The 56,867-nt window shown below is 72.9% G+C and carries 52 protein-coding genes and 1 tRNA gene (2 of these 53 only partly in view); 37 read left to right on the top strand and 16 right to left on the bottom strand.

The window, feature by feature from the left end; genetic code table 11:
* From HCC30_RS15290 to HCC30_RS15275, 4 genes are all read right to left on the bottom strand, one after another.
* Positions 1–934 carry the 5' portion of an MAB_1171c family putative transporter gene (locus HCC30_RS15290; protein ID WP_169443065.1) on the bottom strand. 314 nt of this gene lie to the left of the window's left edge, so 934 of the gene's 1,248 nt are visible here — the first part of the coding sequence; its start codon is at positions 932–934; the stop codon falls past the left edge of the window.
* Positions 931–1,581 carry a toxin gene (locus HCC30_RS15285; RefSeq protein ID WP_169443134.1) on the bottom strand — a complete coding sequence of 217 codons (651 nt, stop codon included), beginning with the start codon at positions 1,579–1,581 and terminating at the stop codon, positions 931–933. The genes HCC30_RS15290 and HCC30_RS15285 overlap by 4 nt, the downstream gene beginning before the upstream one ends.
* 104 nt (positions 1,582–1,685) lie before the next feature.
* Complete coding sequence (locus HCC30_RS15280) at positions 1,686–2,126, bottom strand: hypothetical protein (RefSeq protein ID WP_169443064.1); 441 nt, start codon at positions 2,124–2,126, stop codon at positions 1,686–1,688.
* 720 nt (positions 2,127–2,846) lie between these two features.
* Positions 2,847–4,157, bottom strand: coding sequence for a phosphoribosyltransferase (locus tag HCC30_RS15275; RefSeq protein ID WP_169443063.1), 1,311 nt, complete (start codon positions 4,155–4,157; stop codon positions 2,847–2,849).
* Between the two features lie 185 nt (positions 4,158–4,342).
* Between HCC30_RS15275 and HCC30_RS15270 the strand changes: the two genes are divergently transcribed.
* Positions 4,343–5,089: a PP2C family serine/threonine-protein phosphatase gene (locus HCC30_RS15270; RefSeq protein WP_169443062.1), complete on the top strand. Its 747-nt coding sequence runs from the start codon at positions 4,343–4,345 to the stop codon at positions 5,087–5,089.
* 10 nt (positions 5,090–5,099) lie between these two features.
* The gene (locus HCC30_RS15265) at positions 5,100–6,224 is read left to right on the top strand and encodes a CapA family protein (RefSeq protein ID WP_346776640.1); all 1,125 of its coding nucleotides are present in this window, start codon (positions 5,100–5,102) and stop codon (positions 6,222–6,224) included.
* A gap of 87 nt (positions 6,225–6,311) precedes the next feature.
* On the opposite strand, the gene HCC30_RS15260 is transcribed toward HCC30_RS15265, so the two are convergent.
* A tRNA-Gly gene (locus HCC30_RS15260) sits at positions 6,312–6,382 on the bottom strand.
* Positions 6,383–6,679: 297 nt separating this feature from the next.
* Here HCC30_RS15260 and HCC30_RS28660 point away from each other — a divergent pair.
* The 4 genes from HCC30_RS28660 (at position 6,680) to HCC30_RS15240 (ending at position 9,969) form a co-directional block, all read left to right on the top strand.
* Complete coding sequence (locus HCC30_RS28660; protein WP_169443061.1) at positions 6,680–6,868, top strand: hypothetical protein; 189 nt, start codon at positions 6,680–6,682, stop codon at positions 6,866–6,868.
* A gap of 158 nt (positions 6,869–7,026) precedes the next feature.
* A complete protein-coding gene (gene dcd, locus HCC30_RS15250) occupies positions 7,027–7,602 on the top strand; it encodes a dCTP deaminase (protein WP_169443060.1) in 576 nt (191 codons plus the stop codon).
* 50 nt (positions 7,603–7,652) lie between these two features.
* A complete protein-coding gene (locus tag HCC30_RS15245) occupies positions 7,653–8,150 on the top strand; it encodes a phosphoribosyltransferase (RefSeq protein ID WP_169443059.1) in 498 nt (165 codons plus the stop codon).
* Positions 8,151–8,424: 274 nt separating this feature from the next.
* Complete coding sequence (locus tag HCC30_RS15240; RefSeq protein WP_346776639.1) at positions 8,425–9,969, top strand: ricin-type beta-trefoil lectin domain protein; 1,545 nt, start codon at positions 8,425–8,427, stop codon at positions 9,967–9,969.
* A gap of 283 nt (positions 9,970–10,252) precedes the next feature.
* Here the strand turns inward: HCC30_RS15240 and HCC30_RS15235 are convergent, their stop codons facing one another.
* The 4 genes from HCC30_RS15235 to HCC30_RS15220 form a co-directional block, all read right to left on the bottom strand.
* On the bottom strand, positions 10,253–11,284 hold the full coding sequence (locus tag HCC30_RS15235) for a Yip1 family protein (protein ID WP_169443057.1): 1,032 nt from the start codon (positions 11,282–11,284) through the stop codon (positions 10,253–10,255).
* Between the two features lie 657 nt (positions 11,285–11,941).
* Positions 11,942–12,370 (bottom strand): ATP-binding protein, encoded by a 429-nt coding sequence (locus tag HCC30_RS15230; protein ID WP_169443056.1) that lies wholly within the window; start codon positions 12,368–12,370, stop codon positions 11,942–11,944.
* Positions 12,364–13,314 carry an MEDS domain-containing protein gene (locus HCC30_RS15225; RefSeq protein ID WP_169443055.1) on the bottom strand — a complete coding sequence of 317 codons (951 nt, stop codon included), beginning with the start codon at positions 13,312–13,314 and terminating at the stop codon, positions 12,364–12,366. Before HCC30_RS15225 ends, HCC30_RS15230 begins: the two co-directional genes overlap by 7 nt.
* Before the next feature lie 214 nt (positions 13,315–13,528).
* Positions 13,529–15,826, bottom strand: a complete 2,298-nt coding sequence (locus HCC30_RS15220) for a (Fe-S)-binding protein (protein WP_169443054.1) — start codon at positions 15,824–15,826, stop codon at positions 13,529–13,531.
* Positions 15,827–16,247: 421 nt separating this feature from the next.
* On the opposite strand from HCC30_RS15220, the gene dnaK reads away from it, so the two are divergent.
* The 5 genes from dnaK to HCC30_RS15195 all read left to right on the top strand — a co-directional run bounded on the left by dnaK (position 16,248) and on the right by HCC30_RS15195 (position 21,562).
* Complete coding sequence (gene dnaK, locus HCC30_RS15215; protein WP_169443053.1) at positions 16,248–18,119, top strand: molecular chaperone DnaK; 1,872 nt, start codon at positions 16,248–16,250, stop codon at positions 18,117–18,119.
* A complete protein-coding gene (gene grpE, locus HCC30_RS15210) occupies positions 18,116–18,820 on the top strand; it encodes a nucleotide exchange factor GrpE (RefSeq protein WP_169443052.1) in 705 nt (234 codons plus the stop codon). The genes dnaK and grpE overlap by 4 nt, the downstream gene beginning before the upstream one ends.
* Before the next feature lie 48 nt (positions 18,821–18,868).
* Entirely contained in the window at positions 18,869–20,068 is a 1,200-nt protein-coding gene (dnaJ, locus tag HCC30_RS15205) for a molecular chaperone DnaJ (protein WP_169443051.1), read from the top strand.
* Position 20,069: 1 nt separating this feature from the next.
* Positions 20,070–20,513, top strand: coding sequence for a helix-turn-helix domain-containing protein (locus HCC30_RS15200; RefSeq protein WP_169443050.1), 444 nt, complete (start codon positions 20,070–20,072; stop codon positions 20,511–20,513).
* Between the two features lie 221 nt (positions 20,514–20,734).
* Entirely contained in the window at positions 20,735–21,562 is an 828-nt protein-coding gene (locus tag HCC30_RS15195; RefSeq protein ID WP_169443049.1) for a trypsin-like peptidase domain-containing protein, read from the top strand.
* A gap of 32 nt (positions 21,563–21,594) precedes the next feature.
* Here HCC30_RS15195 and HCC30_RS15190 read toward each other — a convergent pair whose 3' ends face one another.
* On the bottom strand, positions 21,595–22,053 hold the full coding sequence (locus HCC30_RS15190; RefSeq protein WP_169443048.1) for a TIGR03618 family F420-dependent PPOX class oxidoreductase: 459 nt from the start codon (positions 22,051–22,053) through the stop codon (positions 21,595–21,597).
* 131 nt (positions 22,054–22,184) lie between these two features.
* On the opposite strand from HCC30_RS15190, the gene clpB reads away from it, so the two are divergent.
* A complete protein-coding gene (gene clpB / locus HCC30_RS15185) occupies positions 22,185–24,800 on the top strand; it encodes an ATP-dependent chaperone ClpB (protein WP_169443047.1) in 2,616 nt (871 codons plus the stop codon).
* Between the two features lie 264 nt (positions 24,801–25,064).
* Positions 25,065–25,649, top strand: coding sequence for a YbjN domain-containing protein (locus tag HCC30_RS15180; protein WP_169443046.1), 585 nt, complete (start codon positions 25,065–25,067; stop codon positions 25,647–25,649).
* A gap of 74 nt (positions 25,650–25,723) precedes the next feature.
* Here the strand turns inward: HCC30_RS15180 and HCC30_RS15175 are convergent, their stop codons facing one another.
* On the bottom strand, positions 25,724–26,932 hold the full coding sequence (locus tag HCC30_RS15175) for a pyridoxal phosphate-dependent aminotransferase (protein ID WP_169443045.1): 1,209 nt from the start codon (positions 26,930–26,932) through the stop codon (positions 25,724–25,726).
* 155 nt (positions 26,933–27,087) lie between these two features.
* On the opposite strand from HCC30_RS15175, the gene HCC30_RS15170 reads away from it, so the two are divergent.
* The 12 genes from HCC30_RS15170 (at position 27,088) to HCC30_RS15115 (ending at position 38,594) form a co-directional block, all read left to right on the top strand.
* A complete protein-coding gene (locus HCC30_RS15170) occupies positions 27,088–27,318 on the top strand; it encodes a hypothetical protein (RefSeq protein WP_169443044.1) in 231 nt (76 codons plus the stop codon).
* 428 nt (positions 27,319–27,746) lie between these two features.
* On the top strand, positions 27,747–28,298 hold the full coding sequence (locus HCC30_RS15165) for a DUF2617 family protein (RefSeq protein ID WP_169443043.1): 552 nt from the start codon (positions 27,747–27,749) through the stop codon (positions 28,296–28,298).
* Positions 28,299–28,444: 146 nt separating this feature from the next.
* Complete coding sequence (locus HCC30_RS15160) at positions 28,445–30,196, top strand: polyamine aminopropyltransferase (RefSeq protein WP_169443042.1); 1,752 nt, start codon at positions 28,445–28,447, stop codon at positions 30,194–30,196.
* Positions 30,197–30,321: 125 nt separating this feature from the next.
* Complete coding sequence (locus HCC30_RS15155; RefSeq protein ID WP_169443041.1) at positions 30,322–31,512, top strand: SRPBCC domain-containing protein; 1,191 nt, start codon at positions 30,322–30,324, stop codon at positions 31,510–31,512.
* A 133-nt stretch (positions 31,513–31,645) separates the two neighbouring features.
* Positions 31,646–32,464: an aldose 1-epimerase gene (locus HCC30_RS15150; RefSeq protein WP_169443040.1), complete on the top strand. Its 819-nt coding sequence runs from the start codon at positions 31,646–31,648 to the stop codon at positions 32,462–32,464.
* 23 nt (positions 32,465–32,487) lie between these two features.
* Positions 32,488–33,042, top strand: coding sequence for an orotate phosphoribosyltransferase (gene pyrE / locus HCC30_RS15145; RefSeq protein ID WP_169443039.1), 555 nt, complete (start codon positions 32,488–32,490; stop codon positions 33,040–33,042).
* 243 nt (positions 33,043–33,285) lie between these two features.
* Positions 33,286–34,308: a class II fructose-bisphosphate aldolase gene (gene fbaA / locus HCC30_RS15140; RefSeq protein WP_169443038.1), complete on the top strand. Its 1,023-nt coding sequence runs from the start codon at positions 33,286–33,288 to the stop codon at positions 34,306–34,308.
* 123 nt (positions 34,309–34,431) lie between these two features.
* Positions 34,432–34,845 (top strand): DUF3151 domain-containing protein, encoded by a 414-nt coding sequence (locus HCC30_RS15135; RefSeq protein WP_169443037.1) that lies wholly within the window; start codon positions 34,432–34,434, stop codon positions 34,843–34,845.
* A 230-nt stretch (positions 34,846–35,075) separates the two neighbouring features.
* Entirely contained in the window at positions 35,076–35,933 is an 858-nt protein-coding gene (locus HCC30_RS15130; protein ID WP_169443036.1) for a tryptophan 2,3-dioxygenase family protein, read from the top strand.
* On the top strand, positions 35,926–37,188 hold the full coding sequence (kynU, locus tag HCC30_RS15125; RefSeq protein WP_169443035.1) for a kynureninase: 1,263 nt from the start codon (positions 35,926–35,928) through the stop codon (positions 37,186–37,188). Before HCC30_RS15130 ends, kynU begins: the two co-directional genes overlap by 8 nt.
* 146 nt (positions 37,189–37,334) lie before the next feature.
* On the top strand, positions 37,335–38,027 hold the full coding sequence (locus HCC30_RS15120; RefSeq protein ID WP_169443034.1) for an alpha/beta hydrolase: 693 nt from the start codon (positions 37,335–37,337) through the stop codon (positions 38,025–38,027).
* Between the two features lie 108 nt (positions 38,028–38,135).
* Entirely contained in the window at positions 38,136–38,594 is a 459-nt protein-coding gene (locus tag HCC30_RS15115) for a hypothetical protein (RefSeq protein WP_169443033.1), read from the top strand.
* A gap of 13 nt (positions 38,595–38,607) precedes the next feature.
* Here the strand turns inward: HCC30_RS15115 and HCC30_RS15110 are convergent, their stop codons facing one another.
* From HCC30_RS15110 to HCC30_RS15100, 3 genes are all read right to left on the bottom strand, one after another.
* A complete protein-coding gene (locus HCC30_RS15110; protein WP_169443032.1) occupies positions 38,608–39,771 on the bottom strand; it encodes an acyltransferase family protein in 1,164 nt (387 codons plus the stop codon).
* Between the two features lie 36 nt (positions 39,772–39,807).
* Complete coding sequence (locus tag HCC30_RS15105) at positions 39,808–40,473, bottom strand: TetR/AcrR family transcriptional regulator (RefSeq protein ID WP_169443031.1); 666 nt, start codon at positions 40,471–40,473, stop codon at positions 39,808–39,810.
* Between the two features lie 226 nt (positions 40,474–40,699).
* Entirely contained in the window at positions 40,700–41,707 is a 1,008-nt protein-coding gene (locus HCC30_RS15100) for a ScbA/BarX family gamma-butyrolactone biosynthesis protein (RefSeq protein WP_169443030.1), read from the bottom strand.
* Between the two features lie 170 nt (positions 41,708–41,877).
* On the opposite strand from HCC30_RS15100, the gene HCC30_RS15095 reads away from it, so the two are divergent.
* On the top strand, positions 41,878–43,122 hold the full coding sequence (locus HCC30_RS15095) for a cytochrome P450 (protein WP_169443029.1): 1,245 nt from the start codon (positions 41,878–41,880) through the stop codon (positions 43,120–43,122).
* A 211-nt stretch (positions 43,123–43,333) separates the two neighbouring features.
* A complete protein-coding gene (locus HCC30_RS15090; protein ID WP_169443028.1) occupies positions 43,334–43,984 on the top strand; it encodes a ScbR family autoregulator-binding transcription factor in 651 nt (216 codons plus the stop codon).
* A gap of 181 nt (positions 43,985–44,165) precedes the next feature.
* Here HCC30_RS15090 and HCC30_RS15085 read toward each other — a convergent pair whose 3' ends face one another.
* Positions 44,166–44,756 carry a TetR/AcrR family transcriptional regulator gene (locus HCC30_RS15085; protein WP_169443027.1) on the bottom strand — a complete coding sequence of 197 codons (591 nt, stop codon included), beginning with the start codon at positions 44,754–44,756 and terminating at the stop codon, positions 44,166–44,168.
* Between the two features lie 410 nt (positions 44,757–45,166).
* On the opposite strand from HCC30_RS15085, the gene HCC30_RS15080 reads away from it, so the two are divergent.
* Positions 45,167–45,859 carry a response regulator transcription factor gene (locus HCC30_RS15080; protein ID WP_169443026.1) on the top strand — a complete coding sequence of 231 codons (693 nt, stop codon included), beginning with the start codon at positions 45,167–45,169 and terminating at the stop codon, positions 45,857–45,859.
* Between the two features lie 80 nt (positions 45,860–45,939).
* On the opposite strand, the gene HCC30_RS15075 is transcribed toward HCC30_RS15080, so the two are convergent.
* The gene (locus HCC30_RS15075) at positions 45,940–46,725 is read right to left on the bottom strand and encodes a hypothetical protein (RefSeq protein WP_169442892.1); all 786 of its coding nucleotides are present in this window, start codon (positions 46,723–46,725) and stop codon (positions 45,940–45,942) included.
* Between the two features lie 563 nt (positions 46,726–47,288).
* On the opposite strand from HCC30_RS15075, the gene HCC30_RS15070 reads away from it, so the two are divergent.
* The 9 genes from HCC30_RS15070 to HCC30_RS15030 all read left to right on the top strand — a co-directional run.
* Positions 47,289–48,761 carry an FAD-dependent monooxygenase gene (locus HCC30_RS15070; RefSeq protein ID WP_169443025.1) on the top strand — a complete coding sequence of 491 codons (1,473 nt, stop codon included), beginning with the start codon at positions 47,289–47,291 and terminating at the stop codon, positions 48,759–48,761.
* A gap of 46 nt (positions 48,762–48,807) precedes the next feature.
* On the top strand, positions 48,808–49,134 hold the full coding sequence (locus tag HCC30_RS15065) for a TcmI family type II polyketide cyclase (protein ID WP_169443024.1): 327 nt from the start codon (positions 48,808–48,810) through the stop codon (positions 49,132–49,134).
* The gene (locus HCC30_RS15060) at positions 49,131–50,402 is read left to right on the top strand and encodes a beta-ketoacyl-[acyl-carrier-protein] synthase family protein (protein ID WP_169443023.1); all 1,272 of its coding nucleotides are present in this window, start codon (positions 49,131–49,133) and stop codon (positions 50,400–50,402) included. Before HCC30_RS15065 ends, HCC30_RS15060 begins: the two co-directional genes overlap by 4 nt.
* Entirely contained in the window at positions 50,399–51,646 is a 1,248-nt protein-coding gene (locus tag HCC30_RS15055; protein ID WP_169443022.1) for a ketosynthase chain-length factor, read from the top strand. The genes HCC30_RS15060 and HCC30_RS15055 overlap by 4 nt, the downstream gene beginning before the upstream one ends.
* 67 nt (positions 51,647–51,713) lie before the next feature.
* Complete coding sequence (locus HCC30_RS15050) at positions 51,714–51,983, top strand: acyl carrier protein (RefSeq protein WP_169443021.1); 270 nt, start codon at positions 51,714–51,716, stop codon at positions 51,981–51,983.
* A 41-nt stretch (positions 51,984–52,024) separates the two neighbouring features.
* On the top strand, positions 52,025–52,810 hold the full coding sequence (gene fabG / locus HCC30_RS15045; protein WP_169443020.1) for a 3-oxoacyl-ACP reductase FabG: 786 nt from the start codon (positions 52,025–52,027) through the stop codon (positions 52,808–52,810).
* A gap of 42 nt (positions 52,811–52,852) precedes the next feature.
* On the top strand, positions 52,853–53,791 hold the full coding sequence (locus HCC30_RS15040) for an aromatase/cyclase (protein WP_169443019.1): 939 nt from the start codon (positions 52,853–52,855) through the stop codon (positions 53,789–53,791).
* 4 nt (positions 53,792–53,795) lie between these two features.
* A complete protein-coding gene (locus HCC30_RS15035; RefSeq protein WP_169443018.1) occupies positions 53,796–55,799 on the top strand; it encodes an SDR family oxidoreductase in 2,004 nt (667 codons plus the stop codon).
* A 141-nt stretch (positions 55,800–55,940) separates the two neighbouring features.
* On the top strand, positions 55,941–56,867 hold the 5' portion of the coding sequence (locus HCC30_RS15030; protein ID WP_169443017.1) for an MFS transporter. It continues 288 nt past the right edge of the window; 927 of the gene's 1,215 nt are visible here — the first part of the coding sequence; it begins with the start codon at positions 55,941–55,943; its stop codon lies beyond the right edge, outside the window.

The following is a 56,867-nucleotide window of genomic DNA, read 5'->3' as shown; positions in this document are numbered from 1 at the left end:
CGGCGGCCCAGCGGTCGACGCGCAGGTCGGCCGGGGTGCCGAAGCGGGTCAGCTCGCGGCCGAGCGAGGTGGGCGGGTCGAAGGGCTGGTCGGGGAAGGCCGTCATCAGCTCCCGCCACAGCGGGTGCAGCCGGACCTGCGCCCGCCACAGCCGCACCCGCCGCCAGCCCTTGCTGAACGCCGGGATCGAGGCGCCGAGGGCGAAGAAGGCGAACAGCACGACCTGCGCGCCCTCCGTCACCTTGTCGAAGGTCTCGGCGAAGGCGTGGCTGGGCTGGTCGAGCACGCTGATCCAGAGGAACAGCGTCCGGCTCAGCGTGTAGCCGACGCCGATGAACATCGCGAACGTCATCATCCCGAGCCCGACCCGCAGATGACGCGCCTTCGCGTCCAGCGTCGCCAGCGCCCACTGGTACGCGCACACCGCCGAGGCGGCGCCCAAGTACACGTAGAAGACGCTCATGTAGAGCGTCGCGCCCCACTGGCCCGCGTGGTCGGAGACGAAGCGGTCGGAGGGGACGGAGCGGTCGACGACGGTGAAGAAGAGCACCGTCAGCAGGATCAGCGTGGCCACCGACGCCTTGGTCGCCAGCCGCTGGGTGAGCCGCGCGAACCGCACGTGCCGGGGCACGGCGCCGCCCTCGGGGTAGTGCCCGTAGATCGCCACGATGTAGCTGAGAATCGCCAGGATCGCGATGGCCGCCGTGTAGTGCTTGATGAGGACGGCGAGGTCGACCACGGGACTGTTGTTCAGCCCGATCCGGACGACGTGCGTCTTGGTCCACAGCGCGAGCGCGAACCCGGCGTAGCAGCCCCACAGCGCGCGGCGCCGCTTGTCCTCCTCGTCGCCCCAGAGCGCGGCGGGCATCCGCCACAGGGCGACGGCGGTCATCAGGCCGGCTATGAGGTAGCCGGCGAGGTCGAGCGCGGTCACGGGGAGTCCTTCGGGTCCGTCGGGTCCTTCGGGCGGCGGCGGAACAGGCCGCGGCGCTGCGGCGCCCGCTGGTGCGCCACCGGGCGGGCGAGCGAGTTGGCGAGCCGGCCGACCATGTCGTCGCTGGTCACGTCCCTGGCCATGCGGGGGATGAGGGACGCGCCGAGCTCCGCCACCCGCTCGTCGTGGGTGTCGTACTGCGCGCGGGCCTGGACTCTCGCCCCGGCGGGGAACGCGTCGAGCAGCGCCGCGTCCTCGTCCTTCTCCTCGGGCGGGGGCTCCTCGGTGCCCAGCACCCGGCTGATCAGGGAGGTGTCGAAGACCGGGAGCAGGCGCCGGAGTTGGGAGGCGTCGAGGGTGTGCCCGTGGTCGAACCACTCGTGGCACAGCTCGTGCAGGATGACGTGCTGCGTCTGGTAGTCGGTCGGGCGGCGGCGGTAGAGGACGAGGCTGGTGTCGCCGGAGGTGAGCCGCAGGCCGCAGGCCGTGTGCAGGCGGGCCAGCCGGTCCGGGAGCTCCCGCAGCAGGATCGTCCGGCCGCGCGCCGCCTCCATGTTGGCCACCAGGGCCGGGATGCCGAACGGCGCGGGAAGGGGAAGGTCGGCGAGTCCCGCCTCGCACTCTTTCCGCAGCTCACGCATCGACATGGGGCCCTTAAGAATCGTAGTCACGCGTGTGTGACACGCAGACGGCGATGGTAGCCAACGCCCCCGGACGCGTGTTCGCTCGCGGTACGCCCCTCGCGATGCCGCTAGGTGTCCGCCTCGCCCTCGCCGGGCTCGTCGCCCTTGCGGTCCTCCAGCAGGGAGAGCGCGAACTGCAGGAGTTCCGGGGGCAGTCCGTCCTCGTCGAGGCCCCGGCCCGCGACGCCGCTGATCTCGCCGGTGCGCCGTTTCGCGAGGAACTGGAGGCCGGAGACGACGTCGTCGACGACCTCCGACTCCTCCTTGAAGAACCGCCAGTCGACGCCGAAGCCGAGACCGAGCGCCTTGAGGATCTCCTCGGACGGCTCGGTGACCTTGCCCGCGAGGATGTTGGAGAAGTAGCTGTGGGAGAGCGAGCCGCCGCGCTCGCGGACGATCTCGGAGAAGGCCCGTCCCGAGATCCGCTCACCGGGGAAGGTCTTGTCGAGCATGTACTCGACCTTCTGCCGGAGCGTTCTCAGCTCCGGGGTCTGCTGTCCGTCGTCCATCGGGCCCCCACGTCCACGTCCGCCGCTTCTGCGCTCATCCGACCTCATCCGGCGACGCACGGTGTTCGATTCCGGTCAACGGGCTCGTACTGTAACGGACCCCGACGAGCCGCCCTCGATCAGCCATCCGGTTCAAGTCCGGGGTTGCGTATACACTCTACGTCACTGTTAACTCGAAAAAACACGGACAGGGGGCCACGAGGGGAGTCCCTTGCCCGTGTCCCGCTTCCCCGCGCACGCGGCCTTCCGCCGCCTGCCGCGGGGGAGTTGGGCGAGCGTGTGCATCGTCGTCGGACGGCCGGCCCGAGGGGGACCGGCGGCGCCGGGGTGGGGCGCACGGGTGCGGTCGCGGGAGCGCGGGGGGCTTCCGGGGCCTGCCGGTGCGCGGCCTCGCGGGGGTGGGGTGGGCTCGCGCCGGGGGCGGCACGGGCGCCGCACGGGGTTTCACCCGGTGCGGCGCCACGTGCGGCAACGTAAAGCAGCCCTTCGCGACGGGGGATGCACGAAGGGCTGCACGACCATTATGACACTCCACGGCCCCCGTCCGTCAGCGGATCAACGTAAACAGTTCGTGGAACTCGTAACAGCCGCTCCCCGGCGGGCGGTTGGACATCGGGGCGCAGGGGGTGCGCCGGGGCTCTTCCAGGGGTTTTTCCGGCTCCGTGACCGCCCGGTGAGGGCCGGGTGATGCCGTGGTGAGGTTCTCGTCACAGCGGCGGGTCAGCGGAGGTGGCGGAGGAACCAGTCGCGGGCCAGGGACGCGACCTCGTCCAGCGCGCCCGGCTCCTCGAAGAGGTGCGTGGCACCCGGGACGATCTCCAGCCGGTTCTCGCAGCGCAGTTGGTCGCGGGCCGCCCGGTTGAGGTCGACCACCGTGCCGTCCCGGCCGCCCACGATGAGCAGCGTCGGCGCCGCCACCCGCGGCAGGCACGCCCCCGCCAGATCCGGCCTGCCGCCCCGGGACACGACGGCCCCGACGCCGAGGTCAGCGCCGGCGCCGGCGCCGGCGGCGCTCGCCGCGGCGTGCAGGGCCGCGGCCGCGCCGGTGCTCGCACCGAAGTACCCGACGGGGACGGGCGCGCGCCGCCGGAGCCAGCGGGTGGCGTCGGTCAGGCGGCGGGACAGCGTCCCGATGTCGAAGACGTTCGCGCGGCTCGCCTCCTCCTCGGGCGTGAGCAGGTCGAAGAGCAGCGTGCCCAGGCCGGCCCGGTTCAGCGCCGCCGCCACCGACCGGTTGCGCGGGCTGTGCCTGCTGCTGCCCGAGCCGTGCGCGAACATCACCACCGCGCGGGCCTCCCCGGGCGGCGTCAGATCCCCCGCCAGCCCGAGCCCGTCCGCCGCCACCTCGACGGCCTCGGCGCCGTCGCCGGGCGCGGGGCCCGGGCCGCCCGCCCCCTCGGTGCCGGCCCGGCCGAGCAGGGTGACGACCTCGTCGTCCGTGGTCTGCGAGAAGTCGGCGTACCACTCGCCGACGGCGCGGAAGCCGGCCGGAGCCGTCAGGCAGACCACCTCGTCGGCCTCGGCGCGGAGCCGGTCGACCGCGTGCGGGGACGCGGCGGGCGCCGCCAGCACCACCCGGGCCGCGCCCTGCGCCCGCGCGATGCCGCAGGCGGCCAGCGCGGTGGAGCCGGTCGCGATCCCGTCGTCCACCACGATCGCCACACGCCCCTCGACCCGGACGCCGGGGCGTCCCTCGCGGAAGCGGTGCGCCTGCCGCTCCAGCTCGGCCTGCTCCCGGCGCTCCACCGCCGCCTGCTCCTCGGGGCCGACCCCGCCCTGCCGCACGACGTCCTCGCTGACCACCCGCACCCCGCCCTCGCCGATGGCCCCGAAGGCCACCTCGCGGTGGTACGGCACGCCCAGCTTGCGGACCACCAGCACGTCCAGGGGCGCGCCGAGCTCCCTGGCCACCTCGAAGGCGACCGGGACGCCGCCGCGGGGCAGCCCGAGGACGACGGGCCGTTCGGCGCGCAAGTGCCGCAGCGATCCGGCGAGTTGGCGTCCGGCTTCGGCGCGGTCGGTGAACAGCACGGGGAGTCGCCACCCTTCACGGAGCGGGGCGGGGCGGGAGGCCGTGTCCTCCTCGGAACAAAACACTCCCCGGCCCGCTCCGCAACTCCGCCGCGGACGCGCCCGCCGCCGCTCCCGGCGCCACAATGGAGGTGCGGTCCCGGCCGCCGACGGGCCGGCCGACGTCGCGGAGAGGCGGTGCTCGTATGCGGTACGTCACCGTGACCGCGCTGAGCCACCCCGGCCTGGTGCGCGAGCACAACGAGGACAGCCTCGTCGCGGGCCCCTGGACCCTCTGCGGCACCGTCACCGAGACCCCGCAGACGCTGGTCTTCCCGCCCGGCTCGCCGCTCGTCGTCGCGGTCGCCGACGGCATCGGCGGGCAGCCGGGCGGCGAGGTCGCCAGCGCTCTCGTCGTACGCCAACTCGCCCTGGCCGGCACGGAGCTGGACGACGAGGAGGCGCTCCGCGAGGCCCTGAAGGACTGCAACGGCGCGGTGTACGCGGCCGCCGACCGCGACCCGGGGCTGACGGCCATGGGCACCACCGTCGCGGGCGTCGTCGTCCTCGCCGAGGAGCTCCTCGTCTTCAACGTCGGCGACAGCCGGGTGCTCGACGCCACCGGGGACGGGCCGCCGCGCCGCGCCAGCGTGGACGACAGCCCGCCGCTCGCGCCCGGGCAGCGCACCACCTCGATGGTCACCCAGGCCCTCGGCGGCGGCCTGCGGCTGACACCCGTCGTCCCGCACGTCGCGTCCCGGCCGCTCGCCGTGGGCGGCCGCTACCTGGTGTGCAGCGACGGGCTGACCGACCCGGTGCCCGAGGAGGCCGTCGGGGAGCTGCTGGCCGCCCACGAGGAGGACGGGCGCGCGGTGTTCGAGCTGTGGAAGGCCGCCGTCGAGGCGGGCGGGCCGGACAACATCACCCTCGCCCTCGTCGGCGTCGCCGAGTGAAGGACCGCGCGTGCCCGGCCCGCTCACGCTCTCCCTCTGCGGCGACGTCATGCTCGGCCGCGGCGTCGACCAGATCCTGCCCCACCCCGGCGCCCCGGAGCTGCGCGAGGAGTACGTCCACGACGCACGCGAGTACGTCGCGCTCGCCGAGGCCGCGCACGGCCCCGTCCCCCGCGCCGCCAACTCCCCCGCGCCGGACTTCACTTGGCCCTGGGGCGAGGCGCTGCGCGTGCTCGACGAGGCGGCGCCGGCGGCCCGCGTCGTCAACCTGGAGACCGCCGTCACCCGCGACGGCGCCTTCGCGCCGGGCCGCGCCGTCCACTACCGCATGCACCCGGCCAACCTCCCCTGCCTGACCGCGGCGAGGCCCGACGTCTGCGTCCTGGCCAACAACCACGTCCTCGACTTCGGGCGCCCGGGACTGGACGAGACCCTGCGCACCCTCGCCGCCGCCGGCCTCCGCACCGCGGGCGCCGGACCCGACCGCGCGACGGCACGGGCCCCGGCGGCCGTCCCCGTCGGACCAGGGCGCCGCGTCCTGGTCTTCGCGCTCGCCCTGCCCACCAGCGGCGTCCCGCGCGAGTGGGCCGCGACGGCGCACCGCTCCGGCGTCGCCTGGGCCCCGGCGGCCACCGAGGAGGCAGCCGCCGAGGTGACCGCGCCGGTACGCGAGGCCAAGCGCCCCGGTGACCTCGCGGTGCTGTCCGTGCACTGGGGCTCCAACTGGGGCTACGGCGTCACCCCGGCCCAAGTCGCCTTCGCGCACGCCCTGGTGGACGGCGGCGTCGACGTGGTGCACGGCCACTCCTCGCACCACCCGCGCCCGCCGGAGCTCTACCGGGGCAGGCTCGTCCTGTACGGCTGCGGCGACTTCGTCGACGACTACGAGGGCATCACCGGGTACGAGCGCTACCGCGACGACCTCCGCCCGCTCTGGCTCGTCACCCTCGACCCGGACTCCGGCGCCCTCACCGGTCTCCGCGTCGTCTGCCTCCGCGCCCGCCGCATGCGCCTGTGGCGCGCGCCCGAGGACGACTGCCGCTACCTCGCCACTCTCCTGACCCGCCTCGCCACCGGCTTCCCCGCCCCCTTCACCCCCACCCGCGACGCCACCCTCACCACGGCTCTTCCGTGACCCCAACCCCCGGCGCCCGCACGGCGGTTGACGGCCCCGGAAACGACCGAAGGCCCCAGGTCGGTGACCTGGGGCCTTCGCGTACGGAGCGGGCGACGGGAATCGAACCCGCGCTCTAAGCTTGGGAAGCTTATGTTCTACCATTAAACTACGCCCGCGCGGAGCCGGAACCGGCTCGTCGCGCGCCACTCTACCCCATGCCGGACCCCCGCCGCACAGCCCTGTGAAGACACCGGCGCTCCCGGCCGGGGTCCTTTTCGTCTCCCCGCGACACCCCGCCCCGTGCCGTTCCCGGGTCCGCTCCGGAGTGCGGACGGGGCCCGGGGGGTGCGGGAGTTGGGGCGTACGGTGGGGGCCCCGGTGCGGAGTGCGCGGACCGGAGCGCCGCCTCCGGCGCTGTCTGTTCCATCCCCTAACGTGGCTTTTGTCGTACACGCAGTGGGGAGAGGGCAGCGATGGAGGAGACGGTCGTACGGTGCGCCGAGGGGCACGTGTTCAGCACCCCGACGTTCCCGATGCAGAACCTCGGCAGCACGCGGATCGGACCGGGGCGGCTGTTGCGCTGCCCCCGGTGCGCGCGGCTGCGGCAGGCCGTTCCCGTGGGGAGCGGTCCCGGTGGCGTCGGTCCGCAGCGCGAGGGGTGAGCGAGCAGCGCCGCAAGCGCAGTTGAGATCCGCACGTCACAGCTCGCGTGACTGCCCGGCGTCACCGTCCGGGCACCGCGCGCGAAGATGATCTGTGGTCCGCGCGTCGGGGCCGGTCCGATTGGGCCGGCCCCGACGCGTACGCGTATTCTCGGTCCGTGCTTCTCTCAGACAAGGACATCCGGGCCGAGGTGGACGCGGGCCGGGTGCGGGTCGACCCCTTCACGCCGGCGATGGTGCAGCCCTCCAGTATCGACGTCCGGCTCGACCGCTATTTCCGGGTTTTCGAGAATCACCGTTACCCCCACATCGACCCGGCCGTCGAACAGCCCGATCTGACGCGGCTGATCGAGGCCGAGGGGGACGAGCCGTTCATCCTGCACCCCGGTGAGTTCGTCCTCGCGTCGACGTACGAGGTGATCTCCCTCCCCGACGACATCGCGTCGCGGCTGGAGGGCAAGAGCTCGCTGGGCCGTCTCGGCCTGCTGACGCACTCGACGGCCGGCTTCATCGACCCGGGCTTCTCCGGGCACGTGACGCTGGAGCTGTCGAACGTCGCGACGCTGCCGATCAAGCTGTGGCCCGGGATGAAGATCGGCCAGCTGTGCATGTTCCGGCTGACGTCCCCGTCCGAGTACCCGTACGGGTCCGCTCACTACGGCTCCCGTTACCAAGGCCAGCGCGGGCCGACGCCGTCGCGCTCCTTCCTGAATTTCCATCGCACGCAGGTCTGACCCCGGACGCGTGCGGCAGCACCCGAAGTGGCAGCGAGAGGCACAAGCACGTGAGTGACGAGCGCGAAAATCTGACGTACTCCCTGTTCGGCGAGGCGATCCGGGAGCTGGCGCAGACCGTCGCCGACGACGGGTTCGAGCCGGACATCATCCTGTCCATCGCGCGCGGCGGCCTGTTCGTCGCCGGAGGGCTCGGCTACGCGCTGGACGTGAAGAACCTGCACGTGATGAACGTCGAGTTCTACACCGGCGTCGGCGAGACGCTCGCGATGCCGGTCATGCTGCCGCCGGTGCCGAACGTCGTCGACCTCAGCCAGAAGAAGGTCCTGGTCGCCGACGACGTCGCCGACACCGGCCGCACCCTCAAGCTCGTCCACGACTACTGCGCCGAGCACGTCGCCGACGTCCGCAGCGCGGTGATCTACGAGAAGCCGCAGTCCCTGGTGAAGTGCGAGTACGTCTGGAAGCGCACCGAGCAGTGGATCAACTTCCCGTGGAGCGTGCAGCCTCCGGTCGTCCGCCGCGAGGGCCAGGTCCTCGACGCGTAGGACGTCCCCCTTCTTCCTCCGTGCCCCCGGCGACGCGCTCGCCGGGGGCACGGTCGTGTCTCAGCCGTGCGCGGCGAAAACGGCGTGAAAGCAGGGGGTGTTGGGGCGCGGTGTGTCTTCCCATCTTCCGTACGGGCGAGTAAGTACCGCTGGTAACCGGATGTGCCGACCGGAGGGAGACCACCTCATGGCACCAGAGCACGCGTCCCGAAGAGCCCCCAGCAGCACCGCCGTTCGCCGTCCACGCGGCGGCGGACCACGAACCCGGACCGGGGTGCGGCACCGGTCCGGGCTGCTCGCCGCCGCGCTCGCGCTGGCGCTCGGCGGCGCGGCCCTCGCGACGGGCCCCGCGGCCCAGGCGAGCCCCGCCGCGACGACGGGGGCCTCGCAGGAGCGCGGCCAACCGACGCCGCTCGCACCGGAGTTGGAGAAGGAGCGGGAGAGACAGGCGCGGGAGCTGTACGGGGACGGGGCGCAGCGCCCCGTGGAGGAGCGCCGCACCTCGCTGATCACACTCGGTGACAGCGAGATCTCCGGCGAGGGCGTCGGCACGTACGAACCGGGGACCGACGGGCCGGACAACTGGTGCCACAGGTCGCCGGACGCGGCCGTGCACCGCACCGGGATTCCCGTGCAGGAAACCTTCAACGTGGCCTGTTCGGGCGCCAATTCGGAGAACATCCGGATCGGCGGGACCCCCCAGTACGCGGACGAGCTGGTGCAGAGCGACAGCCTCGCCGTCACCGCGCGTAACACCCGGCTCAAGCAGGTCGTCCTGGTCGCAGGGGCCAACGACGACCTCCAGTTCGGGCCCGTGATGACGGACTGCGTGACCCGCTGGTTCCTGCGCAAGGGCGCCTGTCAGCCGGTGTACGAGCCGGGCTGGCAGCAGCGCGTCGACGGGCTGGTGCCGAAGGTGGAACGGACCGTTACGGACCTCAAGTCCGTGATGCGCGACGCCGGTTACGCCGACGGGGACTACCAGCTCGTCGTCATGAGCTACCCCAGCCCCATCGGCCCCGACATCGAGGACAACCCCGACTTCCCCGGCAAGCTCCCGGGCGGCTGCACCGGGTACACCAGCGACTCGGGGTGGGGCCGGAACACCGCCGTGCCCGCCTTCGAGAAGGGCGTACGCGCCGCCGCCGAGAACACCGGCGCCGACTACCTCGACGCCTCCCGGCTCTTCCACGGCCACGAGGTGTGCATGGAGGACGCCTGGGCGCGCGGCCTGTACGTCGAGCTGAGCAACCCCTTCCCGCCGGACGAGAACTCCGTCCGGCAGTCCTTCCACCCCAACGCGCGCGGCCACGCCGCCTTCGCGTCCTGCCTGACGCAGATGTACGAGACGGCGCGGAACGGCAGCGTCCGCGAGGCGTCCTGCGCCGACCCCTCGGGCCGGGGCGAGCCCCGGCTGTACCAGCTGGCCTGGGACGACGCCTTCGTACCGCTGCGCAGCTCCGGCACCGGCGAGTGCCTCGCGCCGGACGGCGGCAGCACCCGCGACGGCACCGCGGTGCGCGGCCAGGAGTGCGCGCCGGGCGAGCGCGCGCAGACCTGGTGGTACGACGAGGACACCAGGGCGCTGCGCACCGGGCTCACCCACGACCGCTGCCTCGACGTCCCCGAGGGCCGCGCCGAACCCGGCACCGAACTCGTCCTGTGGAACTGCTCGGCCGAGACCCAGCAGCGCTTCCTCCGCCAGGACGGCACGTTCCGGCCGGTGGCCGCCCCCGACCTCTGCCTCACCCTCGACACAACGGGCGCCCCGACCCGCCTCACCCCGTGCACGGACTCCCCGAACCAGCACTTCACGTGAGCGGGCGCGCCTCGGGGGCGCGGGGAACTGCGCGAACGGCCACGGCGTACGGGGTGGTCCGGTGACGGCATGGAGCACCCCGCGCCGGGGCTGAGGCGCTGCGCTTGCCAGCCCTGCGCCTATGGCGCAGACCTCCCAAGCGGGGTGAGCCCGCGATAAGGGGCGCGGGGAACTGCGCGAAACCCACGGCGCACCCCGCGCACAAAGGCGCACCCCGCACACAAAGGGGCCCGGCCGCGAAAACGCGGCCGGGCCCCTGCGCGTGACCGGATGCGGCGAAGCGCTACAGCGTCCCCAGCTTCATCAGCACCAGCAGCGCCAGCAGCTGAATCGCCGAGGCACCCAGCGCCTTCGGCCACGGCAGGTCGTGCGAGCGGCTCACCATCGAGGTGAACAGCGCACCGGCGATGACCCAGGTCACCCACCCCAGCACCTGCACCAGCGGCGCCGTGCCGCCGAGGAACATCGCGAACACCAGCCGCGGCGCGTCCGTCAGCGCCATGATCAGCATCGACAGGCCGACCGTCGGCTGCCAGCTGCCCGTCCCCCCGAACTGCCGCGCCAGCGTGTGCGTCACCGCGCCGAGCACCAGCCCGACGAGGACGACGGCGACGCCGGTCGTCAGGACGTACGGGATCGCGCTGCCCAGCGTCGCGTTGATGACCTCGTCGCGCGCCTCGTCGAGGCCGAAGACTGCGAGCAGGCCGTAGAGGAAGGTGACGATCAGCGCGGGACCCCAGACCGGGTAGTCCCGCATCTGGAAGAACGTGGGGTTGGGGCGGGTCACGATGCCGCGCAGCAGGTCCTTCCAGCCCAGGCGCGGCCCGGACGGGGGCGGCGGGGGCAGGTGGCCGCCGCCGTAGGTGCTGCCCTCGCCGTAGTCGCCGCCGTAGCCGCCGTCGAAGGCACCGCCGTCGTCCTCGCGGCCGTACGGCTCGGGGACCCGGAAGGCGGTGGTGTGACCCGGGGTGTTGGCGTGGGTGTCGTGCCCGGCGGGGCGCTGCGGTTCGCCGAAGTACTCGGGTTCGCCGTGGCCGCGGCCCGCGGCCGTCGGGCCGCCGCCGACGCGCGGCCAGCCGCTCTGGCCGCCGCCGTACGCGCCCTGGCCGACGCCGCCGGGGACGGTCGGCGCGTTGCTGCTCCCGGGCGCGGGCGCGCCGCCCCGCGGGCGCTGCCCGTACGCGGCGGGACCGCCGGGGCCCGGGGACGGTGCCGGACGCGAGGCGCCCGGGGACCGCTGGGGTCGCGGGGGGTACTGCTCCTGCTGTCGCGCGGCCCGGTCGTCCCGTCCGCGTCCGATCCTGAAACCAGCCACGACATCGAACGTACCGTGTCCCCGCGCCCCCGGCGTCGCTACGTCACCAACTGGTCATACATCGCAGCTGACCTGTGACATCCCCTAGGGGCGGGGGGCCGATGGCGGCGCGGGGAGGTGCGCCCCGCCAGGGGCGCGGGGAGGGCGCGCCCGAAGGGGCGCGGGGAACTGCGCGACCGGCCACGACGTACGGGGTGGTCCGGTGACGTCATGGAGCACCCCGCGCCGGGGCTGAGGCGCTGCGCTTGCCAGCCCTGCGCCTCGGCGCAGACCTCCCAAGCGGGGTGGGCCCGAGAAGCGCCGCAGGCACAGCGGGGCGGGCCCGCGAAAAAGGGGCGCGGGGAACTGCGCGAACGGCCACGGCGTACGGGTGGCCCGGCGACGGCATGGAGCACCCCGCGCCGGGGCGGGCCCGCGCTGCGCTTGCCAGCCCTGCGCCTCGGCGCAGACCTCCCAAGCGGGGTGGGCCCGAGAAGCGCCGCAGGCACAGCGGGGCGAGCCCGCGATAAGGGGCGCGGGGAACTGCGCGACCAGCCACGGCGTACGGGGCGGCCCGGCGACGGCATCGAGCACCCCGCGCCGGGGCGGCCCGGCGACGGCGATGCGCACCCCGCCCCGGGGCGGCCCACCGACGGCGATGCGCCCCCCCCGCCGGGGTCAGGCCCCCTCGCGGATGCGTACCGCCAGGGTGACGACCGCCCCGGGGGCCGGCTCGCCGCCGTCGAGGGCGGCCCCGCGTTCGACGGTGAGGCGGTCCGTGACGAGGCGGGCCAGCCACAGGCCGCGGCCCGAGCCGGCGCCGTCCACGCCGGGGGCCAGCTCGGGGATGACGTCCTCGGTGAAGCCGGGCCCGGAGTCCTCGATCCGGCACTCCAGCTCGCCGTCCCGCTGCCGCAGCAGCAGCCGGCCGCGGCCGCCCGCGTGCTCGACCGCGTTGGTCGCCACCGCGTCGACGGCGACGACGAACTCGCCCCTGCGCGGTTCCCCGAGGCCCGCCCAGGCCGCCCACTCCTCGACCTCCATCCGCACCCGGCGCAGGTCCCGGTCGGTGAAGTGCAGGCGGCAGAGGCGTTCGTTGCTCAGCATCCCGGTTCCTCCGCGACGTCGAGGTGCAGCGAGGGAACGGCGCCGGAACCGAGCCGTTCCAGCGTGCGGCCCTGGAAACGGGAGCAGCGCAGGGTGACGTCGACCCGGTCGGTCCGCGCCTGCGCGCACATCCGCAGCAGCTCGGCCGCGCAGCCGACGCCGAGGAAGGCGAGCGGGGTCAGGTCGACGGTCAGCCGCCCGCGTCCGGCGCCGGCGGCGCGGGCGAAGGCGGTGCGCAGCGCGTGCCCGAAGAGCGCCGCCGTGGCCGCGTCGGCCTCGCCCGCGACGCGGACGCCGTCCTCGCGGTGCGTCGCGCGCAGGGAGCCGGTGCGGCCGAGGAGTTCGCGGGGGTGCGCCTCGGCCATCGCGTCGAGGACGTCGGCGGGGAAGGCCCGCTCGTCGTAGGCGCAGACCTCGGAGTAGGCGCCCGGCGTGAACAGGTGGCCCGACTCGCGTTCGCGGCGCATGACCGTCTCCAGATCGGCGCCGAACTCGGCGACCCAGGCCATGTCGATGTACGCGCGCACCGCCGGGTACCCGTCCTCGGCGGCCCGCTCCAGGACGCGGCCCAGCTGCCGCCACTGCCGCTCGGGGGTGAACTCCCCGCCGGACGGGATGAATTGGCGCATGCTGCCGAAGGCGAGCTGCCCGCGCCGCCAGGCCGTCTCGACGGCGGGCGTGTGCGCGTCCATCCGGGCCAGCAGCTCGGGTCCGGCGAGCCGGGCGAGTCCGGGCAGCAGCAGGACGAGGACCTTCTCCCCGGCGAGCAGTCCCTGCCGGACGAAGGCGCCGAGCACGTCCCACTGTCCTTCGTCGTCGGCGTAGGCCGCGAAGGCGTGGTCCCCGGGGCGTAACCGCTGGACGGGAATGGTGCGGGCCCAGGTGACGGCGTCGCCCGCCTCCCGTCCCGTGCGGGGTGTGGCCGCCCCACCGCAGTCGGACACCTGCGCTCGCCTCCTGCCGCCGTGCGCGGTCTGCTCCGGCGTGCGCTGACCTGGCGCCGCCGCTGGTCAGGAGGCTAGAGGGCGGGCGGTGCGGTGGGTATCCCTCATCGCGGATTGACCTGAGTGATGCGGTAACTGACCACAAACGAACGGAGCTTGTCGTGCGGTGACACGACAAGCTCCGTTCACGTGACCGGCGCGGCGGGTTCCGCCGCTACTTCGCGGGCTCCGGCTCCGGGTCGGGCTCGGGGGCGTCCTCGGCCTCGGCCTCACCGGCCGGCGGCTCGTCGGGCGTCCTGACGGAGTCCAGCAGCAGCTGGGCGACGTCGACGACCTGGAGGTCCTCCTTGGCCTTCCCGTCGTTCTTCTTGCCGTTGACCGAGTCGGTCAGCATGACGAGGCAGAACGGGCAGGCGGTGGAGACGATGTCCGGGTTCACGGAGAGGGCCTCGTCGACGCGCTCGTTGTTGATGCGCTTGCCGATCCGCTCCTCCATCCACATCCGGGCGCCGCCGGCGCCGCAGCAGAAGCCGCGCTCCTTGTGCCGGTGCATCTCCTCGTTCCGCAGGCCCGGAACCTTGCCGATGATCTCGCGCGGGGGCGTGTAGACCTTGTTGTGCCGGCCCAGGTAGCAGGGGTCGTGGTACGTGATCAGACCGTCGACCGGGGTGACGGGCACGAGCTTGCCCTCGTCGATGAGGTGCTGGAGCAGCTGGGTGTGGTGGATGACCTCGTAGTGGCCGCCCAGCTGCGGGTACTCGTTGGCGAGGGTGTTGAAGCAGTGCGGGCAGGTCGCCACGATCTTCTTCGCGGACGCCGGCTTCTTCGTCGACTCGTCCTCGTCGTCCTCGCCGAAGGCCGCGTTCAGCGTCCCGACGTTCTCCTCGCCCAGCTGCTGGAAGAGGAACTCGTTGCCGAGGCGGCGGGCCGAGTCACCGGTGCACTTCTCGTCGCCGCCCATGATCGCGAACTTGACGCCCGCGATGTTCAGCAGCTCGGCGAAGGCCTTGGTGGTCTTCTTCGCCCGGTCCTCCAGCGCGCCCGCGCAGCCGACCCAGTACAGGTACTCGACCTCGGTGAGGTCCTCGATCGTCTTGCCGACGACCGGCACCTCGAAGTCGAGCTCCTTGGTCCACTCCAGCCGCTGCTTCTTGGCCAGACCCCAGGGGTTGCCCTTCTTCTCCAGGTTCTTGAGCATCGTCCCCGCCTCGGACGGGAACGCGGACTCGATCATCACCTGGTAGCGGCGCATGTCGACGATGTGGTCGACGTGCTCGATGTCGACGGGGCACTGCTCGACGCAGGCGCCGCAGGTGGTGCAGGACCACAGTACGTCCGGGTCGATGACGCCGTTCTCCTCGGCGGTGCCGATCAGCGGGCGCTCGGCCTCGTCCAGCGCGGCCTGCGGAACGTCCTTGAGCTGGTCGGCGGTCGCCTTCTCCTCGCCCTCCATGGTCTTGCCGCCACCGGCGAGGAGGTACGGGGCCTTGGCGTGCGCGTGGTCGCGCAGCGACATGATCAGCAGCTTCGGCGAGAGCGGCTTGCCGGTGTTCCAGGCGGGGCACTGCGACTGGCAGCGGCCGCACTCGGTGCAGGTGGAGAAGTCGAGGATGCCCTTCCAGGAGAAGTCCTCGACCTGCGAGACACCGAAGCGGACTTCTTCCTCGTTGTCGTCGTCGAGCGCCGTCTCGAAGTCGATCTCCTTGCCGCCGGAGACCATCGGCTTCAGCTCACCCAGCGCGGTCCCGCCCTTGGCGTCCCGCTTGAACCAGATGTTCGGGAAGGCGAGGAACCGGTGCCAGGCCACACCCATGTTGGTGTTCATGCCGACGGTGATCATCCAGATCATCGTCGTGCCGAGCTTCACCATCGCCCAGAAGTAGACGAGCGTCTGAAGGGTGCTCACCTCGAGCCCGCTGAAGGCGGCGACCAGCGGGTACGAGAGGAAGTACGCGGGCTCGTAGGAGTCCACGTGGTGCAGCGCGCCCTCCAGGCCGCGGAGCATCAGGATGGCGAGGCCGATGGTGAAGATGACCCACTCGACGAAGTACGCCTGACCGGCCTTCGAGCCGGTGAAGCGGGACTTGCGCCCGGCGCGCGAGGGCAGGTTGAGCTGCCGGATCACCATCAGCGCCGCGATGCCGACCGTCGTCATGACACCGATGAAGTCGATGTACATCTCGTACGGCAGGAAGCCGCCGATGACCGGCAGCGTCCAGTCGGCCTGGAAGAGCTGGCCGTAGGCGTTGATGATGGTCGGCGGCAGCGTCAGGAAGCCGATCGCGACGAACCAGTGGGCCACGCCGACGACGGCCCAGCGGTTCATCCGCGTGTGACCGAGGAACTCCTTGATCAGCGTCGCGGTGCGCTGCTTCGGATCGTCGGTGCGCGAGCCCGCGGGGATCGGCTGGCCGAGCTTCACGAAGCGGTAGATCTGCGCGATGGCGCGAGCGAAAAGCGCAACGCCGGCCGCGGTGAGCACCAGCGTGACGACGATCGCGGCGAGTTGCATAACGGCTCCTCGAACCTGCGGGGCAGCTTGCTGTCGGGGGTACGCGCCGCCGAGCGCGACGCCCTTTACTAAGCGGTAACTTATCCAGTCTGTCTGAGACTACCCACTGCGCGCGGCCCTCTGTAGCCGACGCGGGGGTGATGTGTGTCGCCCAGGTGACCCTCAGTTCACCGGGTCGGGTACCCGGGTTCCGTGCCGCCCTCCGCCGCGCCTTCGTCGTCCGCCGCCCCGCCGCCGTCGGGACCGTTCCGCTTCCTGTGTGCCGTCCCCTGTCGTACCGCTGTGACCTGCGGAAATAACGGGCTGCGCATAAAGTCGGCATAAGAGTTGAGTGGGATAGACTCAACCGTATTGACGCCTCCGGGTTCCTCGTGCACTCTTGAGTCAGCTTCACTCAAGACATCAGCTGGAGGAACACGAAATGGCACGTGCGGTCGGCATCGACCTGGGTACGACGAACTCCGTCGTCAGTGTTCTCGAGGGCGGTGAGTCCACCGTCATCACCAATGCCGAGGGCGCCAGGACCACGCCGTCCGTCGTCGCCTTCGCCAAGAACGGCGAGGTTCTGGTCGGTGAGGTGGCCAAGCGCCAGGCCGTCACCAACGTCGACCGGACGGTGCGCTCGGTCAAGCGCCACATGGGCACCGACTGGAAGATCGACCTGGACGGCAAGGACTTCAACCCGCAGCAGATGAGCGCCTTCATCCTGCAGAAGCTGAAGCGGGACGCCGAGGCCTACCTGGGCGAGAAGGTCGAGGACGCGGTCGTCACCGTGCCCGCGTACTTCAACGACGCGGAGCGCCAGGCCACCAAGGAGGCCGGTGAGATCGCGGGCCTCAACGTCCTGCGCATCGTCAACGAGCCCACCGCCGCCGCCCTGGCCTACGGCCTGGAGAAGGAAGACCAGACGATCCTGGTCTTCGACCTCGGTGGCGGTACGTTCGACGTCTCGCTGCTGGAGATCGGCGACGGCGTCGTCGAGGTGAAGGCCACCAACGGTGACAACCACCTCGGTGGTGACGACTGGGACCAGCGCATCGTCGACCACCTGGTCAAGCAGTTCCAGAACTCCAACGGCGTCGACCTGTCCAAGGACAAGATGGCGCTCCAGCGGCTCCGCGAGGCCGCCGAGAAGGCGAAGATCGAGCTCTCCAGCTCCACCGAGACCACGATCAACCTGCCCTACATCACGGCCTCCGCCGAGGGCCCGCTGCACCTGGACGAGAAGCTGACGCGCGCTCAGTTCCAGCAGCTGTCCCAGGACCTGCTGGACCGCTGCAAGGTGCCGTTCCACAACGTCATCAAGGACGCCGGCATCCAGCTGTCCGACATCGACCACGTGGTCCTCGTCGGCGGTTCGACGCGTATGCCCGCCGTCGCCGACATGGTCAAGGAGCTGACCGGCGGCAAGGACGCCAACAAGGGCGTCAACCCGGACGAGGTCGTCGCCATCGGCGCCACCCTCCAGGCCGGCGTGCTCAAGGGCGAGGTCAAGGACGTCCTGCTGCTGGACGTCACCCCGCTGTCCCTCGGTATCGAGACCAAGGGCGGCATCATGACCAAGCTCATCGAGCGCAACACCACGATTCCGACGAAGCGTTCGGAGACCTTCACCACGGCCGAGGACAACCAGCCGTCGGTGCAGATCCAGGTCTTCCAGGGCGAGCGCGAGATCGCGGCGTACAACAAGAAGCTCGGCATGTTCGAGCTGACCGGTCTGCCCCCGGCCCCGCGGAACGTCCCGCAGATCGAGGTCACCTTCGACATCGACGCGAACGGCATCATGCACGTGTCGGCGAAGGACCTCGGCACGGGCAAGGAGCAGAAGATGCAGGTCACCGGCGGGTCCAGCCTGCCGAAGGACGACATCGAGCGCATGATGCGCGAGGCCGAGCAGTACGCGGACGAGGACGCCAAGCGCCGCGAGTCCGCCGAGACGCGGAACCAGGCCGAGCAGCTCGTCTACACGACCGAGAACTTCCTCAAGGAGAACGAGGAGAAGGTCCCGGCCGAGGTCAAGACCGAGGTCGAGACGGCCGTCTCCGACCTGAAGGAGAAGCTCAAGGGCGAGGACACCGCGGCCATCCGCGAGGCCAGCGAGAAGGTCGCCGCCACCAGCCAGAAGCTGGGCCAGGCCATGTACGCCGACGCCCAGGCCGCGCAGGGTGCCGAGGGCCAGGCCGCCGGTGCCGACGCCGGTGACGCCAAGGCCGACGCCAAGGACGCCGACGACGACGTCGTCGACGCCGAGATCGTCGACGACGAGCAGAAGCCCAAGGGTGGTGCCGCGTGACGGAGGAGACCCCGGGCTTCGACAAGGAGCCTGACGTCCCCGCCGAAGCCGGTGCAGACGCCACATCGTCCGACGACGCTGCGGCGAAGGCCGCCGGGTCCGCTTCCGCCGAAGAGGCGGGCGGCCCGGCGGCCCCGGCCGGGGACGCGAGCGAGTCCGCCGAGGCGGACGTGGACACGGACGCTTCGCTGATCGCGCAGCTGGACCAGGCCCGCACGGCGCTCTCCGAGCGCACGCAGGACGTCCAGCGGCTCCAGGCGGAGTTCCAGAACTACCGTCGCCGGGTGGACCGGGACCGCGTGGCCGTGAAGGAGGTCGCCGTCGCGAACCTCCTGACGGACCTGCTGCCCGTGCTCGACGACATCGGCCGGGCACGGGACCACGGCGAACTGGTCGGCGGCTTCAAGTCGGTGGCCGAGTCGCTGGAGACGGTCGTGGCCAAGATGGGCCTGATGCAGTTCGGCAAGGAGGGCGAGCCCTTCGACCCGAACGTCCACGAGGCCCTGATGCACTCGTACTCACCGGACGTCACCGAGACGACGTGCGTGCAGATCCTCCAGCCCGGGTACCGGGTGGGCGAGCGCACCATTCGCCCCGCGCGGGTCGGCGTCGCCGAGCCCCAGCCCGGCGCCCAGCCCGGCGGTTCGTCCTCGGACGAGTCCGCGGAGGAAGAGGACGCCAGTGGCCCGGACAAGGGCTGACGGTCAGGGAGCGGCAGAGATCGACGAGCGGGAGGAGGGACACCGGGGATGAGTACGAAGGACTTCATCGAGAAGGACTACTACAAGGTTCTCGGTGTCCCGAAGGACGCCACCGAAGCCGAGATCAAGAAGGCGTACCGGAAGCTCGCGCGCGAGAACCATCCGGACGCCAACAAGGGTGATCCGAAGGCCGAGGAGCGCTTCAAGGACGCCTCCGAGGCGTACGACGTCCTCGGGGACGCCAAGCGCCGCAAGGAGTACGACGAGGCGCGCACCCTCTTCGGCAGCGGGTACCGGCCCGGTGGCCCCGGCGGTCCCGGCGGCCCCGGCGGCTTCAACTTCGACCTGGGCGACCTCTTCGGGGGCGCCCCGGGCGGAGGCCAGCCGGGCGGTGCCGGCGGCGCCGGCGGCTTCGGCGGCGGCGGGCTCGGCGACGTCTTCGGCGGCCTGTTCAACCGCGGCGGTGCGGGCACCCGTACGCAGCCGCGGCGCGGCCAGGACGTCGAGTCCGAGGTGACGCTCAGCTTCACCGAGGCCGTGGACGGGGCGACGGTCCCGCTGCGGATGTCCTCCTCCGCCGCCTGCAAGGTGTGCGCGGGGACGGGCGACAAGAACGGCACCCCGCGCGTCTGCCCCACCTGCGTCGGCACCGGTCAGGTGTCGCGCGGCGGGGGCGGCGGCTTCTCCCTGACCGACCCCTGCGTGGACTGCAAGGGCCGCGGCCTGATCGCCGAGGACCCCTGCGACACCTGCAAGGGCTCGGGCCGGGCGACGAGTTCGCGCACCATGCAGGTCCGCATTCCCGCCGGGGTGACCGACGGGCAGCGGATCCGGCTGCGCGGCAAGGGCGCCCCGGGCGAGCGCGGCGGGCCGAACGGCGATCTCTTCGTCGTGGTGCACGTCGACGCGCACCCGGTCTTCGGCCGCAAGGGCGACAACCTCACCGTCACCGTACCCGTCACCTTCCCGGAGGCGGCGCTCGGCGGCGAGGTGACGGTCCCGACGCTCGGCGGTCCGCCCGTCACGCTGAAGCTTCCGCCGGGCACCCCGAGCGGGCGTACGATGCGGGCGCGCGGCAAGGGAGCGGCCCGGAAGGACGGGACGCGGGGCGATCTGCTGGTCACCATCGAGGTCGCCGTGCCGGGCGAGCTGAGCGACAAGGCGCGGGACACCCTGGAGTCCTACCGCGACGCCACCGCGGGCGAGGACCCGAGGGCGGCGTTGTTCAAGGCCGCGAAGGGAGACTGAAGTGGACGGCCGAGGGCGAAGGAATCCGTACGAGCTGACCGAGGAAACCCCGGTCTACGTCATCTCGGTCGCCGCTCAGCTCTCCGGTCTGCACCCGCAGACCCTGCGTCAGTACGACCGGCTGGGCCTGGTCTCCCCGGACCGTACGGCCGGGCGCGGGCGCAGGTACTCGGCCCGGGACATCGAACTCCTGCGGGAGGTCCAGCGGCTGAGCCAGGACGAGGGCATCAACCTCGCGGGCATCAAGCGCATCATCGAACTGGAGAACCAGGTCGCCGCGCTTCAGGCCCGCGCCGCCGAACTCCAGCAGGCGGTTGAGGGCGCCGCGGCCGCCATGCAGCAGCGGGAGGCCCAGGTGCACGCCTCCTACCGGCGGGATCTCGTCCCGTACGAGGACGTGCACCCGTCGAACGCGCTGGTGGTCTGGCGTCCCCGCCGCAGGTGACGCGTCAGAACGCCGAGGAGGCCCGGGCACATCGTGCCCGGGCCTCTTTCGTGTGCGGCGCGGGCTCAACTGCCGTGCGGGGCAGGGGTGTTGCGGGGGCCGTGCGCCCGGGTGCGACCCCGTGCGCGGGGCGCCCGGCGCCCGGTGCCGCTTCCTGCCGCCCGACACGGACGGGTGAACGCGGTTAGGTGCCCGGTGATGCCGGGGCGGAGCGTTGGGGCATGAAGACGATACGCGCGGCAGGCGCCGCTTTCGTACTCACCGCGACGACCGCGACAGCCCTCGGCGTACTCGGCGCGACCCCCGCCTCCTCCGCCGCTCCCGATCCGGCGGGCGCCACCTGGCCGGACCGTACGGTCGGGACCGTCGGCAAGCTCGTCGCCGAGTTCCCCGGCGGAGGGATGGAGTCCTGCTCGGGCTCGGTCGTCGACTCGGCCAACGGCAGTGTCGTCGCCACGGCGGCGCACTGCATCGAGAACCCGGAGCGTGGAAAGCCGCCGCGCGCGGTCTACTTCGTGCCCGGCTACGACCGCGGCGGTGGCCCCGAGGCCGTCGTCGACAAGGGCTGGCGCACCACGACCTGGGAGACGGCGCCGGGCTGGGACGTCTCCAAGCCGGTCGACGAGATCCTGCCGCACGACTGGGCGTTCCTCCGCTTCCCGGAACGGAACGGGAAGACGCTCGCCGAGAAGCACGGCTCCAACGCGCTGCGCTTCGGCCCCGTCGGCGGCGGCCCGACCCTCTCCCTCGGCTACCCGGCCGTCTCGCCGTACGACGGGGAGACGCTCAAGTACTGCCGCGGCAAGGCCCGCGCGCACGGGCCGGACGCCCGGCCCTCGGTGAACGCCGGCGCGCTCACCCTCCGGCCGTGCCGCCTGACGCAGGGCGTCAGCGGCGGCCCCTGGCTGCGGGACTACGACGCGTCCCGGCAGTCCGGCACGCTCGTCGGCGTCACCTCGCTGGGCGGCGAGAACGAACTGCTCGGCCGCCCCTTCCCGGAGGCGGCCGAGCGGGTCCACGCGCGGATGGCCGGTACGGCGCCGCGCTGAGCCGCGGCGGTACCGGATGGGCCGGTTCCCCGTCAGGCGGGGGTCCGGCCCATCGTGCGGTCGACGGTGATCTCGACGAGGACGCGTTCCGGGTTGGGGCGCGGCTCGCGGCTGTACCGCTCGGCGAACCGCCGTTCGGCGTCCCGTACCGCGGGCGCGTCCTCGCGGATGCGCGCGACCCCCTCCAGCGTGGCCCAGCGTCCCCGGTCCACCTGGCAGAGCGCGACGCGCAGCCCCTCCTCGCCCCGCGCCGCGATGTTGCGGACCTTCTGGCTGCCCCGGCTCGCCACCACGCGGGCCGTGCCGCCTGCCGTGGGGTCGGCCTCGTCGGCGGGCTCGTAGGTGACGCTGACGGGCACCACGTGCGGGGTGCCGTTGCGGCGGACGGTGGTGAGGGTGGCGTAGTGCGCCTCGCGCCAGAAGGCGAGGAAGGCGGCGGGGTCGAGGGGGCGGGCGGCCGGTGTCGAAGGCGTCGGTGTCGTCGGAGTCATGGGAACGAATCTAGTCACCGGAGAGTTGAGTGGAATAGACTCAACTAGCTGGATGCTGTACCTGGCAACGGGGATGAACCCGCAGGGCAGCCCACCCGAGACGCACGCGAGCACAGGAGGAGCCAAGAGCAGTGGACGCCGAGCTGACCAACAAGAGCCGGGACGCGATCAGCGCCGCCAACAGCCGTGCCGTCACCGGCGGACACCCCGACATCACCCCGGCACACCTGCTCCTCGCCCTGCTGGAGGGCGAGGAGAACGAGAACATCCAGGACCTGCTCGCGGCCGTCGAGGCCGACCAGGCGGCCCTGCGCTCCGAGGCCGAGCGCCAGCTCGCCGCGCTGCCCAGCGTCCAGGGCTCCACCGTCGGCAAGCCCGAGCCGGACCGCGATCTGCTCGCCGTCATCGCCGACGCGGCGCAGCGCGCCAAGGACCTCGGCGACGCCTACGTCTCCACCGAGCACCTGCTCATCGGCATCGCCGCCAAGGGCGGGGCCACCGGCGAGCTGCTGAAGAAGAACGGCGCGAGCGACAAGAAGCTGCTGGAGGCGTTCTCCAGCTCCCGCGGCAGCCGGCGCGTGACCAACCCCGACCCCGAGGGCAGCTACAAGGCGCTGGAGAAGTTCGGCACCGACCTGACGGCCTCGGCCCGCGAGGGCAGGCTCGACCCGGTCATCGGCCGCGACCAGGAGATCCGCCGCGTCGTCCAGGTCCTCTCCCGGCGTACGAAGAACAACCCGGTGCTGATCGGCGAGCCCGGCGTCGGCAAGACCGCCGTCGTCGAGGGGCTGGCCCAGCGGATCGTGAAGGGCGACGTGCCCGAGTCGCTGCGCAACAAGCGGCTGGTCGCGCTCGACCTGGGCGCGATGGTCGCGGGCGCGAAGTACCGGGGCGAGTTCGAGGAGCGGCTGAAGACCGTCCTGGCCGAGATCAAGGAGAGCGACGGCCAGGTCATCACCTTCATCGACGAGCTGCACACCGTCGTCGGCGCGGGCGCCGGCGGCGACTCCGCGATGGACGCGGGCAACATGCTCAAGCCGATGCTGGCCCGCGGCGAGCTGCGGATGGTCGGCGCGACGACGCTGGACGAGTACCGCGAGCGGATCGAGAAGGACGCGGCGCTGGAGCGGCGCTTCCAGCAGGTGCTGGTCGCCGAGCCCACCGTCGAGGACTCGATCGCGATCCTGCGCGGGCTCAAGGGCCGCTACGAGGCGCACCACAAGGTGCAGATCGCGGACAGCGCGCTGGTCGCCGCCGCGTCCCTCTCCGACCGGTACATCACCTCCCGCTTCCTGCCCGACAAGGCCATCGACCTGGTGGACGAGGCCGCGTCCCGGCTGCGCATGGAGATCGACTCCTCGCCCGTCGAGATCGACGAACTCCAGCGCTCCGTCGACCGGTTGCGGATGGAGGAGCTGGCCCTCGCCAACGAGACCGACCCCGGCTCCGTCGCCCGGCTGGAGCGGCTGCGCCGCGAACTCGCCGACCGCGAGGAGGAGTTGCGCGGCCTCACCGCGCGCTGGGAGAAGGAGAAGAAGGGTCTCAACCGGGTCGGCGAGCTGAAGGAGAAGCTCGACGAGCTGCGCGGCCAGGCCGAACGCGCCCAGCGCGAGGGCGACTTCGGTGCCGCGTCCAAGCTGCTGTACGGCGAGATCCCGGCGCTGGAACGGGAGTTGGAGGAGGCCTCGGCCGCCGAGGAGGAGGCCGCCGCCTCGGAGGAGTCCGGCGAGCGGAAGCAGACCATGGTCAAGGAGGAGGTCGCCTCCGACGACATCGCCGACGTCGTCGCCTCCTGGACGGGCATCCCCGCCGGCCGCCTGCTGGAGGGCGAGACGCAGAAGCTGCTGCGCATGGAGGACGAGCTGGGCAAGCGGCTGATCGGCCAGACCGAGGCCGTACGCGCCGTCTCGGACGCGGTGCGGCGCACCCGCGCCGGGATCGCCGACCCCGACCGCCCCACCGGCTCCTTCCTCTTCCTCGGCCCCACCGGCGTCGGCAAGACCGAACTCGCCAAGGCGCTCGCCGACTTCCTCTTCGACGACGAACGCGCCATGGTCCGCATCGACATGAGCGAGTACGGCGAGAAGCACTCCGTCGCCCGCCTCGTCGGCGCCCCGCCCGGGTACGTCGGCTACGAGGAGGGCGGCCAGCTGACGGAGGCCGTACGCCGCCGCCCGTACAGCGTCGTCCTGCTGGACGAGGTGGAGAAGGCGCACCACGACGTCTTCGACATCCTGCTCCAGGTGCTCGACGACGGGCGGCTCACGGACGGTCAGGGCCGGACGGTCGACTTCCGCAACACCATCCTCATCCTCACCTCCAACCTCGGCAGCCAGTACCTGACGGACCCGCTGTCGAAGCCGGAGGAGAAGCGGGAGAAGGTGCTCACGGCCGTGCGCGGCGCGTTCCGGCCCGAGTTCCTCAACCGGCTCGACGACCTCGTCGTCTTCTCCGCGCTGAGCGGCGAGGAGCTCGCCGAGATCGCCCGGCTCCAGATCGACAGCCTCCAGCGGCGGCTCTCCGACCGGCGCCTCACGCTCGACGTCACCCCCGCCGCGCTCCAGTGGCTCGCGACGGAGGGCAACGACCCGGCGTACGGCGCCCGTCCCCTCCGCCGCCTCGCCCAGACCGCCATCGGCGACCAGCTGGCCCGCGAGATCCTCGCGGGCGAGATCCGCGACGGCGACACGGTCCGCGTCGACCACGTCGAGGGCTGGGACGGCCTCACGGTGGGCGTCGCGCCCTAAGGGGGCGCGGGGAACTGCGCGACAAACCACGGCGTACGGGGTGGCCCGGTGACGACATCGGGCACCCCGCGCCGGGGCGGGCCCTGCGCCTGAGGCGCAGTTCTCCCAAGCGGGGGCGGGCCCGAAAAGGGGCGCGGGGAACTGCGCAAACCCCGGGCCACGACGGCGCCGCACCCCGCGACGCACAAGACGGGGCACCCCGAGCCGGCAAGCGCACCCCGCCGGGGCAAGCGCACCGCGTGAGGTTGCGGGAGGCGGGGCGGGATGGGGGAGGATGGCGGAATTCCATACGAAGGGAAATCCACGGTGAGCATCGACCCGTCCTCGATCCCGAACTTCGGGGGCCAGCAGCCCGACCCGCAGGAATCCGGCGCTCCGACCGGACCTGTGATCCCCGACCAGGACCTGGTGAAGCAGCTCCTGGACCAGATGGAGCTGAAGTACGTCGTCGACGACGAGGGTGACCTCGCGGCGCCGTGGGAGGAGTTCCGGACCTATTTCATGTTCCGGGGCGAGGAGGAGCAGCAGGTCTTCTCCGTCCGGACGTTCTACGACCGTCCGCACTCGATCGAGGACAAGCCCAAGATCCTCGAGTCGATCGACGACTGGAACCGCCGCACCCTGTGGCCGAAGGTCTACAGCCACACGCACGACGACGGCACCGTCCGTCTGATCGGCGAGGCCCAGATGCTGATCGGTACCGGCGTCTCCCTGGAGCACTTCGTCTCCAGCACGGTCAGCTGGGTCCGCGCCTCGATCGAGTTCGACAAGTGGCTCGTCGAGCAGTTCGGCCTGGAGAAGGACGCCGACTCCGGCGACGAGGGCGAGTCCGGCACCAACGACGCCTGACTCCCCGCGTCACCACCTGTGCCCCCGCGGAGCGGAAACGCCCGGCGGGGGCACGGTTGTGTGCCGGGCCCCGGCTAGGACAGGCCGCTCTTCAGGCGCCCCACCGCGTCCCGAAGGACCTCGTCCCGCTTGCAGAAGGCGAAGCGGACGAAGGGGGCGCCCTCCCGCTCGTGGTCGTAGAAGACCTGGGTGGGGACGGCGACGACGCCGCAGCGTTCGGGCAGGCTCAGGCAGAACGCGGTGCCGTCCTCCGCGCCGAGCGGGCGGATGTCGGCGGTGACGAAGTAGGTGCCCGCGGTGCGGAAGACGCCGAAGCCCGCGTCGGCGAGGCCGCGGGTGAGCAGGTCGCGCTTGGCGCGGTGGTCCTCGCGCAGGCCGTCGAAGTGGCTGTCCGGGAGCCGGAGCGCCTCGGCGACGGCGTACTGGAAGGGGCCGGCCGAGACGAACGTCAGGTACTGCTTGGCGGAGCGCACGGCGGCGACGAGCGGCGCGGTGCCGGTGACCCAGCCGACCTTCCAGCCGGTGAAGGAGAAGGTCTTGCCCGCTGAGCCGATGGTGACGGTGCGCTCGCGCATGCCGGGGAAGGACGCGAGCGGCAGGTGCTCGCCCTCGAAGACGAGGTGCTCGTAGACCTCGTCGGTGACGGCCAACAGATCGCGCTCGACGCAGAGTTCGGCGACGGCGGCGAGTTCCTCGCGGGTGAGGACGGTGCCGGTGGGGTTGTGCGGGGTGTTGAGCAGGATGAGCCGCGTGCGGTCGGTGACGGCGTCCCGCAGCTCGTCGAGGTCGAGCCGGAAGCGCCGGGTGCCGTCCGGCTCCTCGGCGGGCCGGAGCGTGACGGGGACGCGGGTGCCGCCGGCCATGGCGACGGCCGCCGCGTACGAGTCGTAGTACGGCTCCAGGGCGATCACCTCGTCGCCGGGCTCGACCAGCGCGAGCAGCGAGGCGGCGATCGCCTCGGTCGCGCCGGCGGTGACGAGCACCTCGGTGTCCGGGTCGACGGTCCGGCCGTAAAAGCGCTGCTGGTGCTCGGCGACCGCCTCGCGCAGCTCGGGGACGCCGGGCCCGGGCGGGTACTGGTTGCCGTGCCCGTCGCGCAGCGCCCGTACGGCGGCCTCGCGCACGGACTCGGGACCGTCGGTGTCGGGGAAGCCCTGGCCGAGGTTGACGGCGCCGGTGCGGACGGCCAGCGCCGACATCTCGGCGAAGATCGTCGTGCCGAACTCGGCCAGCCGCCGGTTGAGCAGCGGGCGGGTGTCCTGCGCGTATGTCATGGCGGTCATCCTCCGGGAAGCTCTGGTCTTCCTCAACTCTGCTTTTGAGCCTCCGGAGAGGGGGCAGGAGCGGCCTTGGCACCGGGCGTCCGTACGGGGCGGACGCCGTCGCCGCGGCTCCGGCCGGGCGGCGCGGGGTGCCGTGGAACGGAGGGGGAAGCCTCATGGAGGTATTCGTGATCGTGCTCGTCGTCGTGGGCGTCATCGGGCTCTTCGCCGCGATGTCCAAGGGCAGCGGCGGCGGTGGCGGCGGCTCCACCTCGGGCGGCGGCTCCTGGTGGGCCGGCGGCGGTGACAGCAGCGGCGGCGGCTGCGGCAGCTCGTCCTCCTGCGGCGGAGGCGGCGGCGGGGGCGGCGGCTGCGGTGGTGGCGGCGGCGGTGGCGGCGGCGCCTGACCCGCGCCGGAAGGGGGCGCGGGGGACTGCGGGAGGGGCCACGAGGGTGCCGCACCCGGCGACGTACGGGAAGGGCACCCCGTGTCCGGAACGCGCACCCCGCGCGCCCCGCGCACGGCTTCGGGAACCGGTGTGTCCCCGGGGCATGTGACCCTGGCCCAAGACGCCCCGCGCGCCCCCGTGTTGGGCGTGTGAGCACTCTGAATCCCTTGAGGCGGGCGGGAGTTGAACAACTGAACTGTTCGGCCCCCGGGGGGATGTAAACCGGGTGATGATGGGCGAAAACCCAGCGACGCCCCGCGTTCCGTGATTCGGTGAACTCGTATTCCGGACCCGATGTGGGCCACGAGCCGGTGGCCGCCGCCCCTGTCCTGCACGGCCGGGCGCGGACCGGCTCACCCCTCCACTGCGTGCTGCGGAGCCGAGCCATGCTCACCACACTCAAGACCGCCTACACCGACACCCGCGCGGGCCACCTGGCCTGGGCCCTGGGGCGTGAACCGCTCCCGGCCCTCGCGCGGCTCGATCTGGAACTCGGGGGCGCCAGCGTCCAGTTGAGGCTGCTGGGCGCCTCCCACCAGGTGCTGATCGAAGAGGACAACGGCACCTGTTCCGAGACCGTGGCCTGCATTCCCGGCAGCGCCACCCCACTGCCCCTGGGCGTCTCCGAGCGGATCGGGGACTGGGAGTACGAATTCGCCGCCCGCGTCGAGGAGTTGTCCGAGGGCTCCTTCGCCGGGCGGGCCCAGGAGCTGATCGCGCTGGTCGCCGAGCACCCGTACGGACTCGTCGGGACCTTCCCCGGCGATCCGCACGCGTTCACCGCGCTGCTCGCGCAGCGGCAGGGCGGCCAGGTGCACTGGCGCACCTGGCACTCGTACCCGCAGGAGCGCCGCCTGGTCACCACCCGCACCCGCGCGGGGCTGCGCCGCTCCCGGCCCCAGCGCCCGGCCGGTGACGAACGGGTCGCGCTCGCCTGAGCGGCGCCGCGTCCGCCGGACGGGCGGGCGGGGCGGGGAAGTTGACGGGAGGGGGTCCGTGTCCTGGGTGTCCTCCCGTCGTCCCGGCCCGAGATCACACGTGTGGGTGACCTGGCGTGCCGGGGTGGTCACGTAGCGTGCTGCGGATGACCGACCGTGCCGAGTCCGCCGACCGCGCCCACCGCACCGAGGCGGCGGAACTGCCGGGCCCCCGGGCCCCGTTGCCGGTTCCGGCGCCGCTCGGACGCGGGCTCGTCCTCGGTTCCGTCTTCGTCTGCGCCGCCTGCGGCCTGGTCTACGAACTCGAACTCGTCGCGCTGGCCACCTACTTGAGCGGCGACTCCGTCACCCAGGCATCCGTCGTGCTCTCCGTCATGGTCTTCGCCATGGGCGTCGGCTCGCTGCTGGCGAAGCGCCTGCGCTGCCGCGCCGCGGCCGGCTTCGGACTGGTCGAGGCGCTGCTCGCGCTGATCGGCGGCGGCTCGGCGATGGCCCTGTACGCGAGCTTCGCCTGGCTGGGCTCGTCCCAAGCGGTTCTGGTGGGCTTCTCGTTCGTCATCGGCGTGCTGATCGGCGCCGAGATGCCGCTGCTGATGACGCTGATCCAGCGCATCCGCAGCCAGGACGCGGGCGGCGCCGTCGCCGACCTCTTCGCCGCCGACTACGTGGGCGGCCTGGTCGGCGGCCTGATGTTCCCCTTCCTGCTCCTCCCCCTCTTCGGCCAGCTCACCGGCGCGCTGGTCACCGGCGTGGTGAACGTGGCCGCGGGCGGCGTCATCGTGCTGTGGCTCTTCGGCCGGGACCTCGCGCGCCGCACCCGCCTCCTCGTCCTCGCCGTCACCGTCGCGGTGCTGGCACTGCTGCTGGTGGGCACGGCCGTCGTCGGCCCGTTCGAGGAGGCGGCCCGGCGCGCGGTCTACGGCGGCACGGTCCGGGTCGCGCTGCGCACGGACGTGCAGGAGGTGATCGTCACGGGCTCGGCGGACCCGGAGGGCTACGGCGAGGCGGGCCACGGACAACTGGAGTACTTCCTCGACGGCAGGCTCCGCCTCCGCTCCGGCGACGAGGCCCGCTACCACGAGTCGCTGGTCCACCCGGCGATGGACGCGGGCCCGCGCACCCGCGTCCTGGTCCTCGGCGGCGGCGACGGCATGGCCTTGCGCGAGGTGCTCCGCCACCCGGACGTCGCCCGCGTCGACGTCGTCGAACTCGACGCCGCCGTAACGGAGTTGGCCCGCACCGACCCGGGCCTGAGCCGCCTGAACGACCACGCCTTCGACGACCCCCGGGTACGGCTGCACACGGCGGACGCCTTCGACTGGCTCCGCGCCCGGGTCGCCGCGGCGCAGGAACGGTTCGACGTGGTGGTTTCCGATCTGCCCGACCCGGCGGTCTCCACCGGCTCCAAGCTCTACTCGCAGGAGTTCTACGGCCTCGCCGCCCGCGCCCTCGCCCCCGACGGCCGCCTCGCCGCCCACGTCGGCGCCGCCGGGGCAGGCGCCCAGGACTACTGGACGGCCGAGGCGACCATGCGCGCCGCCGGCCTGAGCACCGAGCCCTACGTCGTCGCCAGCGGCCCCGGCTACCACGCGGGCCCCGACCGCGACCGCGCCCACGAACCCGGCCCGCACCGCGCCGAGGCCGCCGAGGCCGACCCCGACTGGGGCTTCCTCCTCGCCCGCCACGCCCCGGCGGACCGGGAGCGCGCCGCGGAGCCGGCCGGGCCCACCACGCTGCGGACCGCGCGCACCCCCGCGTCCGGCCCCCGCCCGGCCCGGCTGTCCCGGCTGCGCGCCGTCACGGCCTCGGAGCTGGCCGCGGGCCGGGCACGCGCCGAGCGCGCTCGCGTCCCCGGCCTCCCGCCGTCCTCCCTGACCCACCCCCGCTACGGCGGCTGACTCGCCCGTACGGCCGCGCCCGGGTCGCGCCACGGGCCGCGCGGTGCATCGGGCGAGGGAACGCCACGCGGGGAACCGGGGACGACCCCTCACAGGTGCGGGGTGTGGTGGGTAGGCTCCGGCCTATGGAGCACGAGGTGTACGTTCCGTTTCCCGTTGGCCAGGTCAGGGCGGCACTGACCGACCGAGAACGCCTGGTCCGCTGCGTTCCCGGCCTGCAACTCGACGCCGGTGACGGCCGGAGCGCGTCCGGGCCCGGCTCGCTGAGCGGACGGCTGCGGGTCCGCGTCGGCAGCTCCAGCATCACCTACCGCGGCAGCCTCACGGTCACGCCCGAGGGCGACGGCATCGCCGTCGAGGGCAGCGGCACCGAGGTCCGCGGCACCGGCTCGGCGACGCTGAAGCTCACCGTCGTCCCCCGCCTCCCGCAGGACGGCGAGGGCACCCGGCTCGTCTTCGCGGGCACGGTGAGCGGCGACGGGCGGCTGGCCGAGTTCGAGGAGAAGCCCGCGACCTCCGCCGCGAAGCGCGTGCTCGACCGCTTCACCACGGCCTTCGTCGACACCCTCCGCGAACAGCCCCCCGAGCCCGGCGCCCCCGCGCCGCACGAGGCCGCGGCCGAAGGCGTCGCCGAGGTCGCCCCCGGCATCGGCGACCCGGACGACAACGAACCCGCCATCCCCGGCATCCCCGGCCCCGAGAAGGGCAGCCCGGAAAGCCCGTCCGGCGGCGCGCGGGACGCGGAGCCGGACGGCACGGACGAGGAGGAGGCCCCGGCCGACGCCTCGGCCGAAACCCCGGCCGACACCTCGGCCGAACATGAGGCCCCCGCCCCGCCCGCCGACGACGCCCCCGGCACCGACTCCCCGCTCGGCGAGGCCGGGACGCCCCCGCAGGCCGAGGACACCACCGGCGACCACCCGGCCGAGGACGCCGCCGACGAGGACACCCCGCCCGGCCCGGACAAGCCGAGCGTCTTCGACACGGAGATCCCGCCCTCCTCCCTCGACCCGCTGGAGGACGGCCTCGACGAGCCCGGCGCCGAGGGGCCCGGCGAGCCGGGCCGGGCCGGTGAGGGGCTCAACGGCGCCTCCCCGTCCGAGGGTTCGACCGCCGAGGCCGCGCACGCCCGGCGCACGATGATCGGGCGCAGTGCCGAGGAGGTCGACCACGCCCCGCCGCGCGGCCGGTACGCGCCCGTCCCCTCGCCCGAGCCCGCCGACGCGGCCGCGACCCTGCGCTGGGCGGCCCCGGCCGCGGCCGTGGTCGTCGCCGGCGCGGTCGTCCTCGGCCGGGCCCTGCGCCGCCGCCGCTGAACGCACCCGAAGGCGCCCGTCACCCCTCCGGTGGCGGGCGCCTTCGCGTACGCGGGGGCGGGCTCGCGGGTGGTGCGGTGCGGGCGTGCGGCGTTGTGCGGTGCGACCCCCGCTCGGCGGTTAAAGTCGCGTCATGACGCATTCCTCCACCCCCGCCGGAGGCGTGACGCTCCGCGCCGGAGACACCGAACTCACCCTCGAACCCCAGCACGGCTGCCGGATCGCCTCGCTGCGCGTACGCGGCACGGAACTGCTGCGCCAGGGCGGGAAGTACGGCTCGTTCGTGATGGCCCCCTGGTGCGGCCGCACGGACCAGGGCCGCTTCCGCAGTGGCGGAGACCTGTACCAACTCCCCATCGACAGCGGCCCGCACGCCATCCACGGCACCGTGCGGCACGCCGCCTGGCGGACGGCCCGCAGCGACGAGCGGTCCGCCGCCTTCACCTACGACCTGACCGACCCGTGGCCCTGGGAGGGCCGGGTCACCCAGGTCGCCGAACTGGCGGAGGACGGCAGCGGCGTCACCCTGAGCCTGTCGGTCGAGACCTTCGACGACTCGTTCCCCGCCCAGGCCGGCTGGCACCCCTGGTTCCTCCGGAACCTCGGGCAGGGCGGCAAGGACGTGACGATCGACTTCGCGCCCGAGTGGCAGGAGGAGCGCGGCGAGGACCACCTCCCCACCGGCAAGCGCATCACCCCGCGCCCCGGCCCGTGGGACGACTGCTTCGGCATGCCGGAGGGCGTGGACGTCACGCTCACCTGGCCGGGCGAGCTGGAGGTGAAGGTCGGCAGCCGCGCCGAGTGGGTCGTGGTCTACGACGAGCAGCCGGAGGGCGTCTGCGTCGAGCCGCAGTCCGGGCCGCCGAACGGGCTGAACACCCACCCCGGCCTCGTCACGCCCATAGACCCCCTGGAGATCTCCACCACCTGGACCTGGCGCTCGCTCGCCTGAGCCCCCGCATAGGGTTTTCTCCCATGACAGACGCAACAGACTCCGGGGCCCGCGCCGCGCTGCTTGAGCAGATCAAGGACAAGGCCGTCGTCCACGGCAAGGTGACCCTCTCCTCCGGCAAGGAGGCCGACTTCTACGTCGACCTGCGCCGGATCACCCTCGACGGCGAGTCCGCACCGCTCGCCGGACAGGTCATGCTCGACGCGACGGCCGGCCTGGAGTACGACGCCGTGGGCGGGCTGACCCTCGGCGCCGACCCCGTCGCGACCTCGATGATGCACGCGGCCGCGGCGCGCGGCCGGCGGCTGGACGCGTTCGTGGTCCGCAAGGCGGGCAAGGCGCACGGCCTCCAGCGGCGCATCGAGGGCCCGGACATCGCGGGCCGCCGGGTGCTGATCGTCGAGGACACCTCGACCACCGGCAACTCCCCGCTGACCGCCGTCGAGGCGGCGCGCGAGGCGGGCGCCGAGGTCGTGGCCGTCGCGACGATCGTCGAGCGCGGCGCCGCCGAGGCGATGGCCCGCGAAGGCCTCACCTACGTCCACGCCTACGAGCTCGCCGACCTCGGCCTCGCCTGACCCGGGCCCCGGCCCGCGCCCCCTTCGGACCGCCGTCCTTCCCGTCCGCTCCGCACCGCGAGCGGACGGGGCAGGGCGGCGGTCGTTGCGTGTTCCACGTGAAACAGCCGGGCCCCGGGTGCTCCTGGGCCCGGAGCACGGGAGGGCGTCTGGGAAGATGGAACGGACGATGACGTCGTTCCGTTGAGCTGAATCCGAAGCCGATACCGAAGCCGAACCCGCACAAATCCAAGGAGCGGACAGATGCCCATCGCAACCCCCGAGGTCTACACCGAGATGCTCGACCGGGCGAAGGCAGGCAAGTTCGCCTACCCCGCCATCAACGTCACCTCGACGCAGACGCTGCACGCCGCGCTCCGCGGTTTCGCCGAGGCGGAGAGCGACGGCATCATCCAGATCTCGACGGGTGGTGCGGAGTTCCTGGGCGGCCAGTACAGCAAGGACATGGTCAGCGGTGCGGTGGCGCTGGCGGAGTTCGCGCACATCGTCGCGAAGAAGTACCCGGTCAACATCGCGCTGCACACCGACCACTGCCCCAAGGACAAGCTGGACGGCTACGTCCGTCCGCTGCTGGCGGTCTCCAAGGAGCGCGTGGACGCCGGGCAGAACCCGCTCTTCCAGTCGCACATGTGGGACGGCTCGGCGGAGAACCTCAAGGACAACCTTGAGATCGGCCAGGAGCTGCTCGCCCGGGCCGCCGCCGCGAAGATCATCCTCGAGGTCGAGATCACCCCGACCGGCGGCGAGGAGGACGGCGTCACGCACGAGATCAACGACGAGCTGTACACCACCGTCGACGACGCCATCCGCACCGCCGAGGCGCTCGGCCTGGGCGAGAAGGGCCGGTACCTGCTGGCCGCCTCCTTCGGCAACGTGCACGGTGTCTACAAGCCGGGCAACGTCGTGCTCCGCCCCGAGCTGCTGAAGGACCTCCAGGAGGGCGTCGCCGCGAAGTTCGGCCAGGCGTCCCCGTTCGACTTCGTCTTCCACGGCGGCTCCGGCTCCACGGACGAGGAGATCGCGACGGCCCTGGAGAACGGCGTCGTCAAGATGAACCTCGACACCGACACCCAGTACGCCTTCACCCGCCCCGTCGTGGACCACATGTTCCGCAACTACGACGGTGTGCTGAAGGTCGACGGCGAGGTCGGCAACAAGAAGGTCTACGACCCGCGCAGCTGGGGCAAGGCCGCCGAGAAGGGCATGGCCGAGCGCGTCCAGCAGGCCTGCGTCTCCCTGCGCTCCGCGGGCACCAAGCTGAAGTGACCCCCTGAGCCTCCCGCGCACGGGCCCGGACGCCGCACCGCGTCCGGGCCCGTACGCGTCTCCGGGCCGCCGGGGCGGGCGGTGCTTACCGTGGCGTTAGGGCGAAGAGGCAGACTGGGCACCATGGCCATTCACGAGAACCTGCTCGGGGGACCGCCCCCGACCCACCTCCCCGACGACCCGGAGCCGCGCGAGGCGCTGGCGGCCGGGACGGACCCGGCCGAGGTCGCCGGGAAGTACCCGACCTCCTCGCTCGCCTGGGCGCAGCTCGCGGACGACGCCTTCGAGGGCGGCCGGGTCGTCGAGAGCTACGCGTACGCGCGCACCGGTTACCACCGTGGCCTCGACGCGCTCCGCCGCAGCGGCTGGAAGGGGCACGGCCCCGTCCCGTTCGAGCACGAGCCGAACCGCGGCTTCCTGCGGGCGCTGCACGCGCTGGCCCGCGCCGCGCAGGCGATCGGCGAGGAGGAGGAGTACCAGCGCTGCTCCGAGTTCCTCAAGGACAGCTCGCCGACCGCGGCCGAGACCCTCGGCTGACAGGTCCGCCGGCTCCCGCGAGCCGCTGACCGGCACAGGGCTGCCCGGCATCCGTCCGGGCAGCCCTTGCGCGTGTTCGACCGTCTCGCCGATGATGCTGCGTGGGCCCGAAGATGCCGACGGCACGTGAAGATGCCGGAGAAACGCACGGGCCCGAGGGGACCGGGGCTCCACCGTCGACGGGGGAAGGAGCGGACCGCTACCCGGTAGCTCAGGTCGAGGAGACAGCGATGTCGCACACCTCTGGCGTCCAGCAGACCGGCGGTCCGGAGGCCGCCCCCCATCTGGACTTCGCCGGTACCACCCCGTACGAGGACTACGTCCAGGCGGACGTCCTCACCCACCTTCAGCACCCGCTCAGCGACGACCCGGGCGAGATGGTCTTCCTCGTCACGACGCAGGTCATGGAGCTGTGGTTCACCGTCATCGTGCACGAGTGGCACACCGCCTCCGACGCGCTGCGGCGGGACGACCTGCCGGGCGCGCTCGCGGCGCTGAAGCGTTCCACCTACGAGCTGGAGTCGCTCAACGCCTCCTGGCAGCCGCTCGCGCACCTCACGCCCGCCCAGTTCAACGCGTACCGCAGCGCGCTCGGCGAGGGGTCGGGGTTCCAGTCGGCGATGTACCGGCGGCTGGAGTTCCTGCTCGGGGAGAAGTCGGCGTCCATGCTCGTGCCGCACCGCGGGGTGCCGCGGGTGCACGCCGAGCTGGAGAAGGCGCTGCACGAGCCGAGCCTCTACGACGAGGTGCTGCGCTTCCTCGCCCGCCGCGGCGAGAGCGTTCCGGAACGGGTGCTGCGGCGCGACGTCGCCCAGAAGTACGAGCCCGACCCCGAGGTCGAGGCCGTCTGGGCGGACGTCTACCGGCGGGCGGCCGAGGAACCGGAAGGCGAGGCCGTACGGCTCGGCGAGGCGCTGACCGAGGTCGCCGAGCTGGTGTGGCGATGGCGGAACGATCATCTCGTCGCCACCCGGCGGGCCATGGGCTCCAAGGTCGGAACCGGCGGCTCCGCCGGCGTCGCGTGGCTGGAGAAGCGCGCCGCGAAGAATGTCTTCCCCGAGCTGTGGACGGCGCGCAGCTATGTCTGAAGAGCGCGGAACCCGGGTGGAGGACGAGGCCGCGCGGCTGGACGCGGCCGACGAACTGCGCGCGCTGCGCGAGGAGTTCGTCCTGGACGGCGACGAGGACGGCACCCCGGTCGTCTATCTCGACGGCAACTCGCTGGGCGCGCTGCCGCGCTCCGTCCCGGCCCGGCTGGCGGACGTCGTCGAGCGCGAGTGGGGCCGGATGCGCATCCGGTCGTGGACGGAGTCCGGCTGGTGGGAGGCGCCCGAGCGGGTCGGGGAGCGGGTCGCGCCGCTGGTCGGCGCGGCCGCCGGGCAGGTCGTCGTCGCCGACTCGACGAGCGTCAACGTGCTGAAGGCGCTGGTCGGAGCCGTACGCCTGGCCCGTGAGGACGATCCGGGGCGCGCGGAGATCCTGGTGGACGCGACGACGTTCCCCTCCGACGGGTACATCGCCGAGTCCGCGGCGCGGCTCACCGGCGCCCGGCTGCGCGCCGTCCCGGCGGGCGAGATCGCCGGGGAGGCCGGTCCGGCGACGGCCGCCGCGCTGGTCAACCACGTCGACTACCGCACCGGCGAGCTGCACGACCTGCCCGGCATCACCGCGGCCCTGCACCGCGCGGGTGCCCGCGCCGTCTGGGACCTGTGCCACAGCGCGGGCGCGCTGCCGGTCGGGCTGGACGCCTCGGGCGCGGACTTCGCCGTGGGCTGCACGTACAAGTACCTCAACGGCGGTCCCGGGTCGCCGGCGTTCCTCTACGTGCGCCGTGACCTCCAGCCGCGCTTCGACTCCCCGCTGCCCGGCTGGAATTCGCACAGCGAACCCTTCGCGATGGCGGAGGGGTACGTTCCGGCCGAGGGGATCGCGCGCGGCCGCGTCGGCACCCCGGACATCCTCTCGCTGCTCGCGCTGGAGGAGTCCCTCAAGGTCTGGGAACGCGTCGACGCGTACGGCGGCGCGGCCATGGTCCAGGTGCGGGAGAAGAGCCTCGCGCTGACGGACTTCTTCCTGCGCCGCGTCGAGGCGCACGTCCCGGCCGGGCGGCTGACGTCCGTGACGCCGGGGGAGCACGCGCGGCGCGGCAGCCAGGTCTCGCTGCTGTGCGCCGACGAGGACGAGGCGGGGCCGGTGATGAAGGAGCTGATCGCGCGCGGCGTCGTCGGCGACTTCCGGCACCCCGGCGTCCTCCGCTTCGGCTTCACCCCGCTCTACACCTCCTTCGCCGACGTCGAGGCGGCGGCCCGGGTGCTGGGCGAGGTGCTGCGCGAGCGGCCCTGACGCGTGGTGAACGGAGGCCGGGGCCGGCGCCCCGGCCTCCGGCGCCGCGTACGCCGGGCCGCGGCGGGGCAGGTCTGTGATCGTCAACCCGCATACGGCGGGCGCGAGTTGAACGGGGTACACGTGGTGAACGAGGGGAGCGGGGCGTGAACGAGCAGACCCGGGGGCCGGACCGTACGGTGCGCTACGGCGACCACCCGTCCCAGGTCGTCGACCTGTACGAGGGCGCGGGCACGGGCCCGCAGGTCACCGTGCTGCACGGCGGCTACTGGCGGGAGCGGTACGACCGCGGCTACCTCGCCCCGTTCGCGGTCGCGCTGGCGGAGGCCGGGGCGCGGGTCGCGCTCGTCGAGTACCGGCGCGCGGGCGGGGGCGGCGGCTGGCCGGCGACGGGGGAGGACGTCGACGCGGCGCTCGACGCGCTCGGCGCCGCCCCGAACGTGCTGCTCGGCCACTCGGCGGGCGGGCACCTCGCGCTGTGCGCGGCGGCCCGGCGGGAGCACGCGGCCGGGCGGGTGATCGCCGTCGCGCCCGTCGCCGATCTGCGGCGGGCGCACGAACTGCGGCTCAGCGACGGGGCGGTGGCCGAGTTCCTCGGCGGCGAGGAGCGCGTCGCGGACCTGCTGCCGGAGGCCGACCCCATGCGTCTCCTCCCCCGCGTCCCCGTCGAGATCCTGCACGGCACCGCCGACGAGGACGTCCCCCTCGACCTCTCCCGCCGCTACACCAACAACTGGGGCACCCGCCTCCACCTCCTCCCCGGCATCGACCACTTCACGATGTTCCACCCGCACACGGCCCCGTACGGCGTCCTCGTGGACGCGATCTGGAACGGGTGAGCCCGCCGCTGTCCTTCCGCGTGGCCCCCGCTCCGGGTGGTGATGCGCGGCAGCTGGAGATCCGGGCGGCCGGTGACGGGCGGGTTCCCGCCCGGGTGCCTGCGGGCCGTGGCCGAGGACGGCGTCGGGCCCGCTCAACCAGGCCGTCCCGTACGGGACTTCGTGCTGGAGGGGCCCGGCGGGGAGCCGCTGGCGTGGATCGGGTTCCGGCCGGGGCGGGTGCTGCCGTGGCCGCGGCGGAAGCGGTGGACGGTGCGGTTGGCGTCCGGGGCGAGGTACGTGGGGCGCTCGGGGACCTGGTACGCGTGGCTGTGGTGCGTGCTGCTGTTTCCGGTCTGGGCCCCGCTCTGGCTCGTGCTGTCCGTCGCCTCCTGGTGGGAGGGCGGGACGCTGGACGGGGCCGGAAAGCCCGGCCGTGTGCGGTGGTTCGGCAGCGGTCCCGGGACCGGGTCGGGCTGGGTGATGGACCGTCGCGACGCGTCCGGATTCCGGTTCCGGCCACGGCGGTTGGACGCACGCGTCGCCTACGGGCTCGCGCTCGCCACCGAGTGGAGTGAGTCTTCCTGACGGCCCCCGCCCGTCACAGCACCCGGTCGGCCCCGGGCAGGTGGCGTACTGCCCAGGCGGCGGCCCAGCACAGGGGGAGGGCCAGGGCGGCGAGGAGGGCGAACTTGGCCAGGGCCGGGGCCTGCACGCCGGCCAGCAGGAGGGCGAGGGCGACGAGGACGAGCGGGTGGATGAGGTAGACGGTGAAGGCGTGTCGGGTGAGGTAGGTGCGGAACGGGCCCTGGGCGGCGAAGCGTTCGCGGAAGAGGACGGTCAGCGCGAGCACCGCCCCGATCGCGAACGCGGACTCCCACAGGGACGCCGCCGCCGACTGCCACGTACCGAAGCCCGCGAGGTCCGCGTCCCGCGCGCCGAGCACGACCGGGAGGTACGCGAGCGTGGCGAGCACGGCGACCGCGGCGCCCGCATACCCCGCGCGACGGGACAGCGCCCCCGCCCACCCGCGCCGGAACGCGAGCACGCCGACGGCGAAGAAGCTCACGTACTGCGGCAGGTAGCCGGGCGTCGGCAGCCCGAGGACGGGGATGTACGCGCCCATCGGCAGCACCATCCGCCAGAGCCAGGTGACGAGCGCCAGCCCGGCGCCGAAGGCGAGCACCGTACGCGGCCGCGGCGGGCCGGGCCGCGGGGCCTGGGCGGCCCCGCGGTCACGCCGTCGCCGCAGGAGGACGTAGCCGAGGCTGAGCAGGAGCAGCACCTCGACGAACCACATCGGGCCCGGGTCCCAACTGACCAGGTAGTAGAGCCAGTACGGGAACTCCTCGCCCTTCGCGGCCGCCGCGTCCCGGATCGTCTGGTAGCCGGAGAAGTTCACCAGCGGGCGGAGGACGAGGACGAAGGCCAGCAGCGGGATGCCGAGCCGCTTCAGCCGGTCCCGGAAGAACGCGCGGCCGCCCTTGCGGTCGTGCGAGCCGGGCGTGAAGTACCCGGCGATCAGGAAGAAGAAGCCCATGAAGAACGCCTGGTTGACCATGACGAACAGGTCCAGCATCCCGCCGGAGGCGTCCTTGGCGGGCTCGGTGTAATACCAGACGGGGATGTTGCCGTAGGTCACGGCGGCGTGGTGCAGGACCACCAGCGCGGTGAGCGCGATGCGCAGGTTGTCGAGGTGCGGCAGGCGCGGCGCGGACGCGGGTACGGGCCCGGCCGCGGGCGGTGTGCGTACGTCGTCCGTCATCGTCTCCCCCGTGCGATGCGATGGTGTGGTGCGGGCTCAGGTGCCCGTGGTCTCCTGCCGGCCGGGCAGGCACATGGCGTGGACGAAGAGGCCGGCGAGCTCCCGCGCGTACGCGGTGAGGTCCCGCTCCGGGTACGTCATCCAGTAGGCGAACATCGAGTCGACCGAGGACTGGAAGGTCACGGCCATCACCCGGGTGTCGAACTCCCGGAACTCCCCGTTCGCCTGGCCCTCGCGGAAGGCCGCCTCCAGCCCCTGGTACATCTCCTCGCTGGAGGCCACGCCGTACCGGAGCTCGCCCTCCGGCGTGCGGTAGTTGCCGAAGATCTCGCCGAGCGCGGCGAGTTGGACGCGGTGGCCCTGCATGTACGTGGCGAGTGACGACACGTAGAGCCGGATCCACGCGGCGGAGACGGACTGTCCCTCCAGCCGCTCCGCCACGAAGACGCCGATCCGCTCGTACACCTGCCGCACGAGCTGCTCGATCAACTCGCTCTTGCCCGCGAAGTGGTACGAGATGACGCCCTTGCTGATGCCCGCCCGCTCGGCGATCCGGGCGAGCGAGGCCCTTGCGAACCCCCGTGCCGCAATGACCTCGACGGCGGCCTCGACGATCTGGGCGCGGCGGGCCCGCTCGATGAACGAGCGCTCCGCGTCCCCCCGGGAACCGTGCTGTCCACCCGGTTGATTTTCTGACCGCATGGCCAGAACCTTAGCCGCACGGCCGACCCCCGTCCAGAGTCCGGAACGAGCCAACCGGCCACTGGCGCAGGGGAGTTGGAACACAGGAAAGCGCCCTGCTGGTGGGGCAGCAGGGCGCGGGGCGGTGCAGGAGGGGGTGGGCGTCGGCGCCCCTCACGGTTGCCGTCAGGGTGCGGACGTCCGCCGTCGTTGGTGCCCGGTCACCCCCGCGGACCGGATACGTGCGTCACGCCTGCGGCGGCGCGTCCTCCCCGCCCGCGGCGGGCGGCTCGGCGGGGCCCTCGACCGCCCCGGCTCCCGAGACGGTGCCGGTGAACACCGTCTCCCCCGCCTGGCGCCCGACGATCCCGACCGTCCCGTGCGGGCCCGGAGCTCCCTGCCAGTCGGCCTCGACGGTGCAGGGGGCGTGGAGTTCGGCGTACCGCTCGAAGTGGACGGAAGCGGCGAGCGGGCGACCGCCGGCGGGGGCGATCAGGGTGTGCGCCGCCTGGCGCGCCGCCTCCAGCAGCACCATGCCGGGTATGTGGTCGCCGCCGTGGTCGAAGAGGACGGCGTTGCGCCAGTCCGGACTGACCGTCCAGCGGCGGGGGGTGTCGGTGGCGGCGAGCACCACGTCCTTCTCCGCCTGCCGGCCCACGAGTTCGGCGGGGACGGGGGCCGGGGCGTCCCGGTTGCTCATGGTGCGCAGGTCGGCGCGCTCGTACGAGCCGCGGATGCGCCGGTAGACGGCCGGGGAGAGGCAGGTGAACTCGCCGCCCCCGGTGGCGACGAGGCGGTCGTCGCGGCGGATGGTGAAGCGCAGCTCGACGACGGTGGAGGTACGGCTGCTCCGGACGCGCTCCAGGGTGGCGTCGAGCGTGATGTCGGTGGGCTTGATGCCGATGGCGAGCTGCGCGTCGACGGTGGTGAAGTCCATCCGGCGCAGCAGGAAGGTGTGGCCGACGGGGACGTCGAACTCGGTGTGCGCCAGATACAGACCGGCCTGCCGGATGGTTTCGGCCGCGATCACCGGGTCGTGCCGCGGGCCGTTGTCCTCGGTGAAGAAGGCGTGCGCGCGGGGCCACTGGCCGGTGAGCGCGAAGCGTCCCTCGTCGAGCTTGGCGCTGCCGGTCAGCAGGACTTCGGCGACCGCGCTGCGGTGCACGAGTTCGCGGGGAACCGTGGCGGTGAGCCCGGAGTTCTGGCCGGGGAGGCGCGGTGCGGGCGTGCGCTGCGAAAGGGTTGTTCCAGACATGGTCATCTCTCCCTGGGTGGAGGTGGATGGCGGTGGAACTCGGTCAAAGAGTACTGACCGCCCGGTTTTTTTCAAGTAAAATCAGACCCGCGAGAGCGAGGAAACAGCCGGTCACTCACACACCCGTGACGTGACCTGTGACGATGCCACGCCGAGGGGGACAAAAGATCATGAACTCCGCATCCTGCCCGCTCAGACTCGACCCCGCCGGACGCGATCTGCACGGCGAACAGGCGCGGTTGAGGGCCCGCGGCCCCGCGACCCGGGTGGAACTCCCCGGCGGCGTCCACGCCTGGGCCGTCACCAGCAGGGACCTGGTGAAGGAGCTGATGCTCGACCCCCGCGTCTCCAAGGACGCCTACCGGCACTGGCCCGCGTGGCAGAGCGGCGAGGTCGGCGAGGAGTGGCCGATGGCCATCTGGGTCTCGGTGCGGAACATGCTCACCGCGTACGGGGAGGACCACGTACGGCTGCGGCGCCTGGTCTCCAAGGCGTTCACCGCACGCCGCGTCAGCGCCCTGCGCCCCGGGGTGGAGGCCCTCACGGCGGAGCTGCTCGACGCGCTGGCCGGGCACGACCCCGGCCGACCCGTCGACCTGCGGCAGGAGTTCGCCTACCCGCTGCCGATCACGGTCATCTGCGACATGCTCGGACTGCCCACGGAGTCCCGCGCGCGGCTGCGGCGGCACGTCGACGCCATGTTCACCACCACCACGACGGCCGAGGAGGCCCAGGCCAACCAGCGTGAGATGTACGGGCTGATGGCCGGGCTCGTCGCCGCCAAGCGGGAGAACCCCGGGCAGGACATGACCAGCGATCTGGTCGCCGCCAGGGACGGGGACGACGGCTCCCGGCTCTCCGAGCAGGAGCTGGTGGACACCGTCCTGCTGATCATCGGAGCCGGGCACGAGACCACCGTCAACCTCCTCGACCAGGCCGTCTACGCGCTGCTGCGCCACCCCGAACAGCTGGAACTGGTCCGCTCCGGCGCCGCGAGCTGGGACGACGTCATCGACGAGACGCTGCGCTCCAACGGCCCGGTCGCCGGGATCCCGCTCCGGTACGCCGTCGAGGACATCCCCGTCCCCGGCGGCGTGATCGCGCGCGGGGAGCCGATCCTGGTCTCGCTGGGCGCGGCCGGGCGCGACCCGCTCGTGCACGGCCCCGACGCCGGGGAGTTCGACGTCACCAGGGCCACGCGGCAGGAGCACCTGGCCTTCGGGCACGGGGTGCACTTCTGTCTCGGGCAGGCGCTGGCGCGGATGGAGGCGGCCGTCGCGCTGCCGGCGCTCTTCGCGCGCTTCCCGGAGATGCGGCTGGGCGCGGAGCCGGAGGAGATCCTTCCGTTGCCGTCCTTCATCTCGCACGGTCACCGCACGCTGCCGGTGCTGCTCGGGAGCCCGTCGGAGGGGTAGTTTCCGCTGGTCGGGGCAGGTGTCGGAGGGGTGCCGTCCGACACCTGCCCCGTGCTGTCCACGGCGGTGCGCGGCCGGACGGGCGGACGGACGGTAACGGGCGGGTGATTTCCGTGGCCGACTCAGGTAACGTACGGTCCGTTCGGTTTGATTTACGAGTGCTGCCGGTTTCGATCCGGCGGATGTTTCCGGGGCAGCTGGGGAGACCGCGATGGCACAGCAGGAACGCGCGGTGCGTACACGCCGCCAGGTGCTGGAGGCCGCGGCCGACGTCTTCGCCGAACGGGGCTACGGCGCGAGCACGATCTCCGAGATCATCTCCCGCGCGGGCGTGACCAAGGGCGCGCTGTACTTCCACTTCGCCTCCAAGGAGGAGCTCCTCCAGTCCGTACTGGACGAGCAGGTGCGGGACTTCTCCGTACCGGAGCGGAGCAGCAAGCTCCAGGAGTGGACGGACCTGGGCATGCTGCTCGCCCACCGCACCTTCCGTGACCCGCTGTTGCGGGCCGGGGTCCGGCTCAGCGCCGACATGCGGCTGCGGGAGCGGATGGTCCGGGGGCCGTGGAACTCCTGGATCGAACTGTCCACGGGACTGCTCCAACAGGCCCGTGCCCGTGGCGAGTTGCTGCCGCACGTCGACCCGGTGGAGACCGCGACGTTCACCCTCCAGTCGTGGATCGGCGTCCAGCTCGTCGTGCAGGTGAGCGAGGGCCACGAGGCGATGGAGGCCCGGGTCGCGACGCTGTTCCGGCACGTGCTGCCCGCGATCTCGGTCCCGGCGGTGCTGGTCGCCCTGGACGTGACGGCCGACCGCGGGGCGCGGGTCGCCGCCGAGGTCGAGAGCCGCTCCGCGCACGTCTGAACCGAGGACGGGGCGAACAGACTGAACGGTCGGAACGGACCGGCGGGCCGCGCGGCAGGTGGATGGCCGGAATGGCTCGGTTGCTTCCCCAACTGCCCATGACCACCCGGCCGTACGGCCGGGCGGCACCCCGTTCCGCCCCCGCCGCCCCGGGTCCGGTGACGGCGGGGGTGCGTCCGGCTCAGACCGTGGGCGCTTCGGCCGTGGGGGCAGAGGCGGGCGGGGGGTCGTCGGGGAGGTGGGCGATCAGGTCGCCGAGCAGGGTCAGGACGCCGCTCACCGTCTCCTCCGACCACCATTCGTGGGCGTCGCGGCCGAGGGTGTCCAGGCCGACGGTGAGCGCGGCCAGCAGGTCGGCCATCGCCTTGCCTCCCGTGCCGTCGGAGAAGTGCCGGTGCAGGTAGCCGATCCACTCCTGCCGCAGGGTCGGGGACTCCCCGCGCTCGCCCTGGAGGCGCAGCCCGGCCCGCAGCACGGGGTCGTTGCGGAGCTCCTCGGCGAAGGCGAGGGTGAAGCGCGCGAGGCCGGCGAAGCCGGGAGCGCTCCCTGTGAGATGGCGCCGCAGCACGGCGAGGGCGCGTTCGCGCGCCTCGGTCAGCACCGTGTTGGTGAGCTCTTCCTTGGAGTCGAAGTGGAAGTACAGGGCCCCCTTGCTCACCCCGGCGCCGCGGCTGATGTCGGCCAGGCCGGTGCCTCTGTGCCCTCTGGCGTCGAACATCTCCGCTGCGACGTTGATGAGCGTTCGGCGCGTCTGCTCGGCGCGTAGCTGCACGGGGCCACCTGTGTTCTCTCCTGGCGGGCGTCGACTGCACGCGCGCCGCTGTTCTTCACGCCCGGCGACGGCCAGTGGGCACGATCAAGGAAAAAGACCATTCGGTCTCCTTCTTGTTCCCCCGTGCGCGGTCTTGCCCAGTGGTCCGCCCGGGGCTTCCCGGTCGAAGGGTCCGCTCGTCCGTGAACTCGCAGGCCCGCTAGAGGTTCTACCCCAGGTTGGCCGCGGGTAGTAGCTGTTCCTCAGTCCGTTGGACAGGGTTTGACACAGACCCACGAAACAGGTCGGTTGGTTTGTTATAGTCCAGGTGTACGGCTCGGGTCGACTGCGTCCGTGTGGTCGCCCCGTTGACGCACACGCTGCCGACCCGTCGGGGGCCGGCTGCACGGAGACAACAGGGGATCGCACGCATGCATGTGCTCGTAGTGGAAGACGAGAGAGATACTGCGGAGTCCCTGGTCCTCGGTCTGCGGCGGCACGGGTACGAAGCCGCGGCTGCCGGTACGGGGGCTCAGGCGCTGAAAGCGTACAGCGATACGGATCTGATCCTGCTCGACCTCGAACTCCCGGACATCGACGGCCTGGAGGTGTGCCGGCACATCCGGGAAGCGTGTGACACACCGATCATCGCGTTCACCGACCGCGGCACCGAACTCGACCGCGTGCTCGGCCTCCAGGCCGGATCCGACGACTGCCTGGACAAGCCGTACGGCTTCCGGGAGCTCATCGCGCGGATCGACGCCGTGATGCGCCGTGCCCGGCAGACGCGGCTGCCCACCGAAGCGCCCGTCGAGCGCGGCCCGTTGCGGATAGACACCGCGATGCGGGAGGTGTGGCTGGACGGGCGGCGGATCGAGACCAGCCGGAAGGAGTTCGACCTCCTGTACTGCCTGGCCAGCAACCCGGGCCTGGTCATCACGCGCAGGCGGCTGATGTCGGAGATCTGGGGCGACCCGATGCACCACTACCCGGAGGGCTCGCAGATCAGCAGGACCATCGACACCCACGTGAGCACGCTGCGGCGGAAGCTCGGCTCCAGCGCCTGGATCCGCACCGTCCGCGGCGTCGGTTTCACCTTCGGGCAGGCCGCGCCGAGTTCCTGAAGCGGGCGGGCGCGGGAGCGTGGCGGGAGGGCCGGTACCCGAGGGGTGCCGGCCCTCCCGCACGCGTGCGGCGGCCCGTTCTAGACCGGGTCGGGCGTCCGTTTCTGCAGGCTCCGGGAGACGTCACCGCCGTGGTAGTACGTGCGGCCTCCCCTGCTCCGGCGGCGCCAGGCGTGTTCCCCGGCGATGCGGTAGACGCTGCCCTGCGCGATGCGCCACAGGTGGGCGATGTCCTTCGCGCTCAGCCAGGCCACCCGGGGCTCCCCCCGTCCGGCCGCGGCCCGGGTGCCCACCTCGGCCACGGCCGCGGCGACCGAAGTGGCGGGCGGCGCCTGCCGGTTGTGCAGCATCCGGTGTCCCAGCCGCATCCACTCGTCCCCGGCCCAGCGGTGGTCCGGATCGGCGTCGCAGCGGATCTCGGCCATGCTCCCCGGCGCGTCCGGCCGGACGAACGCGGCCATCGCGCCGCGGCAGCCCACCTCGACGCAGGTGCCGACCGGTATCCGGCGCTGCGGGTCCGGGTCGGCGACCCGGAACGCCCAGCGGGCCAGCCGGGACACCTCCTCGCTGAGCTCGCCCGCGGCGGGGTGGCGGCACAGCCAGTCGTGGTGCCGCTCCAGATGCGCCGCCAGGTCCCGGACCGTACGGCGCGGACGCGGCATCCGGCGCTCCTCCGCGACCAGCGCCGACCAGGAGCCGAGCGTGCTCAGGATGGCCGAACGCACCTCGCTCGCCGCGTTGTTGAAGGGCATGCCGGTGGCGGGGCCGCGGGGGGTGCTGCTCGGGACCTCGTGCCCCTTGCCGCCGCCGAGGATCTGTTCGCAGGCGCCGTACAGCCGGGGCAGCTCGCGTATCTCGGCCGCCATCCGGTGACGGCACACGGGGCACAGCGCGCCGCCCGGCGCCGCCGTACGTCTGCCGTGCCCGGAACGCTCCCGGCGACGGCAGCCTGCCCCCGTGCACAACTCCACCCGTTCCATTCCGTGACTCCCCTCGTCGGATTTCTCGCGTGTGTGTGCCGGTCAGGAAACTAGGGCGGCGGAGTGCGGCCGCTCAAGGTGAATTTCACAGGCTTGTGACGGGCCTCACCTTCTCTTTCCCCGGGGGCCGGTGATTGCAGACTGCTCACCGGGACTTGTCATTCGCTTGAAAGAAGAAGCTTGACGCACCGGGCCGTGGCCGAAGAAGCTGTTCCGTAGATTCCGCAGGAGTGTGTCCGCAGGGGGCCCGGCCCCCCGGCCCGGCCCCCGCCGGCCCGGCACCCCGCGCAGAGGGAATCTTCGCGACGGCCCGAACTCGACTGCTCCCGCCTGCTGTTCACGCAGCTCAGGGGAGTGGTGCGGGGTGCCGTCGCCGGGCGAGGCAGGCCACCGTGCCGCGCGCCGCTGCCGCGAGCCGGCTCGTTTCCCGCTCCTTGGAGGAGAGGTACATGAATGCTCCAGTAATCGTGGCAGGTGCTGGACCTGCCGGCCTCATGATCGCCGCGGAACTCAGGATCGCGGGAGTTCCCGTAACCGTTCTGGAGAAGCTTCCCGAGCGCACCGGGGAATCCCGTGGACTGGGCTTCACCTCGCGCACGATGGAGGTTTTCGACCAGCGCGGAATTCTGCCGAGGTTCGGCGATATCGAGACCAGTGACCAGGGCCACTTCGGTGGAATTCCGGTGAACTTCGGGGTGCTCGAGGGCGCGCTCCAGGCGGCGAAGACCGTCCCCCAGTCCACGACCGAGGCGATCCTGGAGGGCTGGGCCCGCGAGCTGGGCGCCGACATCCGCAGGGGCCACGAGCTGCTGGCCGTGGACGACGACGGCGACGGCGTGACGGTGACCGTGCGCGGCCCGGAGGGCGAGGAGCGGCTGCGGGCCGAGTGGCTGGTCGGCTGCGACGGCGGCCGCAGCGCGGTTCGGAAGGCCGCCGGGTTCGACTTCCCCGGCACCGCGGCCACGATGGAGATGTTCCTGGCCGACCTGCGCGGGGTCGAGCTCGAACCCCGCATGATCGGCGAGAACCTGCCGGGCGGCATGGTGATGGTCGGCCCGCTGCCCGACGGCGTGACCCGCATCATCGTCTGCGAACGCGGCACCCCGCCCCAACGGCGCACCGGGCCGCCGCCGTTCCAGGAGGTCGCCGACGCCTGGAAGCGGCTGACCGGGGTGGACATCTCGCACGCCGAGCCGGTGTGGGTGAGCGCCTTCGGCGACGCCACCCGGCAGGTGACCGAGTACCGCAGGGGCCGGGTCATCCTGGCCGGCGACTCGGCGCACATCCATCTCCCGGCCGGCGGCCAGGGGATGAACGCCAGCATCCAGGACGCCGTCAACCTCGGCTGGAAGCTGGCCGCCACCGTCACCGGCACCGCGCCCGAGGGGCTGCTGGACACGTACCACGCGGAGCGGCACGCGGTCGGCAAGCGGCTGCTGATGAACACCCAGGCGCAGGGGCTGCTGTTCCTCAGCGGCGCCGAGGTGCAGCCGCTGCGGGACGTGCTGGGTGAGCTGGTGCAGTACGAGGACGTCAGCCGCCATCTGGCCGCCATGGTCAGCGGCCTGGAGATCACCTACGAGGTGGGCGGCGGCAGTCACCCGCTGCTCGGCAAGCGCCTGCCGGGTCTGCCGCTGCGCACCCCGGACGGCAAGGCCGTCCGCAGCAGCGAGGCACTGCACCGCGGCCGCGGCGTGCTCTTCGACCTCGCGGACAACCCGCGGCTCCGCTCCCGGGCGGCGCCGTGGACGGACCGGATCGACGTGCTGACCGCCGCGCCCGACGGCCCGCTGCCGTCCGAACTCGACGGCACCGCCGCGTTGTTGGTCCGCCCCGACGGCTACATCGCCTGGGCCGCCCCCGGCGCTCACGGCGACCTGCCCATGGCCCTGGAGCGCTGGTTCGGCCCCGGCCGGGCCTGACCCGGGCCCCAACGGGCCCACCCGCTCCCGAAAAGGAGATTCCCGGATGCACAGCACGCTGATCGTGGCCCGGATGTCGGCACACTCCGCCGACGACGTGGCCGAACTCTTCACCGCCTTCGACGAGACGGAGATGCCGCACCGGATGGGAACCCGCCGGCGCCAGCTGTTCTCGTACCGGGGGCTGTACTTCCACCTCCAGGACTTCGACGCGGAGGACGGCGGCGAACGGATCGAGGGCGCCAAGAGCGACCCCCGCTTCGTCCGCATCAGCGAGGACCTCAAGCCGTACATCGAGGCGTACGACCCGGCCACCTGGCGCTCGCCCGCCGACGCGATGGCCAAGCGGTTCTACGAGTGGAGCGCCCGGTGAGCGCCCGCAGGGTCGTCATCACCGGAATCGGGGTGACCGCTCCCGGCGGCATCGGCACCAAGAACTTCTGGAAGCTGCTGACCGACGGGCGCACCGCCACCCGCGGGATCAGCTTCTTCGACCCCTCCCCGTTCCGCTCCCGGGTGGCGGCGGAGGCCGACTTCGACCCCGACCTGCACGGGCTCACGCCGCAGGAGGTGCGGCGCATGGACCGCGCCGCGCAGTTCGCCGTGGTCACGGCCAGGGAGGCGGTGGCCGACAGCGGCCTGGAGTTCTCCCGTACGGACCCGCACCGGGTCGGTGTGACCGTCGGCAGCGCGGTCGGCGCGACGACGGGGCTCGACTGGGAGTACCGGACGGTCAGTGACGGCGGACGGCTGGAACTGGTCGATCACGAGTACGCCGTGCCGCACCTCTACAACTACTTCGTGCCCAGCTCGTTCGCCGCGGAGACCGCGTGGGCGGTCGGCGCCGAGGGCCCGGCCACCGTCGTCTCGACCGGCTGCACCTCGGGCCTCGACGCCGTCGGGCACGGCGTCGAGCTGGTGCGCGAGGGCGCCGTCGACGTGATGGTCGCGGGCGCCTCCGACGCGCCGATCTCGCCGATCACCATGGCCTGCTTCGACGCGATCAAGGCGACCACGCCCCGCAACGACGACCCCGAGCACGCCTCCCGCCCCTTCGACGGGACGCGCAACGGCTTCGTCCTCGGCGAGGGTTCGGCCGTCTTCGTGCTGGAGGAGCTGGAGAGCGCGCGCCGCCGCGGGGCCCACATCTACGCGGAGATCGCTGGCTTCGCCTCGCGCTGCAACGCGTACCACATGACCGGACTGCGGCCGGACGGGCGGGAGATGGCCGAGGCCATCCGGGTCGCCATGGACGAGGCGCGGATCGCGCCCGAGGCCGTGGACTACATCAACGCGCACGGCTCCGGCACCAAGCAGAACGACCGGCACGAGACGGCGGCCTTCAAGCGCAGCCTCGGCGACCACGCGTACCGGACGCCGGTCTCGTCCATCAAGTCCATGGTGGGCCACTCGCTGGGCGCCATCGGGTCCATCGAGATCGCGGCCTCCGCGCTGGCGATGGAGCACGGCGTGATCCCGCCGACGGCCAACCTGCACACCCCCGACCCCGAGTGCGACCTCGACTACGTGCCGCTCACCGCCCGCGAGCAGCGGACGGACACCGTGCTGTCCGTCGGCAGCGGCTTCGGCGGCTTCCAGAGCGCCATGGTCCTGGCGCGTCCCGAGAGGAGCCAGGCATGAGTGTCCCCGCGCGCGCAGGCGGCCGGGAGAAGGTGGTCGTCACCGGCCTGGGCATCGCGGCGCCGAACGGCCTGGGCGTGGAGAACTACTGGAGCGCGACCCGGAACGGCGCCTCGGGCATCGCCCGCATCGCCCGCTTCGACCCGTCCGGCTACCCGGCCACGCTGGCCGGCGAGATCGACGGCTTCGACGCGAAGGAGCACCTGCCGGGCCGGCTGCTGCCGCAGACGGACCGGATGACGCGGATCGCGCTGGTCGGCGCCGACTGCGCGTTCGCCGACGCGGGCGTGCAGCCGGGCGAGCTGCCGGAGTTCGACATGGGCGTGGTCACGGCCAGCTCCTCCGGCGGCTTCGAGTTCGGCCAGCGGGAGTTGCAGGCGCTGTGGAGCCAGGGCAGCGAATACGTCAGCGCCTACCAGTCGTTCGCCTGGTTCTACGCCGTCAACAGCGGTCAGATCTCCATCCGCAACGGCATGCGCGGGCCCAGCGGCGTCCTCGTCAGCGACCAGGCGGGCGGGCTGGACGCCGTCGCGCAGGCCCGTCGCCAGGTCCGCAAGGGCACCCGGCTGATGGTGACCGGCGGCATCGACGCCTCGCTGTGCCCCTGGGGCTGGGTCGCGCAGCTGGCCGGCGGGCGGCTGAGCACCGCCGAGGACCCGGAGCGGGCCTACCTGCCCTTCGACGCCGACGCGGCGGGCCACGTACCCGGCGAGGGCGGCGCGCTGCTGGTCATGGAGAGCCTGGAGAGCGCCCGCGAGCGCCGGGCGCCCCGGATCTACGGCGAGATCGCCGGCTACGCGGCGACCTTCGACCCGCGCCCCGGCTCGGGCCGCGCCCCCGGCCTCCAGCGGGCCGTCGAACTGGCCCTGGAGGACGCGGGGACGGAGCCCGGCGAGGTCGACGTGGTCTTCGCCGACGCGGCGGGGCTGCCCGAGCCGGACCGGATCGAGTCCGAGGCCGTGACGAAGGTCTTCGGCCCGCGCGGGGTGCCGGTGACGGCGCCGAAGGTGCTCACCGGACGCCTCAACTCCGGTGCGGGCTCGCTGGATCTGGCCACCGCACTGCTCGCCATGCGGGACGGCGTCATCCCGCCGACCCCGTTCGTCACGCCCGCCGAGGACCACGAGATCGACCTCGTCGGGGCCGAGCCGCGCCGGGCGCGGCTGCGGACCGCGCTCGTCCTCGCCCGGGGCCAGGACGGCTTCAACTCGGCGCTGGTCGCCCGCGCGGCCGACGCCGCCTGACCCGTCGCACCTTTCTTCCCGCCGCCCCTCCCGAATTCCTCCCACCGCCCACACCGAAAGGACCGTCATGGCCACCACCGAGTTCACCGTCGAGGACCTCAAGCGCATCCTGCTCCAGGGCGCCGGCGCCGCCGAGGGCGTCGACCTGGACGGCGACATCCTCGACACCGACTTCGAGGACCTGGGCTACGAGTCGCTGGCGCTGCTGGAGACCGGCAGCCGCATCGAGCGCGAGCTGGGCATCTCCCTCGACGAGACCGAGCTGAGCGAGGCCCGCACGCCGCGTCAGCTGATCGCCCTGGTCAACGGCTCCCTCGTGACCGCCGACGCCGCGTGAGCACCGCACGTCCCGCACCGAACCCCGTACAGGAGAGTGACATGACCGAGCAGGACCGGCCCGTGGCAGTCGTCACCGGAGCGACCAGCGGCATCGGGCTCGCCGTGACCCGGCTGCTGGCCGGGCAGGGGCACCGCGTCTTCGTCTGTGCCCGCACCGAGGAGGACGTGGCCTCCACCGTGAAGGAACTGCGCTCCGAGGGCCTGGAGGTGGACGGCGCCGCCTGCGACGTCCGCTCCGCCGAGGACGTGCACCGCTTCGTGCGGGCCGCCGTCCAGCGTTACGGCACCGTCGACGTGCTGGTGAACAACGCGGGACGCTCCGGCGGCGGCCCCACCGCCGACATCGGCGACGAGCTGTGGGACGACGTCATCGACACCAACCTCAACAGCGTCTTCCGGATGACGCGCGAGGCGCTCAACACCGGTGGCATGCGGCACAAGCAGCGCGGGCGGATCGTCAACATCGCCTCCACGGCCGGGAAGCAGGGCGTCGTGCTCGGCGCCCCGTACTCGGCGTCCAAGCACGGCGTCGTCGGCTTCACCAAGGCGCTCGGCAACGAGCTGGCCCCGACCGGCATCACCGTCAACGCGGTCTGCCCCGGCTACGTCGAGACGCCGATGGCGCAGCGCGTACGGCAGGGCTACGCGGCGGCCTACGACGCCACCGAGGAGCAGATCCTCACCAAGTTCCAGGCGAAGATCCCGCTCGGCCGGTACTCCACGCCCGAGGAGGTCGCGGGGCTCGTCGGCTACCTCGTCACCGACACCGCCGCCTCCATCACCGCGCAGGCCCTCAACGTCTGCGGCGGCCTGGGCAACTTCTGACCGCGGCGCACACCCCCCCAACGGCCCGAAAGGAGAGTGGAGATGACGGTGCGCGAGGTGGAGCACGAGATCACCGTGGAGGCGCCCGCCGCGGAGGTGTACCGGCTGCTGGCGGAGGTCGAGAACTGGCCGCGGATCTTCCCGCCGTCCGTGTTCGTCGACCACGTGGAGCGCGGCGAGCGCGAGGAGCGCATCCGGATCTGGGCCACCGCCAACGGCGAGGCGAAGAACTGGACGTCCCGCCGCACGCTGGACCCGGACGGGCTGCGCATCACCTTCCGCCAGGAGGTGCCCGCGCACCCGGTCGCCGCGATGGGCGGCACCTGGATCGTGGAGTCCGCCGGGGAGAACCTCTCCCGGGTGCGGCTGCTGCACGACTACCGCGCGGTCGACGACGACGCGGAGAAGCTCGCGTGGATCGACCAGGCCGTCGACCGCAACAGCCGCTCCGAGCTGGCCTCTCTGAAGGAGAACGTCGAACTGGCCACCAACCGGGCCGAGTTGACGCTGTCCTTCGAGGACTCGGTGGAGATCGACGGCTCCGCCAAGGACGTCTACGACTTCCTGAACGAGGCGGACCGCTGGAAGGAGCGGCTGCCGCACGTCGCCCAGGTCGACCTGCGCGAGGACACCCCGGGACTCCAGATCCTGCGGATGGACACGCTCACCAAGGACGGCTCCTCGCACACCACCGAGTCCGTCCGGGTCTGCTTCCCGCACCACCGCATCCTCTACAAGCAGACCACGCTGCCCGCGCTGATGACTCTGCACACCGGGCGCTGGACGCTTCAGGAGGACGCGCGCGGCGTCACCACCGCCACGTCCCAGCACACCGTCGTGGTCAACACGGCGAACATCGCCGCCGTGCTGGGCGAGGACGCCGGGGTGCCCGAGGCCCGCGAGTTCCTGCGGAACGCGCTGGGCGGCAACAGCCGGGCCACCCTCGGGCACGCCAAGGAGTACGCGGAAGCGCGGAGTTGACCCGATGACCGCTTGGGACACCGACGTTCTCGTGGTCGGTGCCGGACCCGTCGGCCTGCTGCTCGCGTGCGAGCTGCGGGCCGGCGGGGCACGGGTGACCGTGCTGGAGCAGCTGCCGGAACCGACCACCGAGTCCCGGGCCTCCACCCTGCACGCCAGGACCATGGAACTCTTCGAGGAACGCGGCCTGCTGGAGCCGCTCGGCCCGCCCCCGGCGGGCGGCGCCGGACACTTCGGCGGCATCCCGCTGGACCTGACCGCGGCCGAGCCGGAACACCGCTTCGCCGGCCAGTGGAAGGCCCCGCAGACCCGGATCGAGGCGGTGCTCCAGGAGCGGGCCCGCTCCTGGGGCGCGGAGATCCGGCGCGGGCACCGGGTCACCGGGCTCCGTACCGGCGAGCACTCCGTCACCGTCGAGGCCACGGGCCCCGGCGGCACGGCGTACACCGGCACCGCCGGGTACCTCGTCGGCTGCGACGGGGAGGCGAGCACCGTGCGGCGGCTCGCCGGCTTCGACTTCCCCGGCCGGGACGCCACCAAGGAGCTGCTCCGCGCCGACGTCTCCGGGATCGACATCCCGGGCCGCCGCTTCGAGCGCTTCCCCGCGGGCCTGGCCATCGCCTCCCGCTGGCCGGACGGCAGCACCCGCGTCATGCTGCACGAGTACGGGCGCGAGCCCGAACGGCGCACCGGGCCACCGGAGTTCGCCGAGGTCGCCGCCGCCTGGCGGCGGATCACCGGCGAGGACATCGGGCACGGCACCCCGCTGTGGGTGAACGCCTTCGGCAACGCCCTGCGCCAGGCCACGCACTACCGCCAGGGCCGGGTGCTGCTCGCCGGGGACGCGGCACACGTGCAGCTGCCCGTCGGCGGCCAGGCCCTCAACCTGGGCCTCCAGGACGCGGCCGACCTCGGCTGGAAGCTCGCCGCGCAGTGCGGCGGGACGCCCGACGAGGAACTCCTCGACTCGTACCACGAGGTCCGCCACCCGGTCGGCGCCCGCACCCTCGCCAACATCGAGGCCCAGGCCCAACTGCTGCTCGGCGGGCCCGAGGTGGAAGCGCTGCGCACCGTCGTCGGCGAGCTGCTCGACCGCGCCCCGGTACGCCGCCACCTCGCCCGCATGATCAGCGGCCTGGACGCGCCGTACCCCGGGCCGCCGGACGGCGCCGCCCGCACCGGGCCGCCCGCCGCGGCGCCGCACCGGCCCACCACGCGAAACACCAGCCACAGGAGGACCACCATGGGCACACTCACCGGCAAGACCGCGCTGGTGACCGGCTCCAGCCGGGGCATCGGCCGGGCCGTCGCGCAGCGGCTGGCCCGCGACGGGGCGCTCGTCGCCGTGCACTGCGCGGGCAACCGGGAGGCGGCCGACGAGACCGTCGCCGCCATCGAGAAGGACGGCGGACGCGCCTTCGCCGTCCAGGCCGACCTGGCCGAAACCGCCGCCGTGCACGAGCTGTTCGTCCAGCTGGAGCGTGCCCTGAAGGAGCGCACCGGCAGCACGGACCTGCACATCCTGGTCAACAACGCGGGTGTGATGGGCGGCGTGGCGCCGGAGGAGGTCACCACCGAGCAGTTCGACCGGCTCTTCGCCGTCAACGCGCGGGCCCCGTTCTTCCTCGTCCAGCGCGCCGTGGACAACATCCCCGACGGCGGCCGCATCGTGAACATCTCCTCCGGGCTGACCCGCTTCGCCAACCCGCAGGAGGTGGCGTACGCGATGACCAAGGGCGCCGTCGACCAGCTCACGCTGCACTACGCCAAGCACCTGGCCGCGCGGAACATCACCGTCAACAGCGTCGGCCCCGGCATCACCGACAACGGCGGCCCCGTCTTCGACATCCCCGAGGCCGTCGAGCAGATGGCCGCGCTCTCCGCGTTCAACCGGGTCGGTGCGGCCGAGGACGTCGCCGACGTCGTCGGCTTCCTCGCGGGCGACGACTCCCGCTGGGTCACCGGCTCGTACCTCGACGCCAGCGGCGGCACGCTGCTCGGCGGCTGAACCGGGCCCGAGACCCCGGCGCCCCGCCCCCGTCGGGGCGCCGGAAGCGGGGCCGGCCGCGTCCCCCGTACGCAGCATCGCGGCCGGCCCCTCCCTCCGCCCACCTCCTCCACCCGTGACCCGCGGACGGTGACGAGAGACATGACCACCACCCACTCCCACCCGGGAGCCCGACTCCGCCTGTGGTCCCTGCTGTTCGTGCTCGCGGGGAACATGCTCATCGACGCGCTCGAAGTGTCCGTCGTGCTGCCCGCGCTGCCCGCCACGGCGGACGGGCTCGGCCTGTCCCTGTGGGGCGTGCACTGGGTCATGAGCGGCTTCGCGCTCGGCTTCGGCGGACTGCTGCTGCTCGGCCCCCGGATCACCTCCCGCTTCGGCCGCCGCCGCGTCTACCTGACCGCGCTGGCCGTCTTCGTCCTCGCCTCCGTCGCGGGCGGACTGGCCGACAGCGGCGCCGTGCTGGTGCTCACCCGGGTCGTCAAGGGTGCCTGCGCCGCGCTCACCGCGCCCGCCGGACTGGCCATCATCACCACCGTCTTCCCCGAGGGGCCCCGGCAGCGGCGCGCCGTCTCCGTCTACTCGCTGTTCGGCGCGGCCGGCTTCGCCGTCGGGCTGCTGCTCTCCGGCGCCCTCACCGCGCTCAGCTGGCGCGGCCCCCTGCTCTTCCCCGCCGCCGCGGCCCTGGTGCTGCTGCCCCTCGCCTGGCGGCTGATCCCCGACGAGCCCGCGCGCGCGGCCCGGCCCCCGCTGCTGCCCGCGCGGGTGCTGCGCGACGGCCCGCTGCTGCGCTCCGCGCTCGGCGCGGCCACCCTCAACGGCTCGTACCTGGCGCTGCTGCTGACCGCCGTCTTCGCGCTGCACACCGAACGCGGCTGGGCGCCCTGGCAGACCGCGCTCGCGTTCCTGCCCGCCTGCCTGCCACTGGTCGGCTCGGCGCTGCTCACCCCGCGCATGGTCCAGCGCCACGGCACCCGGCGGCTGATCGCGCTCGGCGCCCTCGCCGCGCTGCTCGGCCACCTCTGGCTGCTCGCCGGGCCCGGTCCCGGCACCTACGCGACGGGGCTGCTG

Source organism: Streptomyces sp. HNM0574 (assembly GCF_012726235.1).
Classification (GTDB): Bacteria; Actinomycetota; Actinomycetes; order Streptomycetales; family Streptomycetaceae; genus Streptomyces.
This window is presented reverse-complemented; position numbering and strand designations above follow the sequence as displayed.

Bases quoted from the DNA above. Each gene is read 5' to 3' on its own strand.
- kynU (WP_169443035.1), top strand. From the start codon at position 35,926: ATGTCTGAAGAGCGCGGAACCCGGGTGGAGGACGAGGCCGCGCGGCTG.
- HCC30_RS15195 (WP_169443049.1), top strand. From the start codon at position 20,735: ATGAAGACGATACGCGCGGCAGGCGCCGCTTTCGTACTCACCGCGACG.
- HCC30_RS15065 (WP_169443024.1), top strand. From the start codon at position 48,808: ATGCACAGCACGCTGATCGTGGCCCGGATGTCGGCACACTCCGCCGAC.
- HCC30_RS15170 (WP_169443044.1), top strand. From the start codon at position 27,088: ATGGAGGTATTCGTGATCGTGCTCGTCGTCGTGGGCGTCATCGGGCTC.
- HCC30_RS15160 (WP_169443042.1), top strand. From the start codon at position 28,445: ATGACCGACCGTGCCGAGTCCGCCGACCGCGCCCACCGCACCGAGGCG.
- dnaK (WP_169443053.1), top strand. From the start codon at position 16,248: ATGGCACGTGCGGTCGGCATCGACCTGGGTACGACGAACTCCGTCGTC.
- HCC30_RS15055 (WP_169443022.1), top strand. From the start codon at position 50,399: ATGAGTGTCCCCGCGCGCGCAGGCGGCCGGGAGAAGGTGGTCGTCACC.
- HCC30_RS15155 (WP_169443041.1), top strand. From the start codon at position 30,322: ATGGAGCACGAGGTGTACGTTCCGTTTCCCGTTGGCCAGGTCAGGGCG.
- HCC30_RS15190 (WP_169443048.1), bottom strand. From the start codon at position 22,053: ATGACTCCGACGACACCGACGCCTTCGACACCGGCCGCCCGCCCCCTC.
- pyrE (WP_169443039.1), top strand. From the start codon at position 32,488: ATGACAGACGCAACAGACTCCGGGGCCCGCGCCGCGCTGCTTGAGCAG.
- HCC30_RS15270 (WP_169443062.1), top strand. From the start codon at position 4,343: ATGCGGTACGTCACCGTGACCGCGCTGAGCCACCCCGGCCTGGTGCGC.
- HCC30_RS15075 (WP_169442892.1), bottom strand. From the start codon at position 46,725: ATGGCGGCCGAGATACGCGAGCTGCCCCGGCTGTACGGCGCCTGCGAA.
- HCC30_RS15100 (WP_169443030.1), bottom strand. From the start codon at position 41,707: ATGTCTGGAACAACCCTTTCGCAGCGCACGCCCGCACCGCGCCTCCCC.
- HCC30_RS15040 (WP_169443019.1), top strand. From the start codon at position 52,853: ATGACGGTGCGCGAGGTGGAGCACGAGATCACCGTGGAGGCGCCCGCC.
- HCC30_RS15165 (WP_169443043.1), top strand. From the start codon at position 27,747: ATGCTCACCACACTCAAGACCGCCTACACCGACACCCGCGCGGGCCAC.
- HCC30_RS15220 (WP_169443054.1), bottom strand. From the start codon at position 15,826: ATGCAACTCGCCGCGATCGTCGTCACGCTGGTGCTCACCGCGGCCGGC.
- HCC30_RS15175 (WP_169443045.1), bottom strand. From the start codon at position 26,932: ATGACCGCCATGACATACGCGCAGGACACCCGCCCGCTGCTCAACCGG.
- HCC30_RS15130 (WP_169443036.1), top strand. From the start codon at position 35,076: ATGTCGCACACCTCTGGCGTCCAGCAGACCGGCGGTCCGGAGGCCGCC.
- HCC30_RS15150 (WP_169443040.1), top strand. From the start codon at position 31,646: ATGACGCATTCCTCCACCCCCGCCGGAGGCGTGACGCTCCGCGCCGGA.
- HCC30_RS15080 (WP_169443026.1), top strand. From the start codon at position 45,167: ATGCATGTGCTCGTAGTGGAAGACGAGAGAGATACTGCGGAGTCCCTG.
- HCC30_RS15285 (WP_169443134.1), bottom strand. From the start codon at position 1,581: ATGTCGATGCGTGAGCTGCGGAAAGAGTGCGAGGCGGGACTCGCCGAC.
- HCC30_RS28660 (WP_169443061.1), top strand. From the start codon at position 6,680: ATGGAGGAGACGGTCGTACGGTGCGCCGAGGGGCACGTGTTCAGCACC.
- HCC30_RS15105 (WP_169443031.1), bottom strand. From the start codon at position 40,473: ATGCGGTCAGAAAATCAACCGGGTGGACAGCACGGTTCCCGGGGGGAC.
- HCC30_RS15135 (WP_169443037.1), top strand. From the start codon at position 34,432: ATGGCCATTCACGAGAACCTGCTCGGGGGACCGCCCCCGACCCACCTC.
- fabG (WP_169443020.1), top strand. From the start codon at position 52,025: ATGACCGAGCAGGACCGGCCCGTGGCAGTCGTCACCGGAGCGACCAGC.
- HCC30_RS15230 (WP_169443056.1), bottom strand. From the start codon at position 12,370: ATGCTGAGCAACGAACGCCTCTGCCGCCTGCACTTCACCGACCGGGAC.
- fbaA (WP_169443038.1), top strand. From the start codon at position 33,286: ATGCCCATCGCAACCCCCGAGGTCTACACCGAGATGCTCGACCGGGCG.
- HCC30_RS15050 (WP_169443021.1), top strand. From the start codon at position 51,714: ATGGCCACCACCGAGTTCACCGTCGAGGACCTCAAGCGCATCCTGCTC.
- dnaJ (WP_169443051.1), top strand. From the start codon at position 18,869: ATGAGTACGAAGGACTTCATCGAGAAGGACTACTACAAGGTTCTCGGT.
- HCC30_RS15035 (WP_169443018.1), top strand. From the start codon at position 53,796: ATGACCGCTTGGGACACCGACGTTCTCGTGGTCGGTGCCGGACCCGTC.
- HCC30_RS15070 (WP_169443025.1), top strand. From the start codon at position 47,289: ATGAATGCTCCAGTAATCGTGGCAGGTGCTGGACCTGCCGGCCTCATG.
- HCC30_RS15280 (WP_169443064.1), bottom strand. From the start codon at position 2,126: ATGGACGACGGACAGCAGACCCCGGAGCTGAGAACGCTCCGGCAGAAG.
- HCC30_RS15110 (WP_169443032.1), bottom strand. From the start codon at position 39,771: ATGACGGACGACGTACGCACACCGCCCGCGGCCGGGCCCGTACCCGCG.
- HCC30_RS15180 (WP_169443046.1), top strand. From the start codon at position 25,065: ATGGGGGAGGATGGCGGAATTCCATACGAAGGGAAATCCACGGTGAGC.
- HCC30_RS15090 (WP_169443028.1), top strand. From the start codon at position 43,334: ATGGCACAGCAGGAACGCGCGGTGCGTACACGCCGCCAGGTGCTGGAG.
- HCC30_RS15095 (WP_169443029.1), top strand. From the start codon at position 41,878: ATGAACTCCGCATCCTGCCCGCTCAGACTCGACCCCGCCGGACGCGAT.